At 68.2% G+C, this 57671-nt stretch carries 48 protein-coding genes and 1 pseudogene (1 of these 49 cut by a window edge); 25 read left to right on the forward strand and 24 right to left on the reverse strand.

Annotated elements, in window-relative coordinates; all coding sequences use genetic code 11:
• The 6 genes and pseudogenes from B5X90_RS07680 to B5X90_RS21245 all read right to left on the reverse strand — a co-directional run.
• Positions 1-901 (reverse strand): DUF222 domain-containing protein (locus tag B5X90_RS07680; RefSeq protein ID WP_143264685.1); only part of this gene is annotated, 901 nt, incomplete at its 3' end.
• Positions 902-1047: 146 nt separating this feature from the next.
• Positions 1048-1239 (reverse strand): annotated as a pseudogene (locus tag B5X90_RS21590) (SAM-dependent methyltransferase); the annotation flags it as partial.
• A gap of 36 nt (positions 1240-1275) precedes the next feature.
• Positions 1276-2229, reverse strand: coding sequence for a hypothetical protein (locus tag B5X90_RS07690; protein ID WP_256860110.1), 954 nt, complete (start codon positions 2227-2229; stop codon positions 1276-1278).
• On the reverse strand, positions 2226-2642 hold the full coding sequence (locus B5X90_RS21385) for a cytochrome b N-terminal domain-containing protein (protein ID WP_218670185.1): 417 nt from the start codon (positions 2640-2642) through the stop codon (positions 2226-2228). Before B5X90_RS21385 ends, B5X90_RS07690 begins: the two co-directional genes overlap by 4 nt.
• Entirely contained in the window at positions 2621-2950 is a 330-nt protein-coding gene (locus tag B5X90_RS21390; protein WP_218670186.1) for a hypothetical protein, read from the reverse strand. Before B5X90_RS21390 ends, B5X90_RS21385 begins: the two co-directional genes overlap by 22 nt.
• On the reverse strand, positions 2947-3114 hold the full coding sequence (locus B5X90_RS21245; protein ID WP_179129077.1) for a hypothetical protein: 168 nt from the start codon (positions 3112-3114) through the stop codon (positions 2947-2949). The genes B5X90_RS21390 and B5X90_RS21245 overlap by 4 nt, the downstream gene beginning before the upstream one ends.
• 134 nt (positions 3115-3248) lie before the next feature.
• Here B5X90_RS21245 and B5X90_RS07700 point away from each other — a divergent pair, with 134 nt between their 5' ends.
• The 3 genes from B5X90_RS07700 (at position 3249) to B5X90_RS07710 (ending at position 6797) form a co-directional block, all read left to right on the forward strand.
• Positions 3249-3968, forward strand: coding sequence for a Maf family protein (locus B5X90_RS07700; RefSeq protein ID WP_079551574.1), 720 nt, complete (start codon positions 3249-3251; stop codon positions 3966-3968).
• A gap of 147 nt (positions 3969-4115) precedes the next feature.
• Positions 4116-5969, forward strand: a complete 1854-nt coding sequence (locus tag B5X90_RS07705; RefSeq protein WP_372702877.1) for an acetyl/propionyl/methylcrotonyl-CoA carboxylase subunit alpha — start codon at positions 4116-4118, stop codon at positions 5967-5969.
• A gap of 96 nt (positions 5970-6065) precedes the next feature.
• Positions 6066-6797: a glutamine amidotransferase gene (locus B5X90_RS07710; RefSeq protein ID WP_079551576.1), complete on the forward strand. Its 732-nt coding sequence runs from the start codon at positions 6066-6068 to the stop codon at positions 6795-6797.
• A 75-nt stretch (positions 6798-6872) separates the two neighbouring features.
• Here the strand turns inward: B5X90_RS07710 and B5X90_RS07715 are convergent, their stop codons facing one another.
• The gene (locus B5X90_RS07715) at positions 6873-8285 is read right to left on the reverse strand and encodes an MFS transporter (protein WP_079551579.1); all 1413 of its coding nucleotides are present in this window, start codon (positions 8283-8285) and stop codon (positions 6873-6875) included.
• A gap of 319 nt (positions 8286-8604) precedes the next feature.
• Here B5X90_RS07715 and B5X90_RS07720 point away from each other — a divergent pair, with 319 nt between their 5' ends.
• Genes B5X90_RS07720 through B5X90_RS07730 form a run of 3 tightly spaced genes read left to right on the forward strand, consistent with a single transcriptional unit; the run spans position 8605 to position 13845 of the window.
• Entirely contained in the window at positions 8605-9996 is a 1392-nt protein-coding gene (locus B5X90_RS07720; RefSeq protein ID WP_372702879.1) for an MFS transporter, read from the forward strand.
• Between the two features lies 1 nt (position 9997).
• Complete coding sequence (locus B5X90_RS07725; protein WP_079551584.1) at positions 9998-12289, forward strand: molybdopterin oxidoreductase family protein; 2292 nt, start codon at positions 9998-10000, stop codon at positions 12287-12289.
• Positions 12286-13845 carry an FAD-dependent oxidoreductase gene (locus B5X90_RS07730; protein ID WP_079551586.1) on the forward strand — a complete coding sequence of 520 codons (1560 nt, stop codon included), beginning with the start codon at positions 12286-12288 and terminating at the stop codon, positions 13843-13845. Before B5X90_RS07725 ends, B5X90_RS07730 begins: the two co-directional genes overlap by 4 nt.
• Before the next feature lie 150 nt (positions 13846-13995).
• Here the strand turns inward: B5X90_RS07730 and B5X90_RS21395 are convergent, their stop codons facing one another.
• The gene (locus B5X90_RS21395) at positions 13996-14385 is read right to left on the reverse strand and encodes a hypothetical protein (protein ID WP_256860111.1); all 390 of its coding nucleotides are present in this window, start codon (positions 14383-14385) and stop codon (positions 13996-13998) included.
• 1253 nt (positions 14386-15638) lie between these two features.
• Positions 15639-17003 carry a lipocalin-like domain-containing protein gene (locus B5X90_RS07745; protein ID WP_079551591.1) on the reverse strand — a complete coding sequence of 455 codons (1365 nt, stop codon included), beginning with the start codon at positions 17001-17003 and terminating at the stop codon, positions 15639-15641.
• Positions 17004-17579: 576 nt separating this feature from the next.
• Between B5X90_RS07745 and B5X90_RS07750 the strand changes: the two genes are divergently transcribed.
• Together B5X90_RS07750 and B5X90_RS07755 are read left to right on the forward strand one after the other, a co-directional pair.
• Positions 17580-18218 carry a hypothetical protein gene (locus B5X90_RS07750; RefSeq protein ID WP_079551594.1) on the forward strand — a complete coding sequence of 213 codons (639 nt, stop codon included), beginning with the start codon at positions 17580-17582 and terminating at the stop codon, positions 18216-18218.
• A 76-nt stretch (positions 18219-18294) separates the two neighbouring features.
• Positions 18295-18999 (forward strand): hypothetical protein, encoded by a 705-nt coding sequence (locus B5X90_RS07755; RefSeq protein ID WP_079551596.1) that lies wholly within the window; start codon positions 18295-18297, stop codon positions 18997-18999.
• 29 nt (positions 19000-19028) lie between these two features.
• On the opposite strand, the gene B5X90_RS07760 is transcribed toward B5X90_RS07755, so the two are convergent.
• The 4 genes from B5X90_RS07760 to B5X90_RS07775 all read right to left on the reverse strand — a co-directional run bounded on the left by B5X90_RS07760 (position 19029) and on the right by B5X90_RS07775 (position 22550).
• On the reverse strand, positions 19029-19574 hold the full coding sequence (locus tag B5X90_RS07760) for a flavodoxin domain-containing protein (protein WP_079551598.1): 546 nt from the start codon (positions 19572-19574) through the stop codon (positions 19029-19031).
• Between the two features lie 133 nt (positions 19575-19707).
• Positions 19708-20181 (reverse strand): DUF805 domain-containing protein, encoded by a 474-nt coding sequence (locus B5X90_RS07765; protein ID WP_079551600.1) that lies wholly within the window; start codon positions 20179-20181, stop codon positions 19708-19710.
• Between the two features lie 174 nt (positions 20182-20355).
• Complete coding sequence (locus tag B5X90_RS07770) at positions 20356-21081, reverse strand: hypothetical protein (protein WP_079551602.1); 726 nt, start codon at positions 21079-21081, stop codon at positions 20356-20358.
• Positions 21082-21134: 53 nt separating this feature from the next.
• Positions 21135-22550, reverse strand: coding sequence for an NAD(P)H-quinone dehydrogenase (locus tag B5X90_RS07775; RefSeq protein ID WP_079551604.1), 1416 nt, complete (start codon positions 22548-22550; stop codon positions 21135-21137).
• 105 nt (positions 22551-22655) lie between these two features.
• Here B5X90_RS07775 and B5X90_RS07780 point away from each other — a divergent pair, with 105 nt between their 5' ends.
• Positions 22656-23474, forward strand: coding sequence for a purine-nucleoside phosphorylase (locus B5X90_RS07780; protein WP_079551607.1), 819 nt, complete (start codon positions 22656-22658; stop codon positions 23472-23474).
• A gap of 51 nt (positions 23475-23525) precedes the next feature.
• On the opposite strand, the gene B5X90_RS07785 is transcribed toward B5X90_RS07780, so the two are convergent.
• A complete protein-coding gene (locus tag B5X90_RS07785) occupies positions 23526-24005 on the reverse strand; it encodes an RrF2 family transcriptional regulator (RefSeq protein ID WP_079551609.1) in 480 nt (159 codons plus the stop codon).
• Between the two features lie 127 nt (positions 24006-24132).
• On the opposite strand from B5X90_RS07785, the gene B5X90_RS07790 reads away from it, so the two are divergent.
• Complete coding sequence (locus tag B5X90_RS07790) at positions 24133-25872, forward strand: phospho-sugar mutase (protein ID WP_079551611.1); 1740 nt, start codon at positions 24133-24135, stop codon at positions 25870-25872.
• Here B5X90_RS07790 and nirD read toward each other — a convergent pair.
• On the reverse strand, positions 25869-26249 hold the full coding sequence (gene nirD / locus B5X90_RS07795) for a nitrite reductase small subunit NirD (protein ID WP_079551613.1): 381 nt from the start codon (positions 26247-26249) through the stop codon (positions 25869-25871). The genes B5X90_RS07790 and nirD overlap by 4 nt on opposite strands.
• A 256-nt stretch (positions 26250-26505) precedes the next feature.
• On the opposite strand from nirD, the gene nirB reads away from it, so the two are divergent.
• From nirB to B5X90_RS07825, 6 genes are all read left to right on the forward strand, one after another.
• Positions 26506-29187, forward strand: a complete 2682-nt coding sequence (gene nirB / locus B5X90_RS07800) for a nitrite reductase large subunit NirB (protein ID WP_079551615.1) — start codon at positions 26506-26508, stop codon at positions 29185-29187.
• A 2-nt stretch (positions 29188-29189) separates the two neighbouring features.
• Positions 29190-30224: a uroporphyrinogen-III C-methyltransferase gene (gene cobA, locus B5X90_RS07805; protein WP_079551617.1), complete on the forward strand. Its 1035-nt coding sequence runs from the start codon at positions 29190-29192 to the stop codon at positions 30222-30224.
• A gap of 8 nt (positions 30225-30232) precedes the next feature.
• The gene (locus B5X90_RS07810; RefSeq protein WP_143264680.1) at positions 30233-31459 is read left to right on the forward strand and encodes a uroporphyrinogen-III synthase; all 1227 of its coding nucleotides are present in this window, start codon (positions 30233-30235) and stop codon (positions 31457-31459) included.
• A gap of 196 nt (positions 31460-31655) precedes the next feature.
• Positions 31656-32552 carry an FAD-dependent oxidoreductase gene (locus B5X90_RS07815; protein ID WP_079551619.1) on the forward strand — a complete coding sequence of 299 codons (897 nt, stop codon included), beginning with the start codon at positions 31656-31658 and terminating at the stop codon, positions 32550-32552.
• 161 nt (positions 32553-32713) lie between these two features.
• Entirely contained in the window at positions 32714-33412 is a 699-nt protein-coding gene (gene deoC / locus B5X90_RS07820) for a deoxyribose-phosphate aldolase (RefSeq protein WP_079551621.1), read from the forward strand.
• A gap of 54 nt (positions 33413-33466) precedes the next feature.
• Complete coding sequence (locus B5X90_RS07825; RefSeq protein ID WP_079551623.1) at positions 33467-33685, forward strand: hypothetical protein; 219 nt, start codon at positions 33467-33469, stop codon at positions 33683-33685.
• Positions 33686-33756: 71 nt separating this feature from the next.
• On the opposite strand, the gene B5X90_RS07830 is transcribed toward B5X90_RS07825, so the two are convergent.
• Positions 33757-34587, reverse strand: a complete 831-nt coding sequence (locus tag B5X90_RS07830; RefSeq protein ID WP_179129078.1) for a metal-dependent hydrolase — start codon at positions 34585-34587, stop codon at positions 33757-33759.
• Between the two features lie 4 nt (positions 34588-34591).
• Positions 34592-38293 (reverse strand): transcription-repair coupling factor, encoded by a 3702-nt coding sequence (mfd, locus tag B5X90_RS07835; protein WP_079551628.1) that lies wholly within the window; start codon positions 38291-38293, stop codon positions 34592-34594.
• Between the two features lie 247 nt (positions 38294-38540).
• On the opposite strand from mfd, the gene B5X90_RS07840 reads away from it, so the two are divergent.
• The 5 genes from B5X90_RS07840 to B5X90_RS07860 all read left to right on the forward strand — a co-directional run bounded on the left by B5X90_RS07840 (position 38541) and on the right by B5X90_RS07860 (position 42774).
• Positions 38541-40106, forward strand: coding sequence for an SDR family oxidoreductase (locus tag B5X90_RS07840; RefSeq protein WP_079551631.1), 1566 nt, complete (start codon positions 38541-38543; stop codon positions 40104-40106).
• A gap of 47 nt (positions 40107-40153) precedes the next feature.
• Positions 40154-40651: a DUF2505 domain-containing protein gene (locus tag B5X90_RS07845; protein WP_079551633.1), complete on the forward strand. Its 498-nt coding sequence runs from the start codon at positions 40154-40156 to the stop codon at positions 40649-40651.
• Between the two features lie 4 nt (positions 40652-40655).
• On the forward strand, positions 40656-40877 hold the full coding sequence (locus B5X90_RS07850; protein WP_018774651.1) for an SCO4848 family membrane protein: 222 nt from the start codon (positions 40656-40658) through the stop codon (positions 40875-40877).
• Positions 40878-40988: 111 nt separating this feature from the next.
• Positions 40989-41432, forward strand: a complete 444-nt coding sequence (locus tag B5X90_RS07855; RefSeq protein WP_256860112.1) for a VanZ family protein — start codon at positions 40989-40991, stop codon at positions 41430-41432.
• Between the two features lie 28 nt (positions 41433-41460).
• Positions 41461-42774, forward strand: coding sequence for a UDP-glucose dehydrogenase family protein (locus B5X90_RS07860; RefSeq protein ID WP_079551637.1), 1314 nt, complete (start codon positions 41461-41463; stop codon positions 42772-42774).
• Here B5X90_RS07860 and sufU read toward each other — a convergent pair.
• The 5 genes from sufU to B5X90_RS07885 form a co-directional block, all read right to left on the reverse strand.
• Positions 42771-43241 (reverse strand): Fe-S cluster assembly sulfur transfer protein SufU, encoded by a 471-nt coding sequence (gene sufU / locus B5X90_RS07865; RefSeq protein ID WP_079551640.1) that lies wholly within the window; start codon positions 43239-43241, stop codon positions 42771-42773. The genes B5X90_RS07860 and sufU overlap by 4 nt on opposite strands.
• Before the next feature lie 11 nt (positions 43242-43252).
• Positions 43253-44560, reverse strand: coding sequence for a SufS family cysteine desulfurase (locus B5X90_RS07870; RefSeq protein ID WP_079551642.1), 1308 nt, complete (start codon positions 44558-44560; stop codon positions 43253-43255).
• Positions 44561-44653: 93 nt separating this feature from the next.
• A complete protein-coding gene (locus B5X90_RS07875; protein WP_079551645.1) occupies positions 44654-46204 on the reverse strand; it encodes a glycerophosphodiester phosphodiesterase in 1551 nt (516 codons plus the stop codon).
• Positions 46201-47556 (reverse strand): O-antigen ligase family protein, encoded by a 1356-nt coding sequence (locus B5X90_RS07880; protein WP_079551647.1) that lies wholly within the window; start codon positions 47554-47556, stop codon positions 46201-46203. Before B5X90_RS07880 ends, B5X90_RS07875 begins: the two co-directional genes overlap by 4 nt.
• A gap of 56 nt (positions 47557-47612) precedes the next feature.
• A complete protein-coding gene (locus B5X90_RS07885; RefSeq protein WP_179129079.1) occupies positions 47613-49040 on the reverse strand; it encodes a polysaccharide biosynthesis tyrosine autokinase in 1428 nt (475 codons plus the stop codon).
• Positions 49041-49518: 478 nt separating this feature from the next.
• Between B5X90_RS07885 and B5X90_RS07890 the strand changes: the two genes are divergently transcribed.
• From B5X90_RS07890 to B5X90_RS07905, 4 genes are all read left to right on the forward strand, one after another.
• Positions 49519-50679: a glycosyltransferase family 4 protein gene (locus tag B5X90_RS07890; RefSeq protein WP_079551651.1), complete on the forward strand. Its 1161-nt coding sequence runs from the start codon at positions 49519-49521 to the stop codon at positions 50677-50679.
• Positions 50676-52190 carry a lipopolysaccharide biosynthesis protein gene (locus B5X90_RS07895; protein ID WP_079551653.1) on the forward strand — a complete coding sequence of 505 codons (1515 nt, stop codon included), beginning with the start codon at positions 50676-50678 and terminating at the stop codon, positions 52188-52190. The genes B5X90_RS07890 and B5X90_RS07895 overlap by 4 nt, the downstream gene beginning before the upstream one ends.
• Complete coding sequence (locus B5X90_RS07900; RefSeq protein WP_079551655.1) at positions 52183-53238, forward strand: glycosyltransferase family 2 protein; 1056 nt, start codon at positions 52183-52185, stop codon at positions 53236-53238. Before B5X90_RS07895 ends, B5X90_RS07900 begins: the two co-directional genes overlap by 8 nt.
• 415 nt (positions 53239-53653) lie before the next feature.
• Positions 53654-54706 (forward strand): right-handed parallel beta-helix repeat-containing protein, encoded by a 1053-nt coding sequence (locus tag B5X90_RS07905; RefSeq protein ID WP_079551657.1) that lies wholly within the window; start codon positions 53654-53656, stop codon positions 54704-54706.
• Between the two features lie 72 nt (positions 54707-54778).
• Here B5X90_RS07905 and B5X90_RS07910 read toward each other — a convergent pair whose 3' ends face one another.
• Both B5X90_RS07910 and B5X90_RS07915 read right to left on the reverse strand, forming a co-directional pair.
• Positions 54779-56425: a hypothetical protein gene (locus B5X90_RS07910; RefSeq protein ID WP_079551660.1), complete on the reverse strand. Its 1647-nt coding sequence runs from the start codon at positions 56423-56425 to the stop codon at positions 54779-54781.
• A 199-nt stretch (positions 56426-56624) separates the two neighbouring features.
• Positions 56625-57671: the 3' end of a PKD domain-containing protein gene (locus tag B5X90_RS07915; protein WP_079551662.1), read on the reverse strand. Its footprint extends 1599 nt past the window's final position; only the last 1047 of its 2646 coding nucleotides appear in the window; its start codon lies off the right edge, out of view; its stop codon occupies positions 56625-56627.

The following is a 57671-nucleotide window of genomic DNA, read 5'->3' on the forward strand; positions in this document are numbered from 1 at the left end:
TGCGGGCCCAGCCGGCGGGGACGGTGCCGTAGCCGGGGAGCCGGGCAGGTTCGGAGTTTCCCTGGAAGAGGGTGCGGTCGGTGATGACGAGCTGGATCTCGACGCCGCTGATCCCGCCGGGGGTGCCGGTGGTGCGTTCGACCAGCGCATCGGCCATCAGCTGCCCGCGGCCCCTCGGGTCCCCGGCGGCGCGCAGGGTATCGGCGTGCCCGCTCAGCGCCTTGTAGACCGCGACGCCGGCGGTCACGGGCAGCAGGGCGCTGAGGTGGCACATGGTGTCGGGGGCCGGGCGGAGGCTGACGTGCCGTTCGGTGGCGGCGTGCGCGGCGCGGTCGGTCACGGAACGGGGGTCCAGCCGGTACGCGGCGGCCCGCGCCGCCGCGACCAGGGACCGGTCACCGGCCCCGGCGAACGTCCCGGTGTCGGCGGCGAGTTCGGCGTCGACGGCGGCCCGGTCGGCGGCGGCCAGGCAGGAGGTTTCGCGCACGAGCAGGGTGGCGCGCCATTCGTTGAGCTGCCCGGTCTGCAGGGCGGTGAGGGTGTGGGGCATTTCGGTCACGAGGGCTTTGGCCAGGCCGAGGAGCCGGCCGCCTCTGGCGGGGGATTCGCGCCGGGCCAGGGCGATCTGCGCGCCGACCCCGGCGCCGAGCTTCTCCGCGGGCACCCCGGCGGCGGCCTGGGCGCGGCGCTGGGACAGATCCAGTGCGACGGCGAGCCAGGCCTGTTCCGCGGCCGCGGCGGATTTGAAATCCTCGAGTATACGAAGCCGGTCAATGATCCCGGCACTATCCGTGGCCGGCGGGAGCGCGGCCAGCCGGAGGGCGGCCGCGGCGAACGACCCGCCGTCGCGGGGCCCTGCCGCCGGTCCGAGAGCCACATCAGGCCCCTGATTGCCGTCCATGAATCCAGTGTTTCAGGGACCCCTGACAATCTAAGCGACAGCCGGAAGGAACCCCGGAATGAACCCCGGAAAGCACGATTGGCCCTGGCTTGGTGCCGCGTTTGTGCGAACGATTCTGTCGTCGCCGGGGGTGGGGAGCTCGACCCTCAGCGTGCGGCCAGCCGGTACACCGACACGTGACTGCGAGATTCCGCGGTGAATTCGCTGAGGTCCCAGTCTGCCCACCTGGACTCCAGCTCAAACCCGGCCATCCGGGCCATGAGATCGAGTTCGCTCGGCCAGATGTATCGGTGTGGTGTCCGTCCGATCCGCGCATCTCGCCCATCCGTCTCTGCCGGAATCCGCTGCCCGGATCATCTACTGATCCGGGCAACTCAGCGGTTGCGGTAGTAGTCCTTCCAGACCAGGCGATGAAGGGGGATCGTTCGCGGCAGCGACCTCAGACCAGGGATGAACGGCAGCAGCGTCAGCAACGCGGTCAGCACCAGCATCGTCACAACGACGAGGGCATCGGCATTGGGCGCGGACTTGAACGGCTCGATTTGGTAGAGGAGCGAGAAGAGCCACAACCATGACTGCCCGGGCGTATCGCCGGTTTCATTCATCACGCCCCACTGATCCCCGGAAAGGTGCTGGCTGGCCGCGAGATCCGGGAAGTAGCCGCCGTCGCCCAAGAACAGGAGACTGCGGGTGTAGTCCATGTTGTAGAAGTTTCCGCCGTTCTGCAGCACCCCGTCCAGGCTGCCCTGGCGCGCCATGTCCAACAGCGCCCCGGTCAGCGCCGGGACCGGACCATAGTCGCCGCCGGCCACCTTGGCCGGGTCATTATCGGGAGCGGCGGCCAGGGCATCGGAATAGGCAGCCGCCCAGCTTGAGCGTTGCTGATCCGTGGCGGCCGTCCACTGCGCCACGGCTTCTGGCGGCGAGGGCAGCGTGGACAGCGGAGTGATCACGAAGTCATTGGCCGTATCCACCGGAAGGCGGACGCCTGAGAGGCTTTGGAAGTCCACGGGGCCGATCTTCTGCGTCGCGTCCGGGGTCGAGTTGTAGGGCGGCCCGTATCCTGCAGTATCGCTTGTCCCGGCAAGCTCCTTGGCTGCGGTGCCAACGAAATCCGAGGGGGCGGCCGTGGCCCACGCCCTGAGGCTGACGCTGGGCTCATCCGGGGACCCGAAGATGGCCGACACACCGAGCACGAGCAGACCAACCGCGACGACGCCGATGATCAGTTCCTTGATGAGGTCATATTCGCGGACGCTGCCTGTCCAGGGCCTGCTGGCGACGTCGTCCGTCTTCCGCCAAGAGATACTGCTGCTCTTCCTGGTCATCGCACGTCACCCCTGGGTCCGGCTGGCTCCGGTGGTTCGGTGGCTTCCGGCCGGCTGTGTAGCAGCTGGGCGTCTGACTCCGCGGCCTCAAGTGGAGGTGCAACGCCGTGGACCCGGACCAGCAGGACGTGCAGGACAACCACGGCGCCCACGGCCAGTGACAGCAGCGTGACGTGCCAGGTGAAGAGCTGACCGACGTTGGCCACATTGAACCAGGCGCCCACTCCGACCGCGTTCAGCGCATCCTTCGCTTCGAAGGCAATCCACTGGGAATCGAAATTCGTCTGAAGCAGATACCCGGTGAAGGCCGCCACGATGGAAACGACAAACGAGATCACGCCGGTAATCCAGGTCAGGACCCTGCCCCCGCGCCAGGCCGCCATCCAGAATTTCAGCCAAAGGTGCACGACCATGAAAATGAGAAGAACTCCACGCTCCACAAATGGGTGCTGTTGACGAAGCTACCCAGCGAAGAAACGTGATACCACTGGGGTCCGTTCAATCCCAGCACGATCCCGGACACGATGATCCACAGCAGGGACGCGACGGCTCCCATGCCGAATACGTAGGCCCAGGACGCCACAAAGACCGGCTGGTCCTCGGGCAACAGCTTGTCCGGCGGAAGCTTCCTCAGGAGCCAACGGCGGACCCTGCCGGTCAAAGTGTGGGCGTCCGCTTCATCGACCGGCGCACCGTGCCCCCGTGCGGCACCGGCGGTCATTTCCGCCGCTTCCCGCCCGGAAATGGAAGGACCAGGGCCAGTACGAACAGGATGATCATCACGACGATCACGATCAAATTTCCGGACTGGATGGTGAAGCCGTCCCAGCCAAAATATGTTCCGTCACCAACCATGCCAACGCTTGCCACCAGCCATCCGGACATGGGCTTCTCGATTCTCTTTACGCTGCCGGTTCAACTCCACCACTGTCACCTATCGGCAAACAGGGTCTTCCGCCCCGGCCAGGCGCCTGTCCCGGCCCCCGGCCTGCACGCGTGCGGTGGATTAGGCTGGAGCCGTGACCCGCCTCATTCTTGCCTCTCAGTCCCCCGCCCGCACCAAGCTGCTCCACAACGCCGGCATCGCCCACGAGGTCCTCGTCTCGGATGTGGATGAGGACGCCGTGCAGGCCCGCTACGGCGTGACGGATCCGCATGACACGGCCCTGCTGCTGGCCCGGGCAAAGGCTGAGGCCGTCGCGTCCCTGCCTGAGGCGGACGGCGCACTCGTGATCGGCTGCGACTCGGTTTTCGAGTTCGACGGCGAGGCCCACGGCAAGCCCTATACGGCCGACGTCGCCCGGGAGCGCATGCTGCGCATGAGCGGCGGGATGGGCGTCCTGCACACCGGCCACTGGCTGGTCGACTGCCGCGACACGGCCGTCGCAGACACTGATACAGACACCGACACAGAAGACGGCGACACCGACGGCGACGACACCGCGCGCGGCACCGGCGCCACCCTGGGCTCGGTGTCCTCGGCCGAGGTGCACTTCATGGAGATGAGCGCCGAGGAAATCGAGACCTACATCGCCACCGGCGAGCCGCTCCAGTGCGCCGGCTCCTTCACGATCGACGGCTACGGCGGGGCGTTCATCCGCAAGGTCGACGGCGATCCCCACACCGTCGTCGGGCTCTCCATCTCCACCCTGCGTGCCCTGCTCGGCCAGGCGAATGTGGGGATCACCGAGCTCTGGACCGGCGGCGCTGTCGACCCTGCGGACGTCCGCGCCGAGTAATGACGGAATGCGTGGCGGAGTGAGCCAATTCGCCGCCCTTTGTGGCAACCCTACAAAGGAAGGGCCGTATACGCGCGGAATCCGCAAGTAATATCGGCGGAACCCTCAAAACCGCGCTAGGCTCCCTGAAGGAAAGAAGGAGACGCCTTGTCAGCAAATTCGGAGCAGTCCGCACCCACCGTGCCGGGATCAACGCAGTCATCTACAGCCGCGGGCATCCGCCGGCTGACCAAGGTGCTGATCGCCAACCGCGGAGAAATTGCGGTGCGCATCATTCGCGCCGCCCGCGATGAAGGCATCGCCTCGGTGGCTGTCTACGCGGACCCCGATCGCGACGCGCTGCACGCCCGGCTCGCGGACGAGGCCTACGCGCTCGGTGGCAACACCGCCGCGGAGTCCTACTTGGTGATGGACAAGATCATCGACGTCGCCCGCCAGTCCGGCGCGGACGCCATTCACCCCGGGTACGGGTTCCTGGCCGAGAACGCCGAGTTCGCCGCCAAGGTGATCGATGCCGGCATTACGTGGATCGGCCCCTCCCCCGAAGCGATCTCTGCCCTGGGCGACAAGGTCCAGGCCCGCCACATTGCCGAGAAGGTCGGCGCCCCGCAGGTCCCCGGCACCGCCGACCCGGTCGAATCCGCCGAGGAAATCCTCGACTTCGTGGACAAGTTCGGCCTGCCCGTCGCCATCAAGGCGGCCTTCGGCGGCGGCGGACGCGGCATCAAGGTGGCCCGCACCCGCGAAGAAATCCCCGAACTCTTCGAATCCGCCGTGCGCGAGGCCACCGCCGCCTTCGGCCGCGGCGAGTGCTTCATTGAGCGCTTCCTGGACGCCCCGCGCCACGTCGAGACCCAGTGCCTGGCCGACGCCCACGGCAACGTCGTGGTGGTCTCCACCCGCGACTGCTCGCTCCAGCGCCGGAACCAGAAACTCGTCGAGGAAGCCCCGGCCCCGTTCCTCACCGAGGACCAGAACCGCCGGCTCTACGAATCCTCCAAGGCCATCCTCAAGGAGGCGGGCTACCTCGGCGCAGGCACCTGCGAATTCCTCGTCGGCCAGGACGGCACCATCTCCTTCCTCGAGGTCAACACCCGGCTTCAGGTGGAGCACTGCGTCTCCGAGGAAGTCACCGGGATCGACCTCGTCCGCGAACAGTTCCGGCTGGCCCGCGGCGAAGAGCTCGGCTACGGCGACCCGGAAGTCCGCGGCCACTCGATCGAATTCCGCATCACCGGCGAGGACCCGGGCCGGAACTTCATGCCCGCCCCCGGCACCATCACGGTACTGAAAAACCCCACCGGTCCCGGTATCCGCGTCGATTCCGGCGTGGAGCAGGGCGATGTCATCAGCGGCAACTTCGACTCCATGCTCTCCAAGCTGATCGTCACCGGAGCCACCCGCGCCCAGGCCCTGCAGCGCTCCCGGCGGGCGCTGGAGGAAATGGTGGTGGAGGGCATCCCCACCGTCATCCCGTTCGACCTCGCGGTGGTTTCCAATCCCGATTTCGCACCGGTCGAGGGCCCCTTCAAGGTCCACACCCGCTGGATCGAGACGGCCTTCGTCAACGACATTCCGGCCTGGACCCCGACCGGCACCGAGGCTGAAGCGGCCGACGCCGGCGACCGCCAGCGCGTCGTCGTCGAGGTCGGCGGCAAGCGCCTGGAAGTCGTGCTGCCGGCGTCGCTCGGCTCGGTCAGCAATGCCGCAGGCGCCAAGCCGGCCAAGGCCAAGAAGCGCTCCCGCGGTGGCGGCGCACCCGCGGCCGCAAGCGGCAACGCCCTGACCTCCCCCATGCAGGGGACCATCGTGAAGGTGGCCGTCGCCGAGGGTGACACGGTCGCCGAGGGCGATCTCGTCGTCGTGCTCGAGGCCATGAAGATGGAACAGCCGCTCACCGCCCACCGCGCCGGGATCGTGATCGGCCTCGCCGCGGCGGCCGGCGAGACCGTGTCCGCGGGTGCCATCATCGCCATGATCGAGGACGGCGCCGCGGAGTAAGCGGCTCACGATACGGCGACGGCGGACGGCCGGCGCCGCTGCCGGCCGCGGGCGCGCCTCTGGCGCGTCCGCGACAGGCCAGTAGAGACTTGGACTGTGAAGCCATTCCTGCTCCTCGCCTCGCGCGCGGAAGACACCGCCGCCGAGGACGAATACCGCGCCTACCTACGCTACTGCGGACTCCAGCCCGAGCAGCTCCACCGCATCCGGATGGAAGAAGCCCCGCTGCCCGCGCTTGAGTTGTCGGACTATTCGGGCGTCATTGTGGGCGGCAGTCCCTTTACTTCCAGCGACCCGGCCGAGCACAAGAGCGCCACCCAGCATCGGGTGGAGCGCGAACTCGCCGGGCTGCTGGACAGGATCGTGGCCGAGGACTTCCCGTTTCTCGGCGCTTGCTACGGCGTCGGCACCCTCGGGCTGCACCAGGGCGCCGTGATCGACCGGACGTACGGTGAAGGGCTTGGCGGCGTCACTATCAAACTGACGGCGGAGGGGCTGCAGGATCCCCTCCTGCGCGGGCTGCCGGAGAGCTTTACGGCGTTCACCGGCCACAAGGAAGCCTGCACCGTCCTGCCCGCCCACGCGGTGCTGCTGGCCAGCTCGGCCGCCTGCCCGGTGCACATGTTCCGGGTCAAGACCAACCTGTACGCCACGCAGTTCCACCCGGAGCTCGATGCCGAAGGGCTCGTCACAAGGATCGATATCTACCGCCATGCCGGCTACTTCCCGCCGGAATCGGCCGAAATGCTCATGGAAGACGCGCGGCAGTTCACTGCGACAGAACCGATGAAGATCCTGCGGAACTTTGTGGAGCGCTACGCCAGCTGAGCCCCCGCCAACGCAGAAGCCCGGTGTGTTCATTGAACACACCGGGCTTCTCCCGTCAGGAATGAGGACCGGAAGTCAGGCTACGTTGTTGGTGTAGTCGAGGTCCCGGGTTTCCTTGCTCACGAACAGGGCGATCAGCGTCAGCACCGCCATGGCGGCAAGGTAGACACCCACCAGCACGGTGCTGCCCCCGGCCAGTTCCCAGAGCCAGACGGCGATGAACGGAGCCACAGCCGCGCCCAGGATGCTGGAGACGTTGTAGCTGATGGCGGAGCCGGTGTAGCGGACATTGCCCGGGAACAACTCCGGCAGGAGCGCACCCATGGGACCGAACGTCAGGCCCATGAGCGAGAAGCCGATGATCAGCAGCGCCATGGCACCGGCGAACCCGGCGCTGAACAGCGGAACGAACAGCAGGCCGAAGGCGAGGATGCCGAAGGTGACAACGATCAGCATCTTGCGGCGGCCGAACTTTTCGGCCAGCGGGCCGGAGACCAGCGTGAAGATACCGAAGAATACGACGCCGGCGATCAGCATCCAGAGGAAGTCGTTCCTGCTGTAGCCCAGGCCCGGGACGAACGCTGCCGCGGCGGCGTCGGTCATCGGCTTGCCGGCCTTTTCGGCGGCGGCCTTCGCGGTGTCCAGGCTGGATGCCCGGGTGCCGTAGGTCAGCGTGAACGTGGTCATCAGGTAGAAGAGCACGTAGGTGGCGAGCATGATGAACGTGCCCAGGATCAGCGGACGCCAGCTGGTCTTGAAGACCCGTGCCAGCGGCAGCTTGGCAACCTCATTGGATTCGATGACCTTGGTGAAGGCCGGGGTTTCGATCAGCTTGAGGCGCACGTAGAGGCCGATGATGACCATGATGGCGCTAAGCAGGAACGGCACCCGCCAGCCCCATTCCATGAAGGCGTCCGGCGTCAGGGTGTAGCTGAAGACCAGGAAGATCACGTTGGCGATGATGAAGCCGATCGGGGCCCCCAGCTGCGGGAACGTGCCGTAAATGGCGCGCTTGTTCGACGGCGCGTTCTCGGTCGCCAGCAGCGCGGCGCCGCTCCATTCGCCGCCGAGGGCCAGGCCCTGTGCGAAGCGCAGGACCACGAGGAGCGCCGGGGCCAGGAAAGCCCAGCCCGGGACGCTCGCCGTCGGCAGGCAGCCGATCAGGAAGGTGGCAACGCCCATGGTCAGCAGGGAGGCCACCAGCGTGCCCTTGCGGCCGAACTTGTCACCGAAGTGGCCGAAGATGACCGAGCCGAGCGGGCGGGCGATGAACGCGACGCCGAACACGGCGAAGGATGCCAGCAGCTGGGTGGTCTCGTTCTGCCCGGGGAAGAAGAGCTTCGGGAAAACGAGCACGGCCGCGGTGGCGTAAACGTAGAAGTCATAGAACTCGACGGTGGTACCGATCAGGCTGGCGACAATCACGCGGCCGCGCGAATTCACCTGCTTGGTGGACCCATGCTCCGCGGAGGTGGCAGTGGATGACATGTAGTAACGCTTTCATGAAGACCGGTCGGATATTTCCCCAAGAGCCCGATGCCCGGGGCCGCCGGCTAGGGATTCGAATACGTCTGATAATAGTTCCCACCGTCCAGTCAATGGACAAATAGTCCGCTATTTGGACTTCGTGTCGTTGTCCCACGTGGTGGCCGTCACACCTATTCTCACACCGTCATAAAAGCCCCGATAGGCAAAAGTCACAGCGCGTTAATAAACCTCGTCCGTGCCGGAAACGCGGCATCCCTACCTTTGAAGGACATCACCCCCCAAGGAGGTCTCCCAAGTGACTGCTGAACGCACCGCCGAAATCGGCACCGCAGAGGTCGGCGCCGCCAGTACCGGCGGCACCCTTACCCTCGACCACCGGCCCGGCCGCTGGATCGCCAACTGGGACGCGGAAAACAAGGAGCAGTGGGAGTCGACCGGCCGCTCGATCGCCCGGCGCAACCTGAACTGGTCCATCTTCGCCGAGTTCCTGGGCTTCGTGGTCTGGCAGCTGTGGTCGATCGTGGTGGTCCAGCTTCCCTCCGCCGGCTTCAAGTTCTCCACCAACGAGATCTTCTGGCTGATCTCCATGCCAAGCCTCGTCGGCGCCACGCTCCGGATCCCCTATACGTTCATGGTTCCCCGCTTCGGCGGCCGCAACTGGACCATCGTCTCCGCCCTGTTGCTGCTGATCCCCACGATCGGCCTGGGGCTGTGCGTCGCCAACCCGGCCACCCCGTTCGGCGTCATGCTGTTCGTGGCCGCGCTGGCCGGCTTCGGCGGCGGCAACTTCGCCAGCTCGATGGCGAACATCACCTTCTTCTACCCCGCACGGGAAAAGGGCTGGGCCCTGGGCCTGAACGCCGCCGGCGGAAACCTCGGTGCCGCCGTCGCACAGCTGGCCGTGCCGATCGCCATCACCCTGCTGGCAGCCGGGACCGTGAACTTGCCCGTCGCAGGGTTCATGTGGGTTCCGCTGATCCTGCTGGCGGCCTTCGGTGCCTGGAAGTACATGAACAACCTCACCAGCGCCAAGGGCGACGTCGCAGGTTCGCTGGCCGCGATCAAAGAGCCGCACCTGTGGATCATGGCGCTGCTCTACATCGGCACCTTCGGCTCCTTCATCGGCTTCGCCGGCGTCTTCCCCAAGCTCATCAAGGACTACTTCCCGGCATTCTCCTCCATCTCCGTCGGCACCGTGGCCCTGTCCCTGGCCTTCCTCGGCCCGCTGGTCGGGTCCCTGGCCCGCCCGTACGGCGGACGCATGGCAGACCGGATGGGCGGGGCCCGCATGACCGTCGCAGCCTTCGCCGCCATGGCCGTCATCACCCTCACCATGCTCTGGACCCTGCCGCTGAAGAACTTCTGGCTCTTCCTCTTCCTGTTCCTGCTCCTCTTCACCGCCAGCGGCTTCGGAAACGGCGCCACCTACCGCATGATCCCTATCATCTTCGCCACCTCCAGCCGGGCCGCCCGCTCCGGGGCCAGCACGCACGCCACCCAGCGGCTCGCGTCCTCGGCCCTCGGCCTGATCTCGGCCATCGGCGCCTACGGCGGATTCATCATCCCCCAGGTCCTCAACGCCTCCAACACCGCCAGCGGCTCCTACACCTCGGCGTTCTACGGATTTGTGGGGGCCTACGTCCTGATGCTGGTGGTCTGCTGGTTCTGCTACATCCGCAACGCCAACCGAAATGCGATGGGACACGTCTAAAATGACCAAAAGCGCCAATACGCACTGCCCTTACTGCGCCCTGCAGTGCGCCATGACGCTCACATCTCCAGCGGCTCTGACCCCGGCTGTCCAGCCGAGGTCAGAGCCCGTAGACGCCGCACCGGCCCCCGCCACCACCCCCACGTCCGCGCCGCTCCTGACGGTCGCCGGGCGGGACTTCCCCACCAACCGCGGCGGCCTGTGCCGCAAGGGCTGGACCTCGGCCTCGCTGCTGGACCACCCGGGCCGCGTCACGGAGCCCCTGCTGAAGGGCGCCGACGGCGTCCATCATCCGGTCAGCTGGGACGAGGCTCTTACGCGGATCGTCTCCGCCGTCAAGCAGGCCCGCCTCGAGCACGGGGCTGACGCCGTCGGCGTGTTTGGCGGCGGCGGCCTCACCAATGAGAAGGCCTACCAGCTGGGCAAGTTCGCCAGGCTGGCCTTGGGCACCTCGCGGATCGACTACAACGGGCGGTTCTGCATGTCCTCGGCCGCCGCGGCCGGCATGCGCGCCTTCGGCCTGGACCGCGGGCTCCCGTTCCCGCTCGCGGATCTCGACACCGCCAGCACCATCCTGATGCTCGGCTCCAACGTTGCCGAGACCATGCCGCCCTTCGTCCAGCACCTCCAGGGGGCGCGCGACGCGGGCGGCCTGATCGTCGTCGACCCCCGGCGCTCCGCCACCGCCGCGTTCACCTCCGACGGCGGCGGGCTGCACCTGCAGCCGCTGCCCGGCACCGACCTCGCCCTGCTCCTGGGCATCTCCCACACGGTGATCCACGAGGGCCTCGCCGACGCGGGCTACATCGCGGACCGGACCACGGGTTATGACGCCGCGGTCCGCAGCGTCGCCAGCTTCTGGCCCGAACGGGTCCAGTCGATCACCGGCGTCCCCGCCGGGCTGATCCGTGAAACCGCCCGGCGGCTGGCCGACGGCGCCGGCAAGGGCGGCAGCTACATCCTCACCGGCCGCGGCGTCGAACAGCACGTGGACGGCACTGACACCGCCACGGCCGCCATCAACCTCTCCCTCCTGCTGGGCCTGCCGGGCTCCGCTCGCAGCGGCTACGGCACGCTCACCGGCCAGGGCAACGGCCAGGGCGGCCGCGAACACGGCCAGAAGGCGGACCAGCTCCCCGGCTACCGGAAGATCACCGATCCCGCCGCCCGCGCCCACATGGCCAGGGTCTGGGGCGTGCCCGAACCCCTGATTCCCGGCCCCGGCCTTCCCGCCGTCGAACTCCTCAAATCCCTGGGACAGCCCGACGGCGTCCGGTGCCTCTTCGTGCACGGCGCCAACGTGGCGGTCTCCGCACCGGACGCGAACGCCGTGATCGCGGGCCTGCGCAGCCTGGACTTCCTGGTGGTGTGCGACTTCTTCCTCTCCGAGACCGCCGCCGAGGCGGACCTCGTCCTGCCGGTGACCCAGTGGGCCGAGGAAGAAGGAACCCTGACCAACCTCGAGGGCCGCGTGCTCCGCCGCCGCCGGGCCCTCACTCCCCCGCCGGGTGTCCGCACCGAGCTGTGGATCATGACCCGGCTGGCCGAAATGCTGCACGCGCAATCCACCTTCAGCGAGGATCCGGAAACGGTGTTCGAGGAGCTCCGGCTCGCGTCCTCCGGAGGCCTGGCCGACTACTCCGGAATCGACTACGCCATGCTGGACCGTGGCGAGGCCGCCTACTGGCCCTACCCCGCCGGAAGCACGGGCACGCCACGGCTCTTCCTGGACGCCTTCGCCCACGCGGGCGGCCGGGCCGTGTTCACGCCGGTGACGCCCCGGCGTCGTTCTTCCTCTGCGGGCTTCGCCTCCGCGGCGGGCCGCCGGGCGGACCAGGGAGCCGACCGGGCCGGCGCCGATCGTCCCGGCACGCCGATGACCCTCATTACCGGCCGCCTGATGGAGCACTACCAGTCCGGCGCGCAGACCCGCCGGGTGGCCACCCTGGCCGAGGCCCAGCCGGAGGCGCGGCTCCAGCTCCATCCCGCCGCGGCCGCCGCCCAGGGCATCTCCGACGGCGACTACGTCTCGATTTCCAACGAACGCGGCGTGGTCAGCTGCCGCGCCGAACTGAGCACGGACATCCGGCCGGAGACGGTGTTCCTGCCGTTCCACTTCCCGGAGCTTGAGAGCGCCAACCGGCTCACCGAGGCGGCCACGGACCCCATTTCCGGGATGCCCGAGTTCAAGACCAGCAAGGTGTGGATCCGCCCGGCAGCTTCCCTGGATGTCCTGGCCGGCACGCACAGCGGCGTTCCAGCCCGCGTTCTTCAAGCAGAGGAGACCTCATGACTGAGCGGATTGTGGTGGTGGGCTTCGGTCCCGTCGCCGCGAGGCTGATCGACGAGCTGCTGCCGGCCGTGCGCAGCGGCACCGCACACCTGACAGTGGTCGGCGAAGAGTCCGAGGCGGCGTACAACCGCGTGCTGGTGGCGGATCTTGGCGTCGGCCGGACGACCCCGGCCGCACTGGCCCTCGCGGACGCGGCGGCACTGGTGGCCGACGGCGTCGATGTCCGGCTGGGCGTCCGCGTCCGCCGCGTGGACCGCGCCCGGCAGCGGGTCTTGTTGAGCGACGGCACCTCCCCCGGCTACGAGCGCCTCGTCTTCGCCACCGGTTCACGGCCCGTCATCCCGAACCTGACCGGGCTCAACCCGGACCCTGCCGCGCCGGTGCTGCCGCCGGGCGTGACCGCCCTGCGCGATCTCCGCGACGCGTCCGTGCTGCACTCTGCCGTGGCCGGCGGCAAGCGCGTGGTGGTCCTGGGCGGCGGCGTGCTGGGCCTGGAGACGGCCCTCGCCGCAGCAGAGGAAGGCGCCACGGTCACCGTGGTGCACAACGGCCCGCATCCTTTGGGCCGGAACATCGACCGCGGCGGCGGCGCCGTGCTCGCGGCGTCCCTGCGGAACTGCGGTGTGCGGGTGGCCGGCAACGCCCGCTCGGTCGGCGTCGAACACAACGCGCCCGACGGCGGCTTCTCCGCTTTGTTGCTCGATGACGGCTCCGCGATCGACGGCGACCTCCTGGTCCTCTCCTGCGGTGTCCGGCCGAGGACCGAACTGGCGGAGGGCTGCGGGCTCTCCACCGGGGCCGGGATCCTGGTGGACCACAAGCTCCGCGCCCACCACGAGCCCCACATCTTCGCCATCGGCGACTGCGCCGAGGTCCGCTGCCCCGACCCCGAGTGCGTTCAGTGCCGGACCGCGCGCGGGCCCTCCGGGCTGGTCGGCCCGGGCTGGCGGCAGGCCGAATGGCTCGCCGATTACCTGACCCTGCTGGCGTCCGGGGCCGACGCGGAGGCCGAAGCTTTGCCGTCCCTGCCGGCGGAACTGCCGGGCGTGATTGTGCTCAAGGCCCGCGGCATGAACATGGCCGTGGCCGGGGACGTGTCCGCCGACCCGTGGGACGAGGAAGCCTTGACCGCCGGGGCCGTAAACGGCAGGGCGAGGCTGCAGATCGCCCAGTGGGCCGATCCCGAGCACGGCCGCTACGTGAAAATGACCACTCGCGCCGGCGTGCTGGAAGGACTGGTAGCCGTGGGCATGCCGCGCACCTCTGCCGAGCTGGTGCAGCTCTTCGAACGCGGCGCCGAACTTCCCGCCGACCGGTCGCTGCTGCTGCGCCTGGACGGCCCGGACCAGGTCGCTTCCGCAGGTTCCGCCGACCCCGCCCGGACGGTCTGCCGGTGCGCCGGTGTCAGCGGCACGGCCATTGCCGCTGCCGTGTCCGAGGGCTGCGGAACGGTGCCGGAGGTATCGGCATCCACCCGCGCCGGCACCGGCTGCGGCGGCTGCCACGAGGACATCAAGGGCATCATCGAGTCCCACTTTCAGGGGGCGGCTGCCTGAGGCGTGAAGGACAGCGTCAATCCCTGAACGCGCTCGGGTCCGTCAGGGAGGCAACCCTAGCCTTGCAGGACGGAGGCCGGAGATCCCGGAGTGGCGTCCTGAACCGCTGGTGTCGCTCTCTCCATCAGAGGTGCGGCGGTCAGGTCGGACTCAGAAGATCGTGGTCCAGTCGTCCTTCATGCTCACCAGTGTCCAACCGAGCTCCTTTGCTTTCGCCAGGGACTTCTCCGCGGCTGTCGTGTAGGCGTATTCGCGGTCGCCGTCGTCGTGGTTGAGCAGCAGCGCAAACTTTGAGGACGCAAGCATCTCGATGTCGACGTCGGCGTTCCCGCCGGCAAACACCGGCAGCCGCCCGGTCTGGGCGTAGATATGCGCCGGCTTCCCGGGTCCTAGTGCCAGCCCGCCGAGCATCCGGCCGGTCCGCACGATGGCACCATTGGTGTACTCGTAGTCCGATGCTGACCCGATGACGTGCTCCTTAGGAATTCCCCAGGTCTCCTCGGAAACACCCGCATGAAGTCCCGGCCCCCGCCGGAGCACACGTAAACCCGGAAGCCGTGGGCCTTGAGGTAATCGAAGAGCTCGAGCATGGGCCGGTAGACCAACGCCGTGTAGCCAAGACTGAATCTGGGCTGTTTGACAGTGTCCACCCAGTCCCGCACTTCAGAGTCGAAGGCCGCCGGGGTCGTGCCCGCCCACGAGTGCGCCACAGCACCCTCCAACGAGGCCACAACCTCGGGGTCCTGTCACCAGCCCGGCGAAGAACTCCTCGTCGTGCTCCACGATCGCCTTGTAGGGCTGCTGGCTCGCCAGCGTCGGATCGGCTTTGACGGCCGCTGACCACGCGCGCAGGAGGAAGTCGAACTGCGGTGGCGCCGGCTTCTAGACCCACAACGTTCCGTCGTTATCGAACGTCGCAATCCGGTCTTCGACAGCAACGAAGTCGAGACCTTCTGACGTCGCTCTGTTTACGAAGTCCAGCACCTCGGGCCTTGGCGGCGCCCTCATTCCAACTTGCCAGGATGCTCTCACTCATTCAAAAACTCCTATCCATTGGAAGCTCCAGTACGGTCCTTCAGTACCTGCCCCGGGCCAGATTGGTCAGTGCGCTCGGTTACTCCTCACAACTTTTGCCCGCCATCGTTCGGGAGTGCCGCTCAGGGATATTGCAGCACCCGATGGGTTTCTCGCGCGGGGTAGCGCCTTCGGCAGCGACTCCGCCTGGCCAGGACCACGCACCGGGGCGGCCGCGTTGCCCCGGTGCAGCCCCGGCACGTGAGGGTCTTACTGTGCAGCGTTGTCGAAGTTCTTCTGCCACTGGGCATGCTCGCGGCCGGCCTCCAGCCGGCGGTTCGCAGTCCACCGGGGCAGATACGCGGGCGCAGGCAACTCATGGGAAGGCCTGGACTTGGGTGTGAGCTCAGGCCGGGTCCGCCCAGGCTGGGGTCTGGGGCGGGTCTGGACCGGCTTGACCACAGGCCGGGTCTGGACGGGCTTCCGGGGGTACCTCGACCGTGTGTCGGCGGGGTGGTGCCTCTTCCAGGCAACAAACGCCCAGATGAAGAGTCCTGTCAGGGTGAGTTGCCAGTAAGTGACCAGTATCCCGATGACGACCAAGATGAGAAATAGGGCGGGGATCCACATGGCGACATTATGCCTACGCAACACGCCAAGAGGTAGAGGCCTTACTCCCGTGGTTTAAGCACGGCGGCCCTGAAGGAAGACCCGCGCCCGGGCCGCCACGTCGTTCTGTCGGCGGCAAAACGCCGCGACGAGCGAGGCGGCTGCAGACTCTACCCGGGAACTGCACCTTGGTACAGGGTGAACTGGTTGGCCTGCTCCGAGAAAGCGTGGCCGACAATCGGCCCGTCGACCGAGCCGGTACGGATCCACATCGCGGCTTCGACAAAGCTATATGGATTGGTCCCGTAGGGTGGGTAGCCCCAAGGCATCTCGTAGTTGTCGAAGACGTTCGTGAGGTACCAGATCCCGAAGTTGCTGGTCAGTTGTGCCTGAGTGGCGATGTTGCGCCCGCTCACCGGTGATTTCCAGGTCTTCAACGCCTTCCACTCCGCGTTGTTCCCCACGTGGAAGGTAAGGCTGCCGTCCGGTGTGCCGTTGGGCGTCCCAAACGAGTTGCGGCCGATCTCCAGAATCGGTTGGAGGGGAGCAGATCCGTTTGGTGCGCCGTACCACTGGCGCCAGGTGAAGACGGTGCCATCGTTGAATGTCAGTGCCCCCCAGGTATACGCCGTCGTCCATGGCTCCTGCCCGGAGTTGTAGTTCCCCCACTGGTGCTCAAACCAGATCGTGCCCGTGAGATGGCGGGTCTTACCGCCGATGGTGACGGTGCCCTTGCTCTTCGAAATCGGACCGGTGTAATAGTAGGACAGCGAGTACAGCGTGGCCGGATCCAGATTCTGTCCGTTCCAGGGGATGTTCTGGTTCTCAAAGCCGGCAAGCCCGACCGGCATGTAGCCGTACGGTGACTGGGCCGTGTTCTCCATGTCCATGGCGACGGGTGAGTTCCCGTTGTTTGCGGCAACACCCGTGAACTGGAAGCGCCACGTGTCCGGCTCGGCACGGTACACCGTCGTGAATTCCACGTTCTCGCCCTTGGCGGCGTACTGGAAGTCGTCCGGCGAGGTCGAGTCCGGCGGCCGTGTGGCCTGCAATGAGCCAACCGCAGTCGGCTGGTGCGCCCAGATTAACTCCTGCTTGGCGAAGTCCCCGAACGAGAAGCTGACGCCTTGCTGCCACAGCGAGGGCCCCCCGGGAGCACTCGGGTTGTTCGTGATGTTGTAGAAAATGCCGAACTCTTCCCCGGTGTCGTCATCGGTGAAGAAACCGGTCCAGTAGTGCCACTCCTGGACCTGGCCGCTGTCGAAGATTCCGCCCGTGTGCCATTTGTGGTCCTGCGGCAAGTGGTACAGGGCATGGCCGGAGACTTCCTGGAACGGGCCAGAATCTCCGGGGGCGGCCGCGCTTGCCGGAGGAGCGACACGGGCCCCCAACAGACCCGCCGTGGCGGCCATAGCCAAACCCGATCCCAAGACCCTACGACGGTCGATTCCTGGTCCTGACGCGAGGGCGACGTCCGCACTTCCACCATCGCCCTCGATCACCGGGCGCTGTTTCTGCTCTCTACTCTCATACATGCCTAAACCTCCTGCTGACCCCCACTTGCCTTCGTAGTCCTCAATCCTGCCTGTTGTGGCCGGGTCCGGTACGGCCACGTTCGCAACCGTCACGTTTAAGGTTCGCCCCGACCGCCATCAATCCAGTAACACCTGCGGCGGCGCGCGGGCCGGTGCTTCGCGATTCACGTCGACCTCGGCTACGCCACGCTTCCACATGGCAACCTCCCGAGAAACCGTCAGCTCGAAGTATGCTCGGATCCCCCTAATCCAGCATTACCGCGGATGATATTGCAGGGCAAGACCCGCAAATTCCGAGTCGACCAGCTCAGCACAGATCAGGCGTCTCCGACCCATTCCCGCCGACTCCAGTGGCACGCGTTTGGCCGTATCCCGGACGTCCTGGGCGCCTGCAGGACCTCCCGCCTCGTTTCAACTGTAAGTCGAGTTGGACAGGACCTGGTACATCCGAGGCAGCCCGGACTTCAGGGCACTCAGCATCGCCCTGAGCGCCGAAGCGGGCCTTTCTCCCCTTGGCACGGCCGGTAGGCGGGGCTGCAATGAACGTAGGTTCCGTTCAGCCGCAGGAGGCATCCCATGAACGTCCCGGTCATTTTGGCGCTCGGCGCAATCATTGTGTTCGCCGTCGTGATGGGTGTCGTCATGTCCCGCGAAAAGGATCCGCAGCGGCGGGCGGCGGCGCTGACGCGCACCGGAGCAGCCGTCATGGCGGCCTTCACCGTCATCGGGGGAATCTTCATCGGCGGGTTCGCGATGCAGGACCCGGGCGGAACAACCGGTACGCTGCTGACGCTCGCCTGGGTGGTGCCCATGCTCATCCTCGCGGTCTCGGCCTGGTTCTGGCCGGCGGCAACCGCTCCCCTGCTGCTCGCCCTCGCCTCGGCCTTCATTGCCGCGTGCGTGTGGCTCGCCTTCGACCCCGCCGCCCTGAGCTCCTTCCTCAATGACAACGGCCCCGTCATCGCCGTCAGCGTGCTCGCGCTGGCGTTCCCGGCCGCCATCCTCGGCCTGAAAGTCACCGCACTGGCCGGCTGGCTGCTGGTGGGCCTGGGGGTCCTGCCGCTGTTGATCACGATCATCGGAAGGTCGGGCGCGGTCGGGTCGCTGATCGCGGCCAGCCTGGTTCCCCTGGCCTGCGGGATCGCCTATCTGCTGTCCGCCCGGATGGCCCGTGCCGGTTCGACGTCGGGAACTATCCACCCGGCGGCGGCCTAACGCGGCCGCGCCGCCGCCAAACCCGGCCGCGTAACGCAAATCGGGCCGCGGGCAAACGGCGGGTAGCATCGGGGCCATGAGCGCCGACGACGACGACATCACCGAAGAACTGCTGGCCGACGCCGGGAAGCTGACCGGGCTGAGCCTGGAACTGCTGGGGCTCGACCCCCACCCGGACGACATGACGGCCGAGCAGCGGCTCCAGTTTGATCCCGAGGACCTGGCCGAGATGGCAGCCGTTTCCCCGGAAGACCGGCGCAAAGCAGTGGGCCAGACCCGCCTGCTGGCCGGACTCCTGTGGAACTCGTCGAGCATCGTCATCGATCAGCTGTTCCGCGATCTTGGAACGCTCAGCCGGCTGGATCTAGTCACGCCCGCCGACATTGCCGGGACCTCGGTCCTGTCCTCGCTGCCGCCACAGTTCGCCGCCGGCTACGACGCGAATTTCACCCAGAAATTCATCGTGGTCGCAGCCGACGTCACCGCGTGCCTGGTCAGGGGCTGGACCGCCCCCGGCTGCCTCGCGGCGGAGCTCGCCGTCAGATGCCTGCTCGACCAGGCGGAAATCACCGAGGACATCTACGAACTCGACCTTCCGGAGGACTGGCGGCCCGCCGTTGAGGAAGTCCTGCTGGAGGACGCCGAAAGTGACGCGCTGTACGCCGACGACGCCGGCCCCAACGACGGAGGCCCCGATGCCGACGGCGGGAAGCTGGGTTTCGAGCATTGGTTCCGGCCCTTTGCCCCCGGCGACACGGTTCCGCCCTACGCCTACTCCTGAGCCCTGCGACTGGGCTCTACTTCTGGGCTCTACGACTGGGCGGGCGGCTCGGCGAACCGGGCCAGGAAGTCCTCCGTAAAGCGCCGGACGCCGTCCCACTCGGTGTACACGTAGTCACGGGAGGTGTCCGTGTCCGGGGAGCCCTTGTCGCTGGCGATCTTCTTCATGACGTGCTTCTTGATGAACCCGTAGTGGGTATAGAGCACAGCGCCGGCGAACAACCCGATGTGCGCGGGCCGCCACCCGGTGTCCTGCTCAAACTTCTCCACGTAGCCCTCCGCGGTCTGCTCGTCTCCGTGGGCGGCCATGCTCACCGAAACCAGAGCCGACGGCAAGCGTTCGAGCTCAGCGCGGTTCTTCTTGACGAAGTCTGCGACGTATCCCTCGTGCTTCCCCACGTGCACCGAGGCCGCCACGATCACGCCGTCATAGCCGCCCGGGAAAGGGCCTGGGGAATGCTTGAGGTCCGCCGTCTCCGCCTGGTGACCGTTCGCCCGGACCACGTCGGCGATGTACTCCACGATATGGGCGGTTTGTCCTTCGACGGTCCCGTAGGGGATATAGATTTTGGCCATGTTCCAGTGTGGGCGCGGCGCCGGTCGGCGCCGTAGGGTCCAAGGCCCCCGCACGGCGGTGCACCCGACTGCCGAAAACGAAAAATCCCTGCCCGGATTCCCGGCCAGGGATTCTTCGCTCCGCGGAAGCGCACTAGTAACCGGATGGCTGGTCGAACCGCTGGCCGGCGGGGTTGGAGGGCAGAATTGTCATCACCAACAGCGCCAGGCCGCCGAGGAACGGCACCAGGACCAGCAGGATCAGCCAGGCGCTCAGGTTCACGTCATGCAGGCGCCGCGCCAGCAGCGCCAGGGACGGAACGATCGTCCCGAGCCCCCAAATGACAGCAAGGATCAAGCCGACAATGGCACCGGGTCCCGTCACGGCGGCTCCGGAAGCATTAGTCGTCGTGCCGGTGCTCGTGATGATGTTGATGACTATCCCGACGATGAGGGACACCAGTGCCCACCACCAGTACTCGCTGCGGCTGGCCCGGCCGGAGAAGATGGCGTATTTCTTGAAAAATCGCTGGACGGCCTGCTGGAGGGTAGCCCCATAGAGCGGCGCCCAAAGCGGAGTCTCTCCGGTCTGGGGTGAAAATGCATTCGGTTGCTGCGGATAACTCATGTAGCCCCCTTGAATGAGTGCGAATGACGAGATTCATCCTAGGGCCGCCGGAGCACAGGAATGCCTGTTGGGCGGCGAGAATTTACACTGCGTTCACCCGCGCATGTGTGCCGCGCAGAAGCGTAGACCCGGACCAGAGGACGCAGTACGTCAGGCGCCGGCCATCCGTCGCGCTTAATCTCCCGGCTCGAACACCGCGGTTCCCATCATCAGGATGCCGCGCCGGGGTATCCAGAAGTCCCCCAACCTGTCCTGGACCGGCAAGGCAGCGGGTTCCCCCAAATCACGTCCGTTGAGCACCGCCCGGCTGTCTGCGACGAACCACATGCGCCGGGGGTGGACGGCAAATCGTTGGCCGTTGGGGGCGAGGCCAGTCAGGCCCAGGTGGCCCGCCCCCAGGAGCGGGCCGGCAACGGCACCCATGGCGCGCAGGAACGCCCGGCTGCGCCACAGCCGGTCCGGAACGGCGCCGGACACCACCGACATGAATCTGGTGATCGTCGTGGAGCGCAGCGTGAGCTGCCAGTGCAGCGCAGCGCCGCCGCCGACGTCGACCGTGAAAGCGTGGCTGCCGCTCCACGTGAGGGAAATGCGGGAGGTCGACGCCGAATCGAGGGCGGCGCCGAAGTACCGGGGGCAGGAGAGTCCTGGCGCCACGGTACCCTGCATCGACCACGCTCCGGCGGGGTCGCGGACCCAGACCGAGGTGTACCCCGGCCCGATCGACGACGCGGCGAAGCGCCGCAATGCCAATACGTAGCCTGAACTGAACGGAACCCCGGTGACGCCGAACCCGGTGAAGGTTTCTTCTTCCCCCACGGCGCCCTCCGCGACGCCGTGCGCGCTAGGGCGCGCGGCGGCCCGCTCGGCGGCTTCAACCAGCGCTTGGGGACTCTGCATGGCATCAGCCTCCGGATTGCGGCGGGCCCACTACATAACTCTATGGGCGAGATCTACATGTGGACGTGGAGCCGCCGGGCTGCTTCGGAGATGGAGCCGCTCAGGGACGGGTACACAGTGAAGGTGCTGGCGACGTCGTCGACGTGCAGTTTCTGGGTGACGGCGAGGGAGATCGCGAAGATGAGCTCGGATGCGTTCGGGCCCACCACCACCCCGCCGATCACGGTGCCGGAGCCCTTGCGGGCGAAGATCTTGACGAAGCCGTCGCGGTGGTTGCGCATCTTGGCGCGGGCGTTGCTGCGCAGGGACAGTTTGATAACGTCGGCCTGGTACTTGCCCGAATCAATCTCGGCCTCGGAGACGCCCACGTTCGCAATCTCGGGCGAGGTGAAGATATTGGATGCAACCTGGTGCAGCTTAAGGGGCATGACGCTGTCGCCCAGGAAGTGCGCGATCGCGATCCGGCCCTGCATCGCGGCCACGGAGGCCAGGGCCAGCACCCCGGTGCAGTCGCCCGCGGCGTAGATGTTCGGCGCAGTGGTGCGCGAGACGCCGTCGACCTTGATGTGGCCGCTCTCGGTCAGCGCGACGCCGGCTTCCTCCAGGCCGATGCCGGCCGTGTTGGGGATGGAGCCGACGCAGACCAGGCAGTGGCTGCCGGTCACTTTCGAACCGTCGCCGAGGGTGACCACGACGCCGTCGTCCGTGCGCTCGACGGTCTCGGCGCGGGCGCGGGAGAGGACCTTGAGCCCGCGGCGTTCGAAGACGCCCTCGAGGACCTCGGCGGCGTCGGTGTCCGAGCCCGGCAGCACGCGGTCGCGGCTGGAGATCAGGGTGACCTTGGAACCCAGGCCGTTGTAGGCCGAGGCGAATTCCGCGCCCGTGACGCCGGAACCCACCACGATCAGCTCTTCGGGGAGCACGTCCATGTTGTAGATCTGGGCCCAGTTGAGGATGCGCTCACCGTCCGGGCGTGCCGTGGGCAGCTCGCGCGGGTGTGCCCCTACCGCCAGCAGGATGGTGTCTGCTTCCACTGTCTCGGTGCCGTTGGCGGTGAGGACCTCAATGGTGTGGTTGTCCAGCAGCCTGCCGGAGCCGATCAGGATGCGGACGTTCTGGTGTTCCAGCCCGACCTGGATGTCCTCCGACTGCTTCCGCGCCAGCCGCAGCAGGCGGTCGTTGATGTGCTTGAGGTCCGCGCGCATCGTCGGGCTGCAGTCGCCGCCGTCGAGGTCGAATTTGACCCCGAGCTCACCGGCCTCGCCGACGCGGGTCATCAGGTCTGCCGTCGCGATCAGGGTTTTGGACGGAACGACGTCGGTCAGCACCGCGGAGCCGCCGAGACCGGCACGTTCGATGATGGTGACCTGCGCCCCCAGCGATGCGGCGACCATGGCGGCTTCGTAGCCGCCAGGCCCTCCGCCGAGAATTGCGATGCGGGGTGAGCTGAAGTCAGGATGCGTAGTCACAATCCACCATTGTCCACCATCCGAACCGGAGCCCCAAGAATCCGGGCCATGCGCGTCCATTCGTGCATGCTGGGCAGCAGGCCCGGCGCACGATAACTTGTACCAGTGAGCTATACAGAATTCCTGAATGCAGACCCCTTCGACGCCGCCCGCGACGCCGCCGCCTACATCGCCGAAGAGACGGGCGTCGACTCCCATGACGTCGCGCTGGTCCTCGGCTCGGGCTGGGGTGACGCCGCCGAGCTCATCGGCGAGACCACCGCCACCTTGTCCGCCGCCGAAATCCCCGGCTTTTCCGCACCGTCCGTGGTGGGGCACGTGGGCACCATCCGTTCGGTCCTGACCAAAGAGGGCAAGCGGGCCCTCGTCCTGGGCGCCCGCACGCACTACTACGAGGGCAAGGGCGTCCGCGCCGTGGTTCACGGCGTGCGCACCGCCGCCGCTGCCGGCTGCAAGACTCTTGTGCTGACCAACGGGTGCGGCGGGCTCAACGAGAACTGGACGCCCGGCACGCCGGTGCTCATCAGCGACCACATCAACCTCACCGCCACCTCACCGCTGGAAGGGGCAACGTTCGTGGACCTGACGGACCTCTACTCCTCCCGGATCCGCGGGCTGGCCCGCGAGGTGGACCCGTCGCTGGACGAGGGCGTCTACGCCCAGTTCACCGGCCCGCACTATGAGACGCCCGCCGAGGTGCAGTACGCCAAGCGGATCGGCGCCGACCTGGTGGGCATGTCCACGGCACTTGAGGCGATCGCCGGCCGTCACGCCGGCATGGAGGTCTTCGGCATCTCGCTGGTGACCAACCTCGCCGCCGGGATCAGCCCCGTGCCGCTCAGCCACGGGGAAGTCCTCGAGGCCGGCGAGGCCGCCGGCCCGCGGATTTCCAAGCTGCTGGCAGACATCATCGCCAAGCTATGATCTTGGCTCTGAACTAGGCCCCGCCAGAGGTCCTGGACTACCCCGCCGCTGCTATTCCGCGGCCAGGTAGTCCAGGACCTTTGTCTTGTCCGCCGGGAACCGCCGCTCCATCGAGTCCGCGATCCCGGCGATGCTCTGGCGCGCCAGCGCCTGCCGCCAGGCGAGCTCGGCCTGGCGCATGGTCTGGGAAATCAGGCACGTCCGCGCGAAGTTCTCCTGCCGGTCCGGTTCTGGAACATTTCCGAGGATCGCCTCGCACCGGAAAGCCGGGTCCTGGCCCTCCAGCGCCAGCACGATGTCCAGCACGGTGATGTTTTCGGGCCGGCGCGCCAAGAGGAAGCCGCCGCGGGGACCCGACACCGAGTCCAGGACGCCGGCCCGGACCAGCGACTGAAACTGCTTGTTGAGATACGCCGCCGGGAGTTTGTAGAACTCGGCCAGCCGCGCACTGTTCACCGGCTCACCGGGCGGTGTCCAGGCCATGTTGACGCAACTGTGCACGGCCCATTCGACACCACGGCCCATCTTCATATTCCAGACGCTACGTGTCCGGAAATTTGGGTGTCAAGGTCCCGCGAAAGGCCTCGAGATGGAACTGAAACCCGAACTCTCGATTGTCTGGGCAGGAATCGCCCACGATTGGCGATAGTTTGGTTCCATGACGTCTTCTGATGCCGAACTCGCCCGCCTCCTGAGCGATGCCCGCGACTGGGCAAGCCAGGACCCGGACCCCGCCACCGCCGCCGCCCTCTCCGAACTGGTCCGCCTCACCGACGGGGGCGCCGCCGCGGCCCGCCAGGAACTGGCCGACAGCTTCAGCGGCACCCTGCAGTTCGGCACCGCGGGACTGCGGGCAGCCCTCGGCCCGGGTCCGAACCGGATGAACCGCGTGGTGGTCCGGCGCGCCGCCGCCGGCTTTACCGCCTTCCTCACCAACGCGGTCGAGCAGGCCTCCCCCGGCACCCGGCCGCGCGCCGTCGTCGGCTATGACGCCCGTTACAACTCCGACATTTTCGCCGAGGAAACAGCGGCGATCCTCACCGCGGCCGGGGTTGAGACCTTCCTGATGCCGGCCGCGCTGCCCACCCCGCTGCTCGCCTACGCGGTGCGGGCACTGGACTGCGACGGCGGCGTCATGGTCACCGCCAGCCACAACCCGCCGCAGGACAACGGCTACAAGGTGTACCTCGGCCGTCACGCGGTGGAGGAAAGCGGCCGCGGCGCCCAGATCGTGGCACCCTACGACGCCCTGATCGCGGCGAAGATCGACGTCGTCGGCGCCCTGGACTCCATCGTTCTGGCCGCGGACGGGTGGACCGTGCTGGCGCCCTCGATCGCGGCCGACTACCAGCGCGCCGTCGCGGCCCTGGCGGTACCGGAACACTTCCCGGCCCGCGGGCTGAAGATCGTCCTGACCCCCATGCACGGTGTGGGCGGGGAAACGGCCGTCGCGGTGCTGAACGCCGCCGGATTCGACGACGTCACGCTCGTCACCGAACAGGCGCAGCCGGACCCGGACTTCCCCACGGTGAACTTCCCCAACCCGGAAGAGCCCGGGGCGCTGGATCTGGCCCTCGAGGCGGCGACGCGCGAGGACGCCGACATCGTGATAGCCAACGACCCTGACGCCGACCGGGCAGCCGTGGCAGCGAAGGACCCTGATACCGGCGCGTGGCGCATGCTGCGCGGGGACGAGGTAGGCGCCCTGCTCGGTGCCCACGTCGTGGCCCGGCAGGCCGCCAGTGGCGAAGCACCGGCCGGTGTGTTCGCCAACTCAATCGTGTCCTCCCGGCTGCTGGCGCGGATCGCGGCCGCGGCAGGCTACGCGCACGAGGAAACCCTGACCGGTTTCAAGTGGATTGCCCGGGTGCCGGGGCTGGTCTACGGCTACGAGGAGGCGCTGGGCTACTGCGTTGCTCCGTCGCTGGTGCGCGACAAGGACGGCATTTCGGCCGCGGTCCTCATCGCCGAACTCGCGGCGGCCGCAAAGGCCGAGGGCAAGACGATCTTTGACACCCTGGACGAGCTCTACCTGGTGCACGGGCTGCACGCGAGCGACCAGCTCAGCATCCGGGTGGCGGACCTCGGCCTGCTGGACGCGATGATGAACCGGCTGCGCGTGAGCCCGCCGGAATCGTTCGGCGGCTCCGCCGTCGAGGCCGTCACGGACCTTGCCGAGGGCAGCGAACTCCTCCCGCCCACCGAGGGCCTGCTGTACCTGACCCGGGACCTCAGCCGCGTGATCATCCGTCCCAGCGGCACGGAACCGAAGCTCAAGTGCTACCTGGAAGTCATCCGCAGTGTCGGCTCGGCCGCCGAGCTTCCGGCTGCCCGGGACGAGGCCCGCACGGCCCTGGACGGCGTCCTTGCCGACGTCCGCGAGGCACTGGGCCTCTAGAGCTGCACTTCAATGTACCCGCCCACAATCCGGGTACCGAAGGTGGCGAGGCGGAGTTCCGGGCTGCCGAGGCATTCCCCGGTGGCGAGGTCGTAGACCTCCTTGTGCAACGGCGATGCCACCGTGGGCCTGTCCCCGCGGGATCCGGTGATGCCGCGGGCCATGACGTTCGCCCCGGTGGCCGGGTCCTCCTGCGCGACGGCGAAAACCTCACCGGCCAGGGTGCGGAACAGGGCCACCTGGCGGCCCGCAATCAGTGCCGCCTCGCCCCAGGCCGGTTCCAGGTCCGCCACGGCGCACACCCGGTGCCAGCCGGCTGCGGCTCCGGTAATTTGGTCCTCAACGTCGTGTACGGCGGTTTCAAGTACGGCGGTCATCCCGGCCCCTCTCTGATACATCCCTTACGGGCTCAACCGCTGCTGCGGCCACATATTCAAGCTAGGCCCGCGGTGTTTCATCCGGACGCGCCGGTTGTGTCCGGCGCGTAAAAGAGAGCTCACACGGCGGGAAATGCATTCGTGATGCAGAAGTTAAGATCACGAAACATAAGGGAAACTGAAGCGAAATTCCGGTTGCCTAGTCTGGGACGACAAGCTGCAGAGCACCGTCTGCGGCCCATGCGAAAGGCCCACCGTGACCGGACACCCCTCAAGCCACCCGAACCAGGGCGCCACCAGCGCCGGCCCGCGCCGTATTGTGGTGGCCGGCGGCGGCCCCGCAGCGCACCGCTTCGCCGATGCCATGCACGCCCGCGGCCTCGATGGCTGGCACGTTACCGTCCTCACCGAAGAAGCCCACCTCCCCTATGACCGCGTCGCGCTGAGCAAGGCACTCACCGACAGCAACGTCGACCTCACCCTGGGCAGCGCTTCCATGTGGGACCACACGGCCCTGAACCTCAAGACCGGCGAGCGCGTCACCAGTATCGACGCCGCCGGCAAGACCGTCCGGACCGCGGCGGGAACCGTCTATCCCTATGACGAGCTGGTGGTCGCGACGGGCTCGGACGCTGCCCGCCTGCCCATCCCGGGCGCCGAACTCACCCATGTGTACCGCACCCTTGAGGACGTCTGGTCCATCAACAAGGCCATCACGGACCTCACCGCGAAGCTGGGCCGGAAGGTCAACGCGGTCACCATCGGCGGCGGTCTGCTGGGCCTGGAATCAGCCGCCGGCACCGAACAGCTCGGCGCCACCCCGATCGTCATCAACGGCTCGCCGTGGCTCATGAACACCCAGCTGGACGAAGGTGCCGGGCAGGCGCTCGGCCGGCTGATCGAGGCCAAGGGCTTCACCGTCCACGGCGGGGTGTTCCCCTCCGAGGTCCTCTCCGACGACGACGGCCAGGTCACCGGCGTCCTCATGGCCGACGGCCGGATCATCGCCGCCGACATCGTGATCGTCGCGATCGGCGTGCGGCCCCGGGACGAACTGTTCCGGGCCGCGGAGGGCGCACCGCAGCAGTTCCAGCTCGGCCAGCGCGGCGGCGTCGTCATTTCCGACGACTGCTCCACCGAGGTTCCCGGCATCTGGGCGATCGGCGAGGTCGCCAACTTCGGCGGCATGTGCCTGGGCCTCGTGGCCCCGGCCAACACGATGGCAGAAATCGTCGCGGACCGGCTGCACGGCGGCGACGCAACCTTCCCCGGCTTCGACACCGCCACCAAGCTCAAGCTCTCCGGCGTCGACGTCGCCAGCTTCGGCGACGCGTTCGCCCGCACGGAACACGCCCTCGAAATCGTCTACGCCGACCCCGCCCGCGGCGTCTACCAGAAGATCGTCACCACCGACGACGCCAAGACCCTGCTCGGCGGCATCTTCGTCGGCGACGCCTCGCCTTACACCTCCCTGCGCCCCATGCTGGGCCGCGAACTGGCCGCCGAACCCGGTGCCTACCTCACCGCGGCCGGCGGCGGCGACGCCCCGGAGACCGAACTGCCGGACGACGCCATCCTGTGTTCCTGCAACAACGTCTCGGCCGGAACCATCCGTGACACCGTCAACGGCTGCGGCGCCTGCGACGGCAACGCGCCCGTCCGGGAACTCGGCGAGCTCAAGGGCTGCACCCGCGCCGGCACCAGCTGCGGTTCCTGCGTGCCGATGCTCAAGAAACTGCTCGAAACCGAACTGACCAAGTCCGGCGTCGAGGTCTCCAAGGCCCTGTGCGAACACATCGAGCTGTCCCGCCAGGAACTCTTCGACGCCATCCGGGTCCTGGAGCTGACCTCCTTCGAGGAGATCATGGCCAAATACGGCACCGGCGCCGGCTGCGATATCTGCAAGCCGACCATCGCCAACATCCTCGCCAGCCAGAACAGCGCCTACGTCCTGGACGCCGGCCGCGGCACCCTGCAGGACACCAACGACCGCGCCCTGGCCAACATGCAGAAGGACGGCACCTACTCGGTGGTCCCGCGGATCGCCGGCGGCGAGATCACCCCGAAGAAACTCGGCGTGATCGCCGCGGTCGCCGAGCAGTACGGCCTCTACACCAAGATCACCGGCGGGCAGCGGATCGACATGTTCGGTGCCCGGCTGGAGCAGCTGCCCGAAATCTGGAAGGTGCTGGTCGATGCCGGCTTCGAATCCGGCCAGGCCTACGGCAAGAGCCTGCGCACGGTGAAGTCCTGCGTCGGCTCCACCTGGTGCCGCTTCGGGGTCCAGGACTCCGTGGCCATGGCCATCCAGCTTGAGCTGCGCTACCGCGGCCTCCGCAGCCCGCACAAGCTGAAGATGGGCGTCTCCGGCTGCGCCCGCGAATGTGCGGAGGCCCGGGGCAAGGACGTCGGCGTCATCGCCACCGCCGACGGCTGGAACCTGTACGTCGGCGGCAACGGCGGCGCCACCCCGGCGCACGCCCAGCTGCTGGCCAAGGACCTGGACGACGAAACCCTGATCAGGTACATCGACCGCTACTTCATGTACTACATCCGCACAGCCGACCGGCTGCAGCGGACGGCGCGCTGGCAGGAAGAGCTCGAGGGCGGCATCAAGCACGTCGAGGACGTGGTGGTGCACGATACCCTGGGCATCGCCGCGGACCTCGAAGCCGCCATGGCCAAGCACGTTGACACCTACGTCGACGAATGGGCCGACACCCTGAAGGATCCCGAGCGCCTCCGCCGCTTCCGCTCCTTCGTCAACGCCCCGGACCAGAAAGACGATTCGATCACCTTCGTCTCCGACGAGCGCGGCCAGATGCGCCCCGCGACAGCAGAGGAGAAGGCGCTGGCCGGTCAGCAGCCGGTCCTGATCGGGGCTTCCATTCCGGTCCGAGCCGCCACCCCGGGACTGCCTGACGAGAACGAGGTATAGCCATGCAGCTCACCATTGACCTCACCGGACGCGAAGTCCTGGTCACGGGCGCGGACCATGCCGCACGGCAGGCCGTGCGTCGCTATGAGGCGGCCGGCGCCATCGTGTTCCGCCTCAGCACCCCGCAGGGCGCCGGCATTGACGGCCCGCTGCCCGAGCGCCCGTTCCTGGTGGCGGCAGTCGACGACGGCCAGCCGGGCTGGGAGGCCCTCCTGGGCCGGTGCCGCGCCACCGGCATCCCGGTCGCGGCCGAGCCCCCGGCCGGCCCTGCGGGCCACGTCACGCTGGTCGGCGGCGGCCCCGGGACCACCGAACTGCTGACGGTCGCCGCCGTCGCCGCCCTGCGCGATGCCGACGTCGTCTTCTACGACCGGCTCGCCCCCTACCAGGACCTGCCCTCCCTGACCTCGGCAGAGCTCGTGGATGTGGGCAAGAAGCCCGGCCACCACAAGGTCAGCCAGGCCGACATCGAAAAGCTCATGGTGGAAAGCGCACTGGCCGGCAACAACGTGGTCCGCCTCAAGGGCGGAGACCCCTATGTGTTCGGCCGCGGCGGCGAGGAAGTCGCGTCGTGTGTCGCGGCCGGGGTTCCGGTCCGCGTCATCTCCGGAGTCACCAGCGCCATCTCGGTTCCGGCCGCCGCCGGCATCCCGGTCACGCACCGCGAAGTCAGCCACATGTTCACCGTGGTCTCCGGCCATGCCCCGCTGACCGAGAACGAACTGACGCACCTCGCCGGTCTCGGCGGAACCATTGTGGTCCTGATGGGCATCGGCACCCTGCACCACCTGGCGGCCGGACTCCGCCGGGCCGGGATGCGGTCCGACATGCCGATGGCGGTCGTCGAACGTGGCTACCGCCCCGGCCAGCGCACCACGATCGCCGAGCTTGGCACCATCACCTCCGCAGCCGCGGGCTGCAGCAACCCCGCTGTCCTGGTGATCGGGGACGTTGTCCGGGTGGCCGAAGCCAACCGGGGCTGTGCCGGTGCCACGGCAGAGCTCGACCGGCTGGCCGCATCACTGATGGAGGCGTGAGGATTCCCATGAGCGGATTGAACGCCGTCGCCTCAGCCCTCCCGGAGCCCGGCGCACCCCTGTCCCCCTTGAACCCCGCCCTGAACACCGCACTGCACGCCGGCGCACCCGCGCCGGAACCCGCCGAGGACGCGACCGACCGGGACCTTCCCCTGGACGGCTTCCGGATCGGCGTCACCTCGCACCGCCGTTCGCAGGACCTCATCGAGGCCCTGGAACGCCGCGGTGCCGAGGTGCTTCACGCCCCGGCCCTGAAGATCGCCCCGGTCCGGGAGGACGAGAGCCTGATCGAGGACACCCGGGCGATCATCGCCGCCCGGCCCGATCTTTGCATCGCCACCACTGCCTACGGCATGCGCCGCTGGTGCGAGGCCGCGGACACGTTTGGCATTGGCGACCAGCTGCTGGAGACCCTCTCCGCCACCCGGATGTTCGTCCGCGGGCCCAAAGCCCGCGGCGCCGTGCGCGCCGCCGGGCTCGCCGACGTCGGAATCAGCAGCGACGAAACCACGTCAACGCTCGTGGACATGCTCCTGGCCGAGGGCGTGCGCGGCAAGACAGTCGCGGTACAGCTGCACGGCTACACCGATGTCCGCCAGCTCGAGCGCCTGCGCATGTCCGGCGCCACCGTCCTGACGGTCACCCCGTACCGCTGGGTCAAGCCCGACGGCGCCGACCGGCTGCCCAAGCTGATCGAAGCCGCGTGCAGCGGCAACCTCGATGTCCTGACGTTCACCAGCGCGCCCGCCGTGGACGCCATGTGGAGCACGGCGCACGAGATGGGCGTCTACAAACAGCTCGTGGAGAGCCTGAAGACCACCGTGGCGACCGCAGTCGTCGGGCCTATCACCGCGCAGCCGCTGCTCGATGCCGGGCTGCACCCGCTGATCCCGGAACGGTTCCGGATGGGCGCCCTGATCCGGCTGGTCTGCGAGCACCTGGCGCTCAACCACGTCCGCCGGCTCGACACCGTTTCCGGCAGGGTGGAGCTGCGCGGCCGCTCGCTGCGCATCAACGGCGAACCGGTCGAGATGGCGCCCGCACCGCTGCTGCTGCTGCGCGCGCTCATCGGCGCCGGCGGGGCTGTGCTCTCCCGCGAGGCGCTCTCGGACCTGCTGGAGCTGCGCGGTTCCGTGCATGCCCTGGACATGACCGTCAGCCGGCTGCGGTCCGCGCTGCCGGACACCCGGCTGGTGGAAACCGTGGTCAAACGCGGCTACCGGATCCGGGTGTAACGGAGCCGTCCGGGCTCTCGCCCCGGAGGGTTCGCGGCGGGGTGTGACCCACGGCATTACCGGCCGGTAAATACTGGCGAACGGGCAGGGCAGAAGCGGCAACACCCGGGAAACACCCCGGAAAAATCGGACGCCTACGCTGGGGTTCATCAAGCACACCGGCCACACGATGGCCACCCAGCGAAAGGGCCAGCACATGTCCGCTCCGGCAATGTCTCCCATCTCCACTTCCGCCCCGGCAGGCGCTTCGGCTGCCGCCACCACGGCCGCCCGGCCCAGGATCGTCATCGCCGGCGCCGGGCGGGCCGCCCAGGCGCTCGTCCGGCAGCTCACCCGGACCCCGTTCGCCGGCGCCATCACGGTCCTCAGCAACCGGGACGACGCCCCCGAGGAATTGCTGGAGCTCGCCGTCCTGCCCCAGGTATCCGTCCGCTTCGGCCAGCCGGCCAGCTATATCGACGCGGAAAACCGCCGCGTGACCACCGCCGACGGCATGGAGTTCGACTACGACGAGCTCGTCATCGCCACCGGTTCCGCTCCCGCCGAGGCGCCGGTGGAAGGTGCCGCCCGCTGCCTGAGCTATTCCACGATCGACGACGCCGCCGGGCTGGGCGAGGCCGTCAAGGACGTCACCCGGGTCCTGGGCCGCCGCCCCCTGGGCATCCTGGTCGGCACGGGTTCGGCCGCCGGCCAGGCCGAGGCCGTGCTCCGGTCCCGCGGCGTCCGCCCGGTCCGCACCACCGTCCGTCCCGCCGCCGTCGTTCCCGCCGCCGCCGGGTCCGCCCTGCCGGCGTCGGGCATCGTGTTCGAGGACGGCTCCAGCATGAACGGTGACCTCGTGATCCTCGCCGAGGAGCGCATCGCCCGCGACGAACTGGCGGGCACGGCCGGGCTCGCCACCGCCGCCGGCGGCGGGATCGTCATCGGCCAGGACTTCCGCACCTCCGTGCCGGGCATCTGGGCGATCGGTGACGCGGCAGCCTACGACGGCGTCCGGCTCGGGCTGCTCGTGGCCTCCGGCTCCGCGGCGTCGGTGTGCGCTTCCCAGCTGCTCCAGGCCACCATGCGCCGGCCCCTGGCGGCCGCCGCCTGACCGAGCCGGGGAGGCCCGGCCGGGGGCATCCGGCGGCCACATTCCTATGGCAAGATGGTTCCCTGATAAGCCGCGCACCACGCGGCGCCGCCAGGGCCCGCAGGCCCACAAGGCCCGGGAAGGGACCGCCGCGTCCCAGGCCCGCCACGAAAGGGACCACCATGAGCCACGAAGCCGCCACCGGGGGGACGCCCAACATCGCCTCCTACATCGACCACACCCTGCTCAAGCCGGAGGCCAGCGAGGCGGAGATCCTCAAGGTCTGCGCCGAGGCGGCGGAGTACCACTTCAAGTCGGTCTGCGTGAACCCGGTCTGGGTCAAGACCGTCAAGAAAGCGCTCAAGGGCTCCGGCGTCCTGACGTGCTCCGTGGTGGGATTCCCGCTGGGCGCCACGCCGAGCGACGTCAAGGCCTTCGAGGCCCGCGGCGCGGTCCTGGACGGTGCCGAAGAAGTGGACATGGTCATCAACATCGCCGCGGCCCGTGCCAATGACAAGGGCGCGCTGGTGGACGATATTGCCGCCGTCGCGGCCGCCGTGCACGAGGGTGGAGCCATCCTGAAGGTCATCATCGAAACGGCGCTGCTGGGCGATGACCAGAAGGTCCTCGCCTGCGAGGCCGCGGTGGAAGCCGGGGCGGACTTCGTGAAGACCTCCACGGGCTTCAACGGCGGTGGCGCCACTGCCGAGGACGTCGCTCTCATGCGCCGCACCGTCGGCCCGGACCTGGGGGTCAAGGCTTCCGGCGGAGTGCGTTCCCTGGCCGATGCTCAGGCTATGATTGCTGCAGGTGCAACACGTATTGGCGCCAGCTCCGGTATCGCGATCGTCAAGGGTGAACAGGGTTCGTCCGCGTACTGACCGTGCCGGCACCCGCCCACAGTTTTTGAGCCCCCCGGGGCCGAGGAGGAACGAATGTCCAGCAACACCACCCCGCAGACCGAGAACAGCCTCGGCTCGACCATCGTCATCTTTGCCGCGATGATGGTCCTGTTCCTCGGTGCGATCTTCTCGCTGTCCTTCCTGACGCTGGAAAACACCTGGCCGATGGCCGTCTGCCTGATTCTCTTCGCCGCAGCGTTCTGGATCCCGCAGACCCTGCTGGGCCGCTCGGATTCGGCCGGCGAAAACTAGGCCACTCCTGACCCTTAATTGACTGACGCTCCGGTTCATCCGGAGCTTCAGTCATTTAACCGGCCGCAGTCCTAGCCGGGCACCAGCGCGAACAGGCCTTTGACCAGCCCCGTGCCAAGGGCCAGGGCCGCGGGGAAGTGCGCTTTGGCCACCGTCAGGCCGGCGCCAAACATCCCCACCATGGCGTAGCCGCTCACCGGGATCAGGACGAACCATTCCCGCCGCGATCCCGCCCGGCCCAGCAGCGGGATGGAGAACGCCCCGTTGGCCCTCCAGATGTTCTTCAGCAGCGGCAGTTTCCGCAGGACCTTGGGCGGCTTGATCACAAGTGGCCAGAGCAGCGGCACTCCCCCGGTGGTGATCATGTCCCCCACAATGTGCACCACCACCCCGGTGAGCATCGAAACCGGCAGCCAGGTCCACTGGTGCGGCGCGAACCACGTCACGAGACCTGCCATGAGCAGCCCGACGATCCAGTTACTGATCCAGCCGAATTTCGGGAAGAGTTTCAGTGCCTTGGCGGCGATGTTGATCATGAACATGCACAGCAGGCCGGCCCCGACGGACAGCAGCCCCCACTGGGTCTGCACTTGCCACTGCCCGGCGATCGTGGCCAGCAGCACGAAGAACGCCGCGCCCAGCACCGAATGTGTGCCCTGCCGGTGGCCCCCGCTGGCGTTCTCAATGCCGCGCGCCACCAGGTTGGACAGCGGCGGCAGCGCGTGCGCCACCGTGCTGGCGCGGTGGTCCCAGTCGCAGACCAGTGCGGTCCCCGCCGTCGCCATCGCGCCGATCACGATTCCGGTGGGATCCAGGGGGTACCAGCCCAGCGCATACGGGCCGGTCGAGGCAATGGCTACCCACGCCGCGGCTCCCGACGCGGCGTGATGTCCTCCCATCATTCTTTTATTTCACCGCCGGTGTGGCAGAGACAGGGGCGTCGGAGAAGATGTTGCGGATCACTCCGTTGGCCCACTCCAGGATCTCGGCGTCCTGCAGGTCCCGGCCGCCGATCCTGGCCGTCTTGGGCTTCGGGACGAGCACGGCATCCAGGGCCGGCTTCGCCTGCGCGCCCGGGTACATCCGGGTCAGGCGCATGAGCTTGGACTCGGGAAGCTGCGCCGGGGAGAACTTGATGAAGTTGCCCTGCAGCGCGACGTCGGACAATCCGGCCTCGCGGGCGCCCACCCGGAACCGGGCGACCTCGATCAGGTTGGTGGCCGGCAGCGGCAGCTCGCCGTAACGGTCCACGAGTTCCGCGAGGACCTCCTCGATCGCCTCGTAGGTGATGGCGCTGGCGAGTTTGCGGTAAGCCTCCAGGCGCAGCCGTTCGCCCGGCACATAGTCGTGCGGCAGGTGCGCGTTGACCGGCAGCTCGATCTTCATTTCGGCGGCCTTCTCCTCCGCCTCGCCCCGATATTCGGCCACGGCCTCGCCGACCAGTCGGATGTAGAGGTCGAAGCCGACGCCCTGGATGTGGCCGGACTGCTCGCCGCCGAGCAGGTTGCCGGCGCCGCGGATCTCCAGGTCCTTCATGGCCAGCTGCATGCCGGCGCCGAGCTCATTGTGCGTCGCGACGGCCTTGAGCCGTTCCAGCGCCACCTCGCCCAGCGGCTTTTCCGAGGGGTAGAGGAAGTAAGCGTAGGCGCGTTCACGGCCGCGGCCCACACGTCCGCGCAGCTGGTGCAGCTGGGAGAGGCCGTACTTGTCCGCGCCGTCCACGATCAGGGTGTTGGCGTTGGAGATGTCCAGGCCGGTCTCGATGATCGTGGTGCAGACCAGGACGTCAAAGCGCTTCTCCCAGAAGTCCACGATGATCTGTTCCAGCCGGCTCTCGGACATCTGCCCGTGCGCCACCTCCACCCGGGCCTCCGGGACCAGTTCGCGGATTTTCGCCGCGGTGCGGTCGATCGTGGACACCCGGTTGTGGACGAAGAACACCTGGCCTTCGCGCATCAGCTCACGGCGGATCGCGGCGGACGTCTGCTTGTCCGTGTACGGGCCCACGTACGTCAGCACGGGGTGCCGTTCCTCCGGCGGGGTGGCCAGGGTGGAAGTTTCGCGGATGCCGGTCAGGGACATTTCCAGCGTGCGCGGAATCGGGGTGGCGCTCATGGCCAGGACGTCGACGTTGGTGCGCATCTTCTTCAGCGCTTCCTTGTGTTCGACGCCGAAGCGCTGCTCCTCGTCCACGATCACCAGGCCGAGGTCCTTGAAGCCAAAGTCCTTGGACAGCAGCCGGTGCGTGCCGATCACGACGTCCACGGAACCGGCTTTGACGCCGTCGGCGGTTTCCTTGGCCTCCTTGCCGGTCTGGAAGCGGGACAGCGGCTTGACGACGAGGGGGAAGCCGGAAAACCGTTCGGTGAACGTCTCGTAGTGCTGCTGGGCGAGCAGCGTGGTGGGCACCAGCACGGCGACCTGTTTGCCGTCCTGGACCGCCTTGAACGCGGCCCGGACAGCGATCTCGGTCTTGCCGTAGCCGACGTCGCCGGAGATCAGCCGGTCCATCGGGATCTCCCGCTCCATGTCGGCCTTGACCTCGTTGATGGTGGTCAGCTGGTCCGGGGTCTCCACGTACGGGAAGGCCTCCTCCAGTTCCCGCTGCCACGGGGTGTCCGGGCCGAAGGCGTAGCCGCGGGAGGCCATCCGGGCCGAGTACAGCCGGATCAGCTCGCCGGCGATCTCCTTGACCGCCTTGCGCGCCTTGGACTTGGTGCTGGCCCAGTCCGCGCCGCCCATCTTGCTCAGCGCCGGGGTGTCGCCGCCGACGTACCGGGTGACCTGGTCCAGTTGGTCGGTGGGCACGAAGAGCCGGTCGCCCGGGGCCCCGCGTTTGGACGGGGCGTACTCCAGGACCAGGTATTCGCGCACGCCCTCGCCGCCACCGGCGACCTTGCGCTGGATCAGTTCGACGAACCGGCCGATGCCGTGCTGTTCGTGCACCACGGAGTCCCCGGCCACGAGCTGCAGCGGATCCACGGCATTCCGCCGCTTGGACGGCATCCGGCGCATGTCCTTCGTGGAACCGGCAGAGGTCCGGCCCAGCAGGTCAGCCTCGGTCAGGAGCGCCAGCTTGAGCGGGTCCAGGACAAACCCGCGCCCGACGGCGGCGGTGGTCACCTCGATCAGCCCGGCCTGCGGATCGGCCTCGAGCGTGTCCACCCGCGCGCACGGGATGTCGTTGTCGTGGAAGAGTTCGGCGAGGCGCTGCGCCGGGCCCGGGCCCTCGGTGACCACGACGATCCGCCACTGGTCCCGGACGCGGGAGCCGATGAAGTCCATCATTTCCGCCACGTCGCCCTGGTAGCCGCGGGGTTCGCGGGCGTGCAGGTTCAGCACGTCGACGTCGGGCAGCAACTCCTCGTCGCTGGCCAGCGACGTGATGGACCACCAGGAGACGCCGTGCTCGAGGGCGGCGGTGCGGGTTTCGGTCAGCGAACGGAAGCTGGCCGAGTGCAGCGCAACGGAGGCCGCGGAGCTTAAGTCGAGCGGTGCCGTGCCGCCGTCGGACGCCGTGGACCAGGCGGCCTCGAGGAATTCCTCGTTCGTGGCGGCGAGGTCGTGGGCCCGGGTGCGGACCTTCTCCGGCTCGATCACTACCGCGATGGACCCGGCCGGTAACTGGTCCAGGAACGGCACCATGGCGTCCACCAGCACGGGGGCCAGCGATTCCATGCCCTCGACGGCGATGCCCCCGGCGATTTTCTCCAGCATGTCCGCGGCGGCCGGGAGCTGGGACTTCAGGGTGGCGGCGCGGGACATGACGGAGGGTGTGATCAGGATTTCGCGGCACGGCGGGGCATGGAGTTCGGTGGGATGGTGCAGGCCGGGCGCGGTCAGCGAGCGCTGGTCGGCGACGGCGAACCAGCGCATCTGGTCCACCTCGTCACCAAAGAACTCGACCCGGATGGGGTGGTCCTCGGTGGGCGGGAAGACGTCCAGCATGCCGCCGCGGACGGCGAACTCGCCGCGGCGGGTCACCATGTCCACCCGGGCGTAGGCGGCATCGGCCAGGCTCTTGACGACACCGCTGAAGGGGGCCTCCTGGCCGACCTTCAGGGTCACCGGCACCAGTTCGCCCAGGCCTGCGACGATCGGCTGCACGACGGCGCGGACGGGGGCCACCACCACACGCAGCGCACCGGCGGTGGACGATTCGGGGTGCGCGAGCCGGCGCAGCACGGACAGCCGCCGGCCCACGGTGTCCGAGCGCGGGGAGAGCCGCTCATGCGGCAGCGTCTCCCAGCTGGGGAACTCCGCGACGGCGTCAGCCGGCAGGAAGGCGCGCAGGGCCTCGGTCAGGTCCTCGGCCTCGCGTCCGGTCGCGGTGACGGCCAGGACCACGGGCACTCCCCGGCCAGCCCCGGCAGAGCCGGGTTCGGCCGTGCCGGCTTCGGCAGGGCCAGCTTCGTTCCCCGCCAGGGTCGCGAGTCCGTCCGCCATTTCCGCGAGCAGCGTGGACCGCATTCCGGCCGGGGCGCTGATCTGGTAATCCTCGCTGCGGGCGGCGAACCCGCGGGCGGCCTCGGCCTGGATACGGGCGTAGTTCCGGTCTTCGGCGAGGACACGGCGCAAACCGGTGAGAGAGGGGCCGTTGAGGCTCATAGCTGTTGCTCCTGATGGGATCACGGGGTGCAGGCAACACGAATAGCCGAAATTCGCGAGAATCCCGGGCCCTCCAAGCCTACCGCGGAGCCTCGGGGCCCGCCGACGGGTCCGGGCGGCGGGACCTGCCCGGGGCGCCGCCGACGGGGCTAGGCTGGCTTGAGGAGCGGGCGGCCCATCCAACGCGGGCCGCGCACCGAATGGCTTGGTAGGCCACCCGCCAACTGCTGGCTGACAAGGAGTCACCATGAACGGCACAACCGCAACCCCCGAACCCGCTGGAACTCCTGCTCCAGCCCCGCAGGGAGCCACCGCAAAGGCCGCGTCCCCTAAGACCGTGCTCGTTACAGGGGCCACCGGCTACATCGGCGGCCGGCTTGTCCCCCGGCTCCTGGAAGCTGGACACAGGGTCAAAGTCGTGGTCCGCACCCCGGCCAAGATCGCCGGCGTGCCCTGGCTGGACGATGTGGAGGTGATCCACAGCAGCCTCGACGACGGCGATGCCCTGCAGGCGGCGCTCGACGGCGTCGACGTCCTGTACTACCTGGTCCATTCCATGGCGGCCGGGGCCGGCTTCGAGGCCAAGGAAAAGACGATGGCCGGGACGGCCGCCCGGGCCGCAGCCGCCGCCGGAGTGGACAGGATCGTCTACCTCGGCGGCCTGCACCCGGCCGGGGCCGAACTGTCCACCCACATGCGCTCCCGCGAAGCGGTGGGGAAGGTGTTCCTGGACAGCCCGGTGGACGCAGTGGTCTTCCAGGCCGGCGTCGTGATCGGCTCGGGCTCGGCGTCGTTCGAAATGATCCGGCATTTGTCCGAGACGCTGCCGCTGATGCCCGCCCCGAGCTGGGTGCGCAACAAGATCGAGGCGATCGCGGTCCGTGACGTCCTGTACTACCTCGTGGCCGCGGCGTCGCTGGAAGGACCCATCAACCGGACCTTCGACATCGGCTGCCGCCAGGTGCTCAGTTACGCCGGAATGATGCAGGAATACGCCGCCGAGGCAGGCCTGCCGCACCGGGTGGTCCTGGCGCTGCCGGTGCCGGCCCCCAAACTGGCCGGTCTGTGGGTGGCGCTGACCACCCCGATCCCGCTCTCCATGTCCCTGCCACTCGTCGAATCGCTCCAGCACGACGCCGTCGCCGCCGAGCACGACATCGATGCGTACATCCCCGCGCCGGAGGACGGCCTCACCCCCTACCGGCGGGCCGTGGCCCTCGCCCTGGGCAAGGAACGCGACGGCCAGGTGGAGACCACGTGGGCCAGCGCCGGCGTCGACGCCGATCCCCTGCCGAGCGACCCGGACTGGTCCGGCCACGCCGTGTACGTGGACGAGCGCAGCTTCCAAAGCGACGTGGACCCCAAATATGTGTGGACCGTCATCGAAGGAATCGGCGGCCGGAACGGCTGGTACTCCCTGCCGCTGGCCTGGCAGGTGCGCGGCTGGCTGGACAAGCTCACCGGCGGGGCGGGGCTGCTGCGCGGCCGCCGGCACCCGCACCTGCTGGCCGAGGGCGAGGTGGTGGACTGGTGGCGGGTCGAGCGGATCGACCGTGGCCGGCTGCTGCGGCTGCGGGCCGAAATGCGCGCCCCGGGCCGGGCCTGGCTCGAACTTTCCGTGGAGCCGGAGGGGACGGGCAGCCGCTACCGCCAGCGCGCCATCTTCTTTCCCAAGGGCCTCAGCGGCCGCCTCTACTGGCTCGCGGTGCTGCCGTTCCACAGCGTCATTTTTCCCGCCATGTCGCGGAATATCACCGCCGCCGCCCGGGATCTGGAAAACCTCGAATCGGAGCCAGCCCGGCACACCACGTAGGATGTTGGAGCCCGAAACGTCCACTTCCACATCACGGAGGACCCCCTATGGCCCTGAGTGCATCCACCACCGTTCCGCACAGCGTCGACCGCGTTACCGCGGTTTTCGTCAATGAAGACTTCCTGCGCCACACGAGCGAGCTCGTCGGCGGCACCCTGGAATCCTTCGCCATCGACGGTGACACCGCCGGCGCTTTCAACACCACCACCGTGCGGACCATCCCCACCACCCGGATGCCCGACATTGCCCGGAAATTTGTTGGCGAAAGCCTGAAGGTGACGCAGCTGGAGGCCTGGGAGGCCCCCGCCGCCGACGGCTCCCGGCAGAGCAAGATCTCCCTGAAGGTCTCCGGCGCCCCGCTGGACGTGAACGCTGTCCAGCGTCTCGTGTCCGACGGCGGCAACACCCGGATCGAGCTCGAGGGCGACGTGACCTCCTCGGTGCCGTTCCTCGGCGGCAAGATCGCCGACGCCGCAGAACCGATGGTCGGCAAGGCCCTGAACCTGCAGTCCCAGCAGGCCCAGGCCTGGCTCGAAAGCCACTGACCCCGTGGAACTGCCCGCGGTCCTCGCCGTCGTCCTGATCGTCGCCGGCGTCTGGTCCCTGGTTGTCTGGCCGCAGTTCCTGCGCCGGGTCATGAAGGATCCGCGTGCCCGCGACGCCAACGGGAAGGCCACGCGCTTCCTGACCGTCCATGTGGTCCTGGTCAGCATCTCCATGCTGCTGGGGGCCGCGACGGCGGCGATTGGCGTGGCCGGGCTGCTTAGCTAGTACCCGGCACACCGGCCGTCATATGCCCGCCGGTGTGCCGGATTTCCTGCGCTCGTTGCCTGCCGGCGGATAGAATCGGCAAAAAAGTGGACAGATGAAAGGGGACGCCAAGTGCTACCCCGTCGTGCGGCCATGTGGGGGCTGGGGGCTTATGTGCTCATTCTTGGCCTCATTGCGCTCTGGCCCGTTCCCGTGGACCAGGGCGCCTCCGATCTGCTGTTGCGGTCGCTGCGGAAGCTGCACCGCTGGGGTGTCCCCGAATGGTTCGACTATCGGGTGCTGGAACTGGCCGCCAACATGGTCCTGTTCATTCCGTTGGGTGCCTTCGTGGCCCGGATCCTGGGTGCCCGGCTGTGGTGGGGCGGGGCCGCCGTCGGCTTCCTGGTCTCGGTCCTGATTGAGCTCGCCCAGCTTTTCTTCCTCCCGGCGCGCTTTCCCTCCGTCTCCGATGTCGCCGCGAACACTTTCGGCGCCATGATCGGCGCCCTTGCGGCCTTGGTGCTCATGACACTCTCCGCTGCTGTGCGATTCCGCGGTCCACCGCGTACTCTGTGAACAGGCCCGACGGGAGGACAACGAGAGTATGCGGATTTCGGTTATCGGTTGCGGTTATTTGGGCGCTGTTCATGCTGCTTGCATGGCCAAGCTGGGCCACGACGTTGTAGGCATCGACGTCGACGAACACAAAGTGGCGCAACTGTCAGCAGGCCACGCCCCGTTCTATGAACCTGTTTTGGACGATCTGCTGTCCGAGCTGGAAGAATCCGGGCTTCTGCGATTCACCACCGACATGGCCGCCGCCCGCGGCTCCGAGGTCCACTTCATCTGTGTCGGAACCCCTCAAAAACGCGGCGAAAACGGCGCCGATCTGCGCTACGTTGACGCCGCAGTCACGGCTCTGGCCGCCCATCTCTCCCCCGGCGACGTCGTGGCCGGGAAATCCACCGTGCCTGTAGGTACGGCCGTACGGCTGGCCGAGGTGCTGGCCGAAACAGAGCCCGGCGCGATGCTGGTCTGGAACCCGGAGTTCCTTCGCGAAGGCCACGCCGTAACGGACACCCTGAACCCGGACCGGTTTGTCTACGGGACACCGGACGGAAGCGAAGACCACCCAGCGGTGGCTGTCCTGGACCAGGTCTACGAGACCCCGCTCTCGCGCGGGACACCCCGGCTGGTCACGGACTACGCTACGGCCGAACTCGTCAAGACTGCCGCCAACTCCTTCCTGGCCACCAAGATTTCCTTCATCAACGCCATGGCCGAGGTCTGTGAGGCCACGGGGGCCGATGTCACCCGGCTGGCCGACGCGATCGGGCTGGACGAGCGGATCGGCCGGAAATTCCTGAATGCCGGCATCGGTTTCGGCGGCGGCTGCCTGCCCAAGGACATCCGTGCGTTTATGGCCCGCGCGGGCGAGCTGGGCGCCGACCAGGCGTTGACTTTCCTGCGGGAGGTTGACGCCATCAACATGAGGCGCCGGACCCGGGTCGTCGAACTCACGCGGGAGCTCTGCGGCGGCACCTTGATGGGACAGCGGATCGCCGTCCTGGGCGCGGCCTTCAAGCCCGAAAGCGACGACGTCCGGGACTCCCCCGCGCTGAGCGCTGCCGCGCAGCTGCAGTTGCAGGGCGCTGTGGTGACGGTGACCGACCCCCAGGCCCTGCCCAATGCCGCCAAGCGTTTCCCGGAACTCCAGCTGGAGCCGGACCTTGAGACGACGCTGCAGAAGGCCGATGCCGTGCTGCTGCTGACCGAATGGCAGGCCTACCGGGAACTGGATCCGCACGCGGCCAAGGCGCTCGTGTCCGCGCCGCGCATCCTGGACGGCCGCAATGTCCTGGACCCTGCCAAGTGGCGGGCCGCCGGCTGGACTTACAAGGGGCTGGGCCGTCCCTAGGGCGCGGCCGTCAGCCTGCCAGCGGCCTGGCCGAGGGCGTCCTCCGCGGCCACCCATGAGAGCATGGCGCACTTGACCCGGGCGGCGTAACGGGACACGCCCTCAAACGCGGCGGCGTCGCCCAGCACCTCCGGGTCGGCCGGCACCTTGCCGCGCGAGCGCAGCACCTCGCGGAAGCTGTCTATGACCGTGCGGAGTTCCTCGACGCTCATGCCCTCGGCGAGCTCGGTCAGCACGGATGCCGAGGCCATCGAGATTGAGCAGCCGTCGCCGTCCCAGCGCAGCTCACTGACCTTCCCGCCTGCCACGGACACCCGGACCGTGATTTCGTCGCCGCAGGTCGGATTCAGCTGGTGGGACTGGCCGCTGCTGGCGTCCATGGGTGCGGCCGCGGCGGCCAGGCCGCTGCCGTGCCGGGCCTTGGCGTGTTCCAGGATGATCTGCTGGTAGAGCTGGTCAAGACTCATGGATGTCCGTCCTAGGCTTGGAAGTAGGCACGGACATCGGCGGCCGCGTTTAGGAACGCGTCCACATCGTCCGTGGTGTTGTAAAGATACGTGCTGGCGCGCGTCGTCGCCGCCAGCCCGAGCCTCCGGTGCAGCGGCTGGGCGCAGTGGTGGCCGACCCGCACGGCGATGCCCCGGCTGTCCAGGAACTGGCCGACGTCGTGCGCGTGGACGCCGGCGACGTCGAACGCCGCCAGGCCAATGCGTTCCAGTCCCGCCGCGGGGCCCAGCACCCGGAGTCCGGGGATGGATTCCAGACCGCGCACGAGGCGCTGGCCGAGTTCGGCCTCCCAGGCGTGAATGCGGTCCATCCCGGTTTCGCTGAGGTAGTTCACCGCCGCGGCCAGTGCGACCGCCTGCGAAATGCGCTGGGTGCCGGCCTCGAAGCGTTGCGGGCTCGGCAGGAATCCGGCCCGTTCCATCGTGACGGTGGTGATCATGGACCCGCCCGTCAGGAACGGCGGCATCGCGTTGAGCAGTTCCGAGCGGCCATAGAGGGCGCCGATTCCGGTGGGGCCGAGCATTTTGTGGCCGGAGAACACCGCGAAGTCGACGTCGAGCGCCTTGACGTCCAGAGGCAGGTGCGGCGCGGACTGGCAGGCGTCGAGCACCACGAGGGCCCCCGCGGACCGGGCCAGGGCCACCAGGGCGGCTACCGGGTTGATGGTGCCCAGGACATTGGACGCGTGGGTGAACGCCAGGACGCGGGTGCGCGGGCCGATGATGCCGGCGGCGGCCTCCAGGTCCAGGGCGCCGGCGTCGTTGATCGGGATGAACTTCACGACGGCGCCTGTCCGGGCCGCCAGCTCCTGCCAGGGGATCAGGTTGGCATGGTGTTCCATCTCCGTGACGACGAGTTCGTCGCCCGGGGCCAGGGCGAACCGGGCCGCTTCGGGTCCGGCGCCGGGCAGGGAAGCGTTGAGGAAAGAATAGGTGAGCAGGTTCAGGCCCTCCGTGGCGTTGGAGGTCCAGATCAGCTCATCCCACTCGGCCCCGACAAAGTCGGCGACCGTTTCCCGGGCGTTTTCGAATGCCTCGGTGGCCTCGACGGCGAGGTGGTGCGCCCCGCGGTGGACCGCGGAGTTCCGCTGCTCATAGAATTCCTGCTCGGCCTCGAGCACGCTCAGCGGGTTCTGCGAAGTGGCCCCTGAGTCCAGGTAGACGAGCGGGAAGCCGTTGACGTGCTGTTGCAGGATCGGGAAATCGTTGCGGATCCTCAGGACCTCCTCGTTTCCCAGGGCGGCGGCAGAGCGGCGGAGGTGGGCTGGGGTGGCAACCATGGCGGGGGACTCCTGGATCGGCGTTCGCTGCGGCGTGCCCCGTGCCGCCCGGAAAGCAAGCGGCGCGAAATACGTCACACAGATTAAACCTAATTATCCCACGTTCCCGCAGCCCTCCTGCGCGGCCACCGCGCGGACCCGCACACCGCGGAACTCGACGGGAGGTCCGGCGTCGTAATTCTTCAGCAGGGTCAGCCATGCTCCGCCGTAGCGGGTGTCGTCGGCAGCGACATTCGCGCCGTCTCCATCCCCGTCCCGGCGGACGCTGATGTGCCACGGTCCCAGGGACACCACGAACTTCATCCACTCCCCGGGCCGCGGCGCCGGGCTGCCGGACCCCGCGAGCCGGACCGGGGCTGGGGTCCCGGCGTCGTGCCGGTAGAGGGTCATGGTGCCGTCCGCGGTGACGTCCAGGGAATAGCCGGACAGTTTCGAGGCGGACCCCGGACGATAGGGCGCATCGGAGTCCTGGCCAAAGGACACCCCCGCGCCCGGGCCGGCCGGCGGGAGCCCGGCCGGCCAGCGCAGCTCGAACTCGAACTCCCGGTCCGGGGAATCGACCGCCCCGGCTATGGAGCCCAGCACGTAGCCGGACTTGTCCGGGCCGGAGATGCTGACGGCCCCGTCGGCAAATGCCGGTTGCGCATCCCAGACGGCGTCGGCGGCCCACGGCAGGTCGCCGGTTGCACGGAGTCCGGCCGCGAAGCCGTCTGCCACCAGCGGTTCCTCCTGATGCAGGACGTAGCGGATGTTGGCGCAAATGAAGCCGCGCACGCCCAAGTCCAGCAGGCGGGCGTGCTCGCTGCGCCGGTGCAGCTCCCAAGCGAGGACCGGCTTGCCGGAGGCGACCATCTGGCGGATCATCGCCTCCGGCGCGGTGTGGTGGACGCCAAGCAGGTCCGTCCGCCCGATGAGTCCGGGCACCTTGTCCTTGTCCCGCGCTACGAAGTAGCCGAAGGTGGTGTAGCCCTTGGCCGCGGCGAGCTCGTGTCCCCGCGAGGCAGCCGGCTGCTTCCACACCACATGGTCCCGGGCCGCGGGATAGGCCTCCAGCAGGGCCAGGATTTCGTCGGCGTTGGTCCCGGGTTTGTCCTCGAGGAAGATCACGTGGCTGGCGGCGAAGGCGTCCAGGACGTCTGTGAGGAGCGCGATGGGTTCCAGCGGGGTGGCCGGGCCGAGCCATGCCCGGGCGTCGTTGCGCAGCGGCTCCAGCGCCGCGTAGGGCGCCCGGGCGATGGTCAGGTCGATGCCGGTCAGCCGCTGGGTGTTTAGATCGTGGTGGCAGACCAGCACGCCGTCCTGCGTGGCGGAAACCGACACCTCGATCGCCTTCAGCCCCGCGGCCGCCGCACCCTGGTAGGCACGCATCGTGTGCTCCGGCCAGTTGTCCCCGGAGCCCCGGTGCGCGACGAAGAACGACGGCGCTGCCAGCAGGTTGGCGACCGTGAAGGGTCCCTTATCCCCGGGGGCTGCGACGGCGCCCGCTGTGACGAACTCCTTGGCTGCGGCCGCCGCCGTGACGCTTGCGGGCCGCGGCCGGGCAATGGCCCCCGCCGCGGGGGTTCCGGGGCAGGACGAGCAGCCGGCCACGCCCAGCACAGCCCCAGCGGCGGCGAACCCCAAGAACTGCCGCCGGGCGATCATGGCGATCCTCTGCCCGGCACGTTCGCGGGGGCGGCTGGGGCCTTCGCAGGGGCGGCGGCCTTCGCGGCGGCCTGTTTGGCGGCGAACGCTTGGGCGGGTGCTTTGGCGGGCGCGGAATCACCGCGCCGCGCCTCGTCGGCCGCGATGACCACCATGGCCAGGACCGTCCAGATGACGATGCCGCCGGCGGACCGCGTTGCCAGGGAGCTGTACGTCTGCGGTATGACAAGCGCCATGATCCCGGCCAGGGTCAGGCCGGGGTATCCGCTCCTCATGCCGCGGAACACCAGCACGGCCATGGCCCCGAAGTAGAGCACGGCGAACAGGAGGCCGAAGTCGATGCCGTACATCAGGATCGGATTCTCGAAGCTCGTTTGCAGCCCGGCCTGGACCGCCACACGGTAGCTGGAACCGATCCCCTGGCCGGCCACGGTATATTCGTTCCAGCGGCTCAGGAAGTACTCCAGGGCAAGGCCGCGCGCCTCGCTGGACCCGGTGTCGTCGGCCACCCGCGCTGCCACCCCGGCCACCAGCGGGGACGTCATGATGGCAGTGCCCACTCCCGTCATGACCAGGAGCATGGCGGCCTTGACCCAGACAGGCCTCCGGGTAAAGAGCACCACCACTATGGTTGCCACGGCCAGGGCCACGAGTCCCACACGGGATTGCGAAATCAGCACCGCCACGGCCATGAGTCCCAACAGCCCGGCCTGCAGCCACTGGCGTGTCAGGCCTGCCACCAGCGGCGCCGCAACACTGACAACGAGGGACAGGGCGAGCGGCTGGTCCAGCGTCCCCATCCAGCGCCCGGAGTCCCTGGCGAACCAGTACTGGGTCTTGAACCCCGACTCGTAAAACAGGACGCTGCCCGTCAGCCACTGTGCGACAGCCACGGCACAGGCGAGCGCCACGAGGGCCAAGAGCACGGAACGCAGCATCTGCACGAGTCCCCCGCCGCGAACGGCTTCGGCGAGCAGCAGCAGGAAGAACAGCACCGGCACCACTATCTGGTCCACCAACAGCACCATTCCGCCGCCGTTGCCGGAGGTCGACGTGGCCAGGAACGCCGCCCCGATGACCAAGACAAGGACCAGGAACAGCAGGAAATGTCGGCCCACGACCATCCTGATGCTGGCCGGATCGTGGAACAGGCGCACCAGGAAAATGGAGAGCACCAGCCAGGTTGCGGGATGGACGGACAGGGGGCCGGAGGAAACGCCGGTGAGCGTCGCGGATCCTATCGCCGGCACCAGCAACCACAGGCCCAGGACCGCAGCCAATGGCACCCTGGCGCGCTGACGGAAGAGGAAGGCTGCCGCGAGACACACCCCGGCCCAGGCCGCCAGCTGCATTTAGGCCACCCGGCCGGGATTCAGGATCCGGCTGGGAACCACGACGCCGTCCATGTTCACCTCCGGCTGGCAGAGTGCTTGACCGGCGCCGGTTCCGCGGGCACCACCGGGGCCGTCACCTTGGCGCGTTGGCCCTTGCGGAGCTTCGTCCGAGGCTGCTTGCGCCCTTCGGACAAGCGCAACGGAAGGGCGTTCAGCACTGCCCCCGCCACCGTGGCTTTGACTAGTTCCAGATTCCGCAAGGACGCGCCCAGCAGTTCGCGTGTCACGTTCTGGTATCTGACCACCAGCACCGTTGAGTCCGCCTGCACCGCCAGCAAGGCGGCGTCGCTGAACGGCTGCATGGCCGGCGCGTCGAGGATGACGCGGCTGTAGCTGCCCCGCATATCGCCCAGCGCTGCCGTCATGGCCTGGCTTGCCAAGAGTTCGGTGGGGTTCTCGGGAACCGCGCCCGCGGCCACAATATGGAGGCGGTCACTCGCCGTTTTCTGGATGACACCGGACAGTCCCGACCGGCCGGCGAGGACTGCGGCCAGACCCATGGAGTTGCCGAGTTTGAGTTCTGAAGCCAGCCGGGGACGGCGCAGGTCCGTCTCCACTAGCAGGACCTTCTCCCCCGCCTCTGCCCAGGTCCGGGCCAGCATGAGTGCCACGGTGGTCTTGCCCTCCCCTGCCCGTGCCGAGGTAATGAGCACGACGCCGGATGCCGGCAGCACGGGAATATGGTCCATGTTGGTGCGGAGCCGGCGCGCCGCCTCATCGAGCAGCGAGGCCGCGCGGTGTTCTAGGACGCCGGAGAACTTGCGCGCCTCCGCACTGGCGGGAATGCGGGCCAGCAGCGGCAGCCCGGACGCGTCTTCGACCTCTTCGGGGGTCCGCAGCGTGTGATCCGTCATCCGGCGGGCGACGGCGATGGCGATGCCGGCGCCCAGGCCAAGCAGCGCGCCAAGGCCAAGGTTCAAGGAAAGCCGGGGGGAAACAGGTTCCGTCTCGTCGGTGGGTCCGGCCACCACATTCAGGACGGTCTTCCCGCCGCCGCTCTGGGTCCGGCCGGCTTCGACGTCATCCAGCGCCGAGTTGAGGCCGGAGACGATCTGGCGTGCGATCGCGAGGGATTTGGCCTGGTCCGGCAGGCTGACGACCACCGTCAACATCAGGGTCTCCTGATCCGCCGAGGCGCTGATGCTCTGCGCGATGTCCGCTGCCGACAGGCCGGTAGAACTGGTGTCGACGAGGTTTTCCACAAACTTGTCGCTCTTGACCAGGCTCGCGTAGGAGGCGATGCGTCCCCGCGACAGTTCGAGGGACTGCAGGGCCGACTGTCCGGTTGCCGGCGGTGACACCACGTAAAACTTGACGGTGCTTTGATACACCGGCGTTGCCCTCTCTGTCACGCCCCAGGCAACCGCGACGCCCGCCAGCACGCACACAAGCACTATCAGCCAGCCCCGCGCAATCGCGCGTCCGTACTCAGACAGTTCCAAGCGAACCCCCATGCGGCCACCACGCCGTGCCTGCAGCGGCACGGTCCTTCATGGTCCCTGACGCACCATTATTGACTGCGACCGTGCCGTGCGGAAGCTTTTTGGTTCTGTGACTTTGGGGCCGGTCCCGGCGCTCACGCCTCCCGATGCCACCGCGAGGTCAGCGCTGCCGGCGGACGGCCGTGCCTTCGGGCTTGAATCCTAGCCAAATTCCGGCACCGGCCGTAGTCTTTCTCTAAGCTAGGGCGGGCCGTCAGGTCCGGCAACAGTTTTTGGGTTTCTTTTGGGTGTCAGGGCCGGGAATCACGTCGTGGCCTCAGGCCCTGGCAGCAGGTCTCAGCAGCAGGTCTCAGTGGCGGGGTTCGAGCAACGGGCCCCGGGGCCACGCCCGGTGGCCGGACCGGCGTTCATGCGTCAGCAGCGGCCCCGGTCCCGTTCGGGGTTGCCTTCAGCCGCGGTACCGGATCGAGGGGGCACGATGAAGACTGACGGGGAGCAATTCTCGGTACTGGTGGCGCACCCCAGCGCAGATCTCTACGGCTCCGACCGGGTGCTGCTGGAAACGATTGAGGGGCTGCACCGCAGCGGTGCGCGCGTCCTGGTGGCATTGCCGTCGTCGGGGCCGCTCGTGGCGGAACTCAAGCGCCGGGGCGCCGCGGTCATTCTGTCGCCCACCCCGGTGCTGCGCAAGAGCCTGCTCACTCCAGCGGGCCTGACGAAGCTCGCGGCCACGTCCGTGCATGGGTTGCTTCGGAGCATAGGGGTGATCCGGGGCGCGCGGCCCGACGTCATTCTGGCGAACACCGTCACTGTCCCGCTGTGGACGGCCGCGGGACGGCTGACGGGGGTCCCGGTGGTCACCCACGTCCATGAGGCGGAGGCCAACGCGCCGCGGGCCCTCCGCGCGGCCCTGGCCCTGCCGCTCCTGCTCTCCCGCGGCATCCTGACGAACAGCCAGTTCAGTTCGGACACCCTGGCCTCTGCGCTGCCGGCGCTCCAGGCCCGCTCACGAGTGCTTTACAACGGTGTCCCCGGGCCTGCCGAGCCGGTCCCGCCCCGGCCGGATCTCCAAGGGGGACTCCGTATCCTGTACGTCGGGCGGTTGTCCCACCGCAAGGGCGTGGACGTGGCCATCGACGCCCTGCTGCGGCTCCGCAGCGACGGCGTGCCGGCCCGCCTGTCCGTGGTCGGGGCGGTCTTCCCCGGCTACGAGGACTACGAGGCCGGCCTCCGCAACCAGGTGCAAGCCCACGGTGCCGAAGACCACGTCACGTTCCACGGATTCCAGAACGTGGTCTGGCCGTTCCTTGCCGACGCCGACGTCGTCGTGGTGCCCTCCCGGCTCGACGAGCCGTTCGGCAACACGGCCGTCGAGGCTGTGCTGGCTTCCCGGCCTGTCATCGTCAGCAACACCTCGGGCCTGCGGGAGGCCGCAGCCGGTTACCGTTCGGCGCAGTTCGTCGAACCCGGTGATCCCGCTGAGCTCGCAGATGCACTCGCCCGCGTCGCCGGCCGGTGGCAGCACTACCAGTCCAGCGCCAGGCTCGACGCCGCCGAAGCGGGCAGCAGGCACAGTCCTGAACGCTACGGGACCCTCATGACCGGGTATCTGGCGCAGGCTGCGGGCAGACTGCTGTGACCGGCAGCCCTGCCCCCGATGCAGCCACAGTACCGGCCGAGCGTCCCCAAACGGCTCGAGGCGTCCGGTGGAGCTTCGGCGCAGTGCTGGCCCGGCAGGGATTCCAGATGCTTTGCGCCGTGGTTCTGGCCCGGATCCTGGGGCCGCAGAGCTACGGAGTCATCGCGGCCGCCACCGTGTACATCAGCCTGGTGGCTCTGCTGCTGGACCAGGGCCTCTCCGCGGCGCTCGTCCAGCGGCCGGACGTTACGCGCCGCATGGCTGGCGCCACCGCCACGCTGAACATCCTCGTGGCGGTCCTGCTCGCCGTGGCGACATGGTTCGCCGCTCCCTGGATCGCCCAGTTCTTCGGCGTAGCCGAGCTTGAGCCGATCCTGCGGCTGCTGGCTCTGGCTATCCCGGTCAAAGCCCTGGCCATCGCGCCGCGGGCCATGCTGTCCCGGAACCTGGCACTCCACAAGGTCGGCGCGGCGGACATTGCGGCGGCCGCCGCGGGCAGCGCGGCCGGGATCGGCGCGGCGCTTGCCGGTGCCGGCCCGTGGTCCATGGTGTATCAGGTGGTCGCCACCGACCTCGTCTGCAGCTCGTTGTTGCTGGCAGCCGGCCCGGGCCCTGTCCCCAATTTTGCCTTCCGGACCGTGGCGCCCCTGTTCCGGTTCAGCTTCAGCATCTTTGCCACCGACTGCCTGGCCTACTTCTCGCGGAACCTGGACAACATCCTGGTGGGCCGGGTGCTCGGCGTCGCCGCCCTCTCCCTGTACGGGATGGCCTACCGCATCCTCGTCATCCCGGTCCAGTTGATTGGCCAGACCGTCAACCGGGTCATGTTTCCGGCATTTTCCCGCGCGGCCGGCAGCCCGGAGAAGGTGGCCGCCAGCCTTGTGTCCGCGACCCGGCTGCTGGCGATCTCCGCGGTCCCGCTGATGGTCTTCGTGGCCTGCGCCGCACCCGAGCTTGTGGGCCTGGTCCTGGGCCCCGAGTGGCTGCCCGCAGCCGGGCTCGTCAGCGTGCTCGCCATCGGGGGCGCACGCGAAACCGTCTTCTATGTCACCCCCTCCCTGATGAAGGGCCTGGGGCAGAGCGGGGTGATAGTCAGGTACGAGATCCTGGCCGCCGTCGTGCAGGTGGGCGGTATCGTGGTCGGCCTCCAGTTCGGTGTCCTGGGTGTCGCCGTCGGATACTCCGCTGCCGGCTTCGTGCTCACCCCCGTGATCCTGCGCATCCAGTCCCGGTTGACGGGCGTGACGGCGATGACGCAGCTGGCGGCCATCTTCCCGGCAGTCCACGCCGCTGCATGGGGGGCGGCCGGATACTGGGCGTTGTCCCTGGCCTCCGTGCACGGCCCGTGGCACCTGTTCGGCGGGTTGGCGCTCTATGCAGCCCTCGCCCTCGCCGCGCTGCGGGTTTTCCACCGGCGCATGCTCTCCGGCTATGTCGAGCAGGCGCGGGCACTCATTGGACGGCCTGCCCCACGGCAAGTCCCCACGACAACGAGAGGTCAGAATGACTGACATCACTCATCCCAGCGTCCGCCCCTCCGGCGGCGAACCCGCCGTCGGGATCCCGGCGGGCGGCCTCGTCATTGCGGTGCTGACCTACCGCCGGCCGGAGGACATCGCCCTGGCGCTGCCCCGGCTGGCGGCCCAGGCCGGACCCGGGCAGGGAAGTCCCGGGAAGGAATATCGAGTCGGGTCCGGGGCTCCGCGGACGGACCTGCCCACGGACCTCCCGACTACAGTGCTGGTGATAGACAACGACCCCGAGGCGAGCGCCCGCCCCATCGTGGAAGGGCTCGCCGGCACGCTCCGGCCGGGGCTGGTCCGGTACGTCCACGAGCCGAAGCCCGGCATCGCGGCGGCGCGGAACCGAGCCCTGCGCGAGGCGGCGTCGAGTGCGCTGCTGGTCTTCATCGACGACGACGAAGTACCGTCGGAGCGGTGGCTGGAGCAGCTCGTGGACCTGCAGCGCTCCAGCGGCGCCGCCGCCGTTGTTGGTCCGGTTATCAGCGAATACGAATACGAGCCGGAGCCCTGGATCGAAGCCGGAGGGTTCTTCAACCGCCGCAGGCTCGCCACCGGAACCCGGCTGGACGTGGCTGCGACCAACAACCTGCTCCTGGACCTGCAGCAGGTCCGGGCGCTGCGGCTCGGGTTTGATGAACGCTTCGGCCTCAGCGGCGGCTCGGACACGCTCTTCACCCGGCAACTGGTCCAGCGCGGCGGATCCATGCTGTGGTGCGACGAGGCCATGGTGGTGGACCGCGTTCCGTCCTCACGGCTCACCCGCAGCTGGGTTTTGCGCCGCGCCCTTCGCAGCGGCAACTCCGCGGCCCGTGTCGGCTTGGAACTTGCCGCAGGCCCGACCGCCCGGCTGCGCGCCAGAGGCGTGTCCCTCGGTTCCGGCTCAGTCCGGCTGGCCGGCGGAACCGCGCGCCTGGCGGCGGGCCTCATCAGCGGCTCGGTGCAGCAGCAGGCGCGGGGAATGCGGACCGCCGCCCGGGGCCTGGGCATGGCGTCCGGAGCCTTCGGCTATGTCTACAGCGAGTACCGCAGAAAATAATTTCACGGCCGTTTCACTGTCTCCGGGGACACTGGTCCGGAAGGCCGGATTCACGGGGATTTTTGTGGCGTGTCGCAAGCGACGCGCCCGGGCGTGATCAAGTTGGAATGTCGCGGGGGTCGGTGATACCAATTTGCAACATCGCGGGGACCTCGACTAGCGTGTCTGCACAGAAGCCGGGGTCGGGGAACACCTCCCGGGAAGTCAGCCGCGAGCGCGACGGGTCCGCCCGTGCCTCGCCCGGGCCTAGTCACCTAGGCCTCAAGAACACAATTGGCGCTGACGCAGCACCAAGCACCATACCGGCGCGGTCTCCACGCCGCCGGCAGACAGGCCCGAGCGGGCCTCCCGCCAGTTCCGCTATGTCCCTGCGATTCCCCGTGCCCGGAGAGCAAGACAAAAGAGGTTTGACACTATGGCCATTGGCACGAAGAAAGTCCAGCGCAAGAACGCCCGCGCAACGTATGCCGCGGGCGCTGCGGCAGTGACAATCACTGCCCTCGCCCTGTCCGCGGCACCGGCTGTCCAGGCTGCGCCAGCAATGGCGCCCGCAGCGCTGACGGTTGGGTCCTACAAACCGAGTGCGTCGACCACCGGCGTCCCCGCCGGAACGGTGCTGAAGCCCTACAACACCTCGGGCGCGGACCTCATCATCACCACGGATGGCACGGTCCTGAACGGCCTGGACATTTACGGCGACATCAAGGTCCGGGCCAAGAACGTAGTTATCAAGAACAGCCGGCTGCACGGCGGCAAGGCGATCCCGAAGGCCAACACCGGCGTCGTCGACGCCAACAGCGCCGCCGTTGTCAACCTTGTGGTCCAGGACAGCACGATTGTCCCGGACAAGCCGTCCTACTACCGCGACGGCATCGTCGGCCACGACTACACCGCGCGGCGGAACCACATCCAGGGCACCAACGACGGTCTGGGCATCTTCAACCGCCCGGGTGGTCCCGTGACTGCGAACGTGACGGCCGAAGCCAACTACATCCACGGGCTGACCTACTGGTCCTACGATCCCGCCCACAGCGACGGCACGCACAACGACGGCATCCAGGTCCAGGGCGGCCAGAACATCCGCATCGCCGGCAACAACGTCGTGGCCAACTCCACTCCCGGCGCCGGCAGCGCGCCGAGCCCGCGCGGCACGCACGCGGGCACGGGCATCATGCTGCAACAGAACGTTGCCAAGCTCGCCAACGTCGTGGTCGACATGAACTGGGTGGATGACGGCCAGTCCTCCATCAACATCGACAACGGCAAATACTCGAACATCACGGTCACGCTCTCGAACAACAAGCTCGGCCGCAACCAGTTCGATTTCGGCAGTGGCTCGAAGTACCCCGTCCGGGTTGTCAGCCGCGCCGCAAGCACCGTGGCGGGCCTGACCACCAGCAACCACTGGGCCGACACCCAGGGGCTGCTGGTGGAAGGCAAGACCGGCGGCATCCGCTACAACTACTAACAGCCATCTGCCGGGGCGCAGGACGGGCCGGGTCCAGAATGGATCCGGCCCGTCCTGCGCCCAACGTGTGCGTCATTTGGCCTTCAGGCTCACCGCCAGGGACGTACTGGCATTGCCGAACGAATCGGCGGCCACCACCTTGTATTCATGGGTGGTGCCGGGCGGCACCGAGTCGAGTTGCGTCATCGTGGGCCGATACCAGAACCGGGACGAGACCGTCCGGGTATTGATGACGGTCCCGTCCCGGTACAGCTTGTAGGTAAGCCTTGAGGTGTCACGGTCCCAGTTCGCCTGCCAGCTGATGTTGATCGTGCCGGGCGACGTCGATGACAGCACCGGATTCGTGGACGCGGCCGCGGACCTGGGGCCTTCCTTGTTCGGGGCGATGCTGCTGACGGCAAAGCGTGCCAGCCCCTGCTGCCCGCGCAGGTTGACGCTAAGGAATTCGCCGCCCATCACCACGTACTGATCGTTTCCGGCAACGGTCCACGGGCCCTGGTTCTGGCCCGTGGCCGTCCCGGTGTCCATGTCCGGGAACCACACCAGCAGCGTCGGCATGGGCTGGCCGACGAAGCTCGGAAACCGGGCACTGGGCCGGGTCAGGGTCCCGGTCGCCGCCTTGCTGTAGGCGAGCGCCCGGTGCCAGGACCGGGGATCGGATTCCGGGAAGCCATCGATCTTCCCGCAGTCATGCGAGTGCCCCGCCTTGTAGACAGCCGTGCTGCTGGCAAAGGTGCTGTAAGAGTCGCCACGGCAGTCATCGATCCACTTGATGGCGAGGTTGGACCAGTTCGCGGCAAAGGATCCCTCAAGGTTCCCGGTGCCTCCGCTGTCAACCAGGATAAATGCCGTCCCGTACCAGCTTGTCCCGTCGCTCGAGAGCGAGGTGATGGCCGCGTACGTGCCGGCGTTGCGCACGACATTGTTGGCCGGCGTGGGCAGGTTCTTTCCGCCGATTGCATCCACGGCGCCCAGGCCAAAGCCCGGCTCACTGCTGCCGTTGAGCGTAGTGAAGGACCCGCCGACCACCACCTTGCTGCGGTCAGGGGCGAGGGCCAGGGCGTTGACCTGTCCGCCTCCGGCCGCGGGCTTCCATGCCAGCAGGCTGCCGTCGGAAGCGCGGACCGCCGCCAACCTCGATCTCGCGGCGGAGCCCACTGCGGTGAACGTGCCGCCCACAAAGACCGTGTCCGGCGTGGCCGCGATCGCCCGGACCGACCCCGACATCGGCGGCGCCCAGCCGGGAATGACGGCCCCGGTCCCCGGGTCGAGGGCCACAACCTTCCGCACTGCCTGGCCGTTGGCCTGGGTGAAGTCGCCGCCCACATAGAGCCGTTTGTGGTCCGGGGAAGCCGTCACCGCCAGGGCCTGGGCGTTGAGGGACGCCGTAAAACCGGTGATGAGCTTACCCGTGCTCAGGCTGAACGCCAGGATGTTTTTCCGGGGCGTCGTTTGGGTTCCGGCCGGGGCGCCGGCGGGACGGGCAGTATTGAATTTCCCCACCGCGAACACCCGGTCTCCGATGACAGCCTGCTGCCACACCACCCCGTCAACCTGGACCGTCGGCAGCGAATCCGCCGTCACCGTAACAGGGCTCGACGGCAGGCTCGGGTCGGCCGGCGCTGAGTCCGCGGTGGCGCCCGGGACGGCCGCAAGGGCCAGGGCTGTGACCAGCGCAGCACTGGCCCCGGCCCTCCAGGCCCGGGCAGCGGGCGGCAAACCGGGCCGCCATCGACGGAAACGGGGACCGTTCCGGGGCGATATTCCATGGGGATGAAGCGCAGTCGCGCCCCCAGACTTCCAGGACATCAGGGTCCTCCATAGCTCAGCATCGTCTTTCTATGAGTAACTTTCAGTGACTTGCCCGGTTGCGGCTGCCTGTTCCCGGCATTTCTGCTTTTGCGTCCCAACCGCCCCGTCAGATGGGCCGCACATCGAGGTTGTCGAACCCTGCCAGCACCGGCGCGTTGGTCGCGGAACTGGAGAGGTAGGACAGCAGCCCCACGGCTCCCTCGCCCTGCAGGCCCGCAGCAGAGTCGGCGGCCGTAACACTCCACGGTTCCGGCTCCGCTGTTCCCGTTCGCCAGGTTTTCGCCCGGAGCGTGGTGGGCGAGGCTCCGGCGACTTCGACCCTCAGCTGCAGCTCCTGTCCGGCCGCGAGCGTGATTCCGGGAATGAATTGCCCGAGCATGGTCTCCGCGCCGCCGGCGAGCCGGGTCAGCTGGAGGGTGGTGGCTCCGTTGGCCGCCACCTTGATCTTGCCGCGGTATTCGGCCGTGCCCACACGCCGTCCGACCACACCGAGGTAGGAGCCTCCGCCGTTGCCGATCTTGTCCAGCGACACCGTCACGAGCGAGTTGCTGGCGGCAGTCAGGACCGACGGCAGGAATGCTGAGGGGCCCCGGCCTGCGGCCAGGTTCATGGTTCCTTGCCCTCCGCCGACCGAGAAGAACGACGCCGAGCCGTTCAGCGACCATGCTCCGCCGGTGTCCGCTGTTCCCCAGCCTGAGGCCAGCGTCCGGCCAAAGGCATCCTGCGCCAGGACCCCGCCGGAGCTGACCGTCACATCGTGGTTGGTGGTGCCGGTGGCCCCGCTGTTGTCCGTCACGCTCAGTGTCACGGTGTAGGTGCCGGCGGCCGCGTAGCTGTGCGACGCCGTGACGCCGGTGCCGGTGCCACCGTCGCCGAAGGCCCACGAGTAGCCCGTAATAGTGCCGTCGAGGTCCGAGGACGCGGAGGCGTCGACGCTCACCGTCAGCCCGGTGGTGCCGATTGTGAAGGCGGCCGTCGGCGGCGTGCCGGTGGAGCCCGCGATGGTGATGCTGCGGCTGTCTCCAGTGACGGTGTTGCCCAGCGGATCCCGCACGGCGATCCTGTAGCTGTGCGCACCGGCCGTCAGTCCGGCGTCGTCGAACACCAGGGCCGGGCGCTGCCAGAACGTGGACTGCGCGGTGACGGTGTGCAC

This window comes from Arthrobacter sp. 49Tsu3.1M3 (assembly GCF_900168135.1).
Taxonomy (GTDB): Bacteria; Actinomycetota; Actinomycetes; order Actinomycetales; family Micrococcaceae; genus Arthrobacter.

Bases quoted from the DNA above. Each gene is read 5' to 3' on its own strand.
- B5X90_RS07785 (WP_079551609.1), bottom strand. From the start codon at position 24,005: ATGAAGATGGGCCGTGGTGTCGAATGGGCCGTGCACAGTTGCGTCAAC.
- B5X90_RS07900 (WP_079551655.1), top strand. From the start codon at position 52,183: ATGACTGACATCACTCATCCCAGCGTCCGCCCCTCCGGCGGCGAACCC.
- B5X90_RS07750 (WP_079551594.1), top strand. From the start codon at position 17,580: ATGAACGTCCCGGTCATTTTGGCGCTCGGCGCAATCATTGTGTTCGCC.
- B5X90_RS07870 (WP_079551642.1), bottom strand. From the start codon at position 44,560: ATGGTTGCCACCCCAGCCCACCTCCGCCGCTCTGCCGCCGCCCTGGGA.
- nirD (WP_079551613.1), bottom strand. From the start codon at position 26,249: ATGACCGCCGTACTTGAAACCGCCGTACACGACGTTGAGGACCAAATT.
- B5X90_RS07715 (WP_079551579.1), bottom strand. From the start codon at position 8,285: ATGTCATCCACTGCCACCTCCGCGGAGCATGGGTCCACCAAGCAGGTG.
- cobA (WP_079551617.1), top strand. From the start codon at position 29,190: ATGCAGCTCACCATTGACCTCACCGGACGCGAAGTCCTGGTCACGGGC.
- B5X90_RS07845 (WP_079551633.1), top strand. From the start codon at position 40,154: ATGGCCCTGAGTGCATCCACCACCGTTCCGCACAGCGTCGACCGCGTT.
- B5X90_RS07810 (WP_143264680.1), top strand. From the start codon at position 30,233: ATGAGCGGATTGAACGCCGTCGCCTCAGCCCTCCCGGAGCCCGGCGCA.
- B5X90_RS07840 (WP_079551631.1), top strand. From the start codon at position 38,541: ATGAACGGCACAACCGCAACCCCCGAACCCGCTGGAACTCCTGCTCCA.
- B5X90_RS07880 (WP_079551647.1), bottom strand. From the start codon at position 47,556: ATGCAGCTGGCGGCCTGGGCCGGGGTGTGTCTCGCGGCAGCCTTCCTC.
- B5X90_RS21245 (WP_179129077.1), bottom strand. From the start codon at position 3,114: ATGTCCGGATGGCTGGTGGCAAGCGTTGGCATGGTTGGTGACGGAACA.
- B5X90_RS21385 (WP_218670185.1), bottom strand. From the start codon at position 2,642: ATGGTCGTGCACCTTTGGCTGAAATTCTGGATGGCGGCCTGGCGCGGG.
- B5X90_RS07765 (WP_079551600.1), bottom strand. From the start codon at position 20,181: ATGAGTTATCCGCAGCAACCGAATGCATTTTCACCCCAGACCGGAGAG.
- sufU (WP_079551640.1), bottom strand. From the start codon at position 43,241: ATGAGTCTTGACCAGCTCTACCAGCAGATCATCCTGGAACACGCCAAG.
- B5X90_RS07770 (WP_079551602.1), bottom strand. From the start codon at position 21,081: ATGCAGAGTCCCCAAGCGCTGGTTGAAGCCGCCGAGCGGGCCGCCGCG.
- B5X90_RS07690 (WP_256860110.1), bottom strand. From the start codon at position 2,229: ATGACCAGGAAGAGCAGCAGTATCTCTTGGCGGAAGACGGACGACGTC.
- B5X90_RS07790 (WP_079551611.1), top strand. From the start codon at position 24,133: ATGACGTCTTCTGATGCCGAACTCGCCCGCCTCCTGAGCGATGCCCGC.
- B5X90_RS07725 (WP_079551584.1), top strand. From the start codon at position 9,998: ATGACCAAAAGCGCCAATACGCACTGCCCTTACTGCGCCCTGCAGTGC.
- B5X90_RS07905 (WP_079551657.1), top strand. From the start codon at position 53,654: ATGGCCATTGGCACGAAGAAAGTCCAGCGCAAGAACGCCCGCGCAACG.
- B5X90_RS07755 (WP_079551596.1), top strand. From the start codon at position 18,295: ATGAGCGCCGACGACGACGACATCACCGAAGAACTGCTGGCCGACGCC.
- B5X90_RS07815 (WP_079551619.1), top strand. From the start codon at position 31,656: ATGTCCGCTCCGGCAATGTCTCCCATCTCCACTTCCGCCCCGGCAGGC.
- B5X90_RS07830 (WP_179129078.1), bottom strand. From the start codon at position 34,587: ATGATGGGAGGACATCACGCCGCGTCGGGAGCCGCGGCGTGGGTAGCC.
- B5X90_RS07890 (WP_079551651.1), top strand. From the start codon at position 49,519: ATGAAGACTGACGGGGAGCAATTCTCGGTACTGGTGGCGCACCCCAGC.
- B5X90_RS07825 (WP_079551623.1), top strand. From the start codon at position 33,467: ATGTCCAGCAACACCACCCCGCAGACCGAGAACAGCCTCGGCTCGACC.
- B5X90_RS07760 (WP_079551598.1), bottom strand. From the start codon at position 19,574: ATGGCCAAAATCTATATCCCCTACGGGACCGTCGAAGGACAAACCGCC.
- B5X90_RS07860 (WP_079551637.1), top strand. From the start codon at position 41,461: ATGCGGATTTCGGTTATCGGTTGCGGTTATTTGGGCGCTGTTCATGCT.
- B5X90_RS07730 (WP_079551586.1), top strand. From the start codon at position 12,286: ATGACTGAGCGGATTGTGGTGGTGGGCTTCGGTCCCGTCGCCGCGAGG.
- B5X90_RS07875 (WP_079551645.1), bottom strand. From the start codon at position 46,204: ATGATCGCCCGGCGGCAGTTCTTGGGGTTCGCCGCCGCTGGGGCTGTG.
- B5X90_RS07745 (WP_079551591.1), bottom strand. From the start codon at position 17,003: ATGTATGAGAGTAGAGAGCAGAAACAGCGCCCGGTGATCGAGGGCGAT.
- deoC (WP_079551621.1), top strand. From the start codon at position 32,714: ATGAGCCACGAAGCCGCCACCGGGGGGACGCCCAACATCGCCTCCTAC.
- mfd (WP_079551628.1), bottom strand. From the start codon at position 38,293: ATGAGCCTCAACGGCCCCTCTCTCACCGGTTTGCGCCGTGTCCTCGCC.
- B5X90_RS21390 (WP_218670186.1), bottom strand. From the start codon at position 2,950: ATGACCGCCGGTGCCGCACGGGGGCACGGTGCGCCGGTCGATGAAGCG.